The organism is Dolichospermum sp. FACHB-1091, from assembly GCF_014697585.1.
Lineage (GTDB): Bacteria > Cyanobacteriota > Cyanobacteriia > Cyanobacteriales > Nostocaceae > Dolichospermum.
Genome location: NZ_JACJSB010000025.1, coordinates 1 through 57,671, shown reverse-complemented (window position 1 = coordinate 57,671; position 57,671 = coordinate 1). Strand labels below are relative to the sequence as shown.

Below are 57,671 nucleotides of genomic sequence, written 5' to 3'. Positions count from 1 at the left end.
TCAGTTGTCAGTTGTCAATTGTCAATTGTTAGTTTTGAATTGTTAAGTAGGTTGGCGTTAAAAGTTGTCGTTATGAAAAGGGAACAGGGAACAGGGAACAGGGAACAGGGAAGAGGGAACAGGGAAGAGGTTTTGGGAAACTTTACTTTTCGTTACTTATGTCGGTTTTTTTCCGTTCACCTACTTAGTTTTTAATTGTTAGTTTTTAATTGTTAGTTTTTAACTGTTACCATGACTTATATAAATGTTCGGGGTGTTGATCATTATTACGAGTGGATCAAAAAACCATCAAATATTATTAAACCAGTAATGGTTTTTATGCACGGTTGGGCGGGTTCAGGCAGATATTGGCAAAGTACCGCTGAAGCATTATTAGATAATTTTGATTGTTTACTTTATGATATGCGCGGGTTTGGGCGCTCTCATGTTCAACCTGATTTAAGTTATGAATTAACAGAATATGCAGAAGATCTAGCGGTGTTATTAAATCAGTTAAATCTGGAGCGCGTTTATATTAATGCTCATTCTATGGGTGCTTCCATAGCGACTTTATTTCTCAACCGCTATCCGCAAAAAGTAGAAAAAGCAATTTTAACCTGTAGCGGTATTTTTGAATATGATGAAAAGGCTTTTGCAGCTTTTTATAAATTTGGAGGATTAGTAGTTAAATTCCGTCCCAAGTGGTTAGGAAAAATCCCCTTAGCCGATAGAATGTTTATGGCTAGATTTCTCCATAGTCCTATTCCTAAATCTGAACGTCAGGCTTTTTTAGAAGATTTTATTAATGCTGATTATCAAGCAGCTTTGGGAACAATTTTCACTTCTGTGAGTAAAGAACAAGCGGAATTTATGCCCCAAGAATTTGCTAAATTAACTGTACCAACTTTGTTAGTAGCGGGGGAATATGATATTATTATTCCCGCTGAGTTGGGTAAAAAAGCAGCGGCTTTAAATGATCAGGTTGAATTAGCAATTATTCCTAATACTGCACATTTTCCCATGTTAGAAGATGCAGAAACTTATTTAGCAAGGGTGAGAGATTTTTTAAATATTTCTTAAATAAATGAACCACGGTTTCTGTTTCGCGCAAAGGAGGAAGGTAATCAGAGTGTGGTTTAAATAGATGAAAATTAGATGAAAATTGCTGAATGTGGGTTAAATATTCACAGAAAACATAAAAACCACAATCCTGTACATCCTTGAATCCCGGACATCCCGATTCTGACTATAGGACTCCTATTTGATTTCTGAACAAGACTAAGAGAGAATACGGTAAGGTATATAAGTATTACAAGGAACAATGATAAGTCAGCATTCACAAACTGGCACACAGACAGTAAAAGTATCGCAGGAAGAGGCGATGTTTGCGGTGGGCGTAGCCATCGTCGAACTACAAGATTTTATAGATATGCGTCTAGATATGCGTCGTGGTTTATGAGTCAAAACAAACTTACTATAACTTAGCGGAATAATCAAAACCCCTTCAGGTAAAATGAGGTGGTTTATATTGAAATTTTGAATTAACTTAAATGTCTGTAGTTTCTTGCATTACTGTCAAAGTCCCCGCCACGACTGCGAATTTGGGACCCGGTTTTGATTGCATTGGTGCTGCTTTAAAGCTTTACAATGAATTTGAATTTACTACTCTCGATGTAGAAGGCTTAATGATTCAAGTCTCTGGCATAGAAGCGGAAAAGGTAGAAACTGATGAGAGTAATCTTTTGTATCAGGCTTTTATTAAGCTATATCAGCATATAGAACAAACAGCACCATCAGTAAAAATAAGGATTAAGTTGGGTGTGCCTTTATCTAGGGGTTTGGGTAGTTCCGCGACGGCTATTGTCGGTGGGTTGGTTGCAGCTAACGAATTGGCTGGTAGGCCTTTGTCTGAATTGGAGGTGATGAAATTAGCGATCGCTATGGAAGGACATCCTGATAATGTAGTACCAGCACTATTGGGTGGTTGTCGTCTGGCTGCTACTAGTAACACTAGTAACAATTGTTGGGAAATTGGCGATATTCCCTGGCATCGAGATATACTACCAGTAGTAGCAATTCCTGATTTTGAGTTATCAACCTCAGAAGCAAGGAAAGTTCTACCCGCAGAAATCAGTCGTCATGATGCGATTTTCAATATTTCTCATTTCGGTTTATTGTTACGCGGTTTAGCAACTAATCGGGAAGAATGGTTAAAAGCCGCATTACAAGATAAATTACATCAACCTTATCGTCAAGCTTTAATTCCTGGTTATGATGCTGTTAATACCGCTGCTATAAATGCTGGTGCTTATGGTATGGTAATTAGTGGTGCTGGTCCTACACTTTTGGCTTTGGTAGATACAAGCAAGGCAAAATTAGTAGAGATAGCTATGAAGGATGCTTGGTTGCAAAAGGGAATCACTTCAACGGTGCAAATACTTGACCTAGATACGCAAGGATCAACCACATTATAAAGTTGAGATTTTGTATTTTCCATTGGCAATGGATGATGAAAAACCAATTACCAATTACCAATTACCAATTGAGGATCATAACATAATATGGAAAAGATTCAGTCAGAAATAGTAGAACTAAAATCTCAAATCCAGGCACTCCAGCAGGAACGGGCTATATTAACTAATAATCATGTAGAATTGGGCGAAAATGATTCACATTTAGCCATTGTTGAAGCTTATCGTCGTCAAGCTAGGGAAAATGCCCAATTATCTGCTGAACTTAAAGGCATAGATGATGCAATATCTTTCCTAGAAAAGCAAATAGAACAAAGGAAAGTTTATCTAAATAGGAATTTACCTATTTCTATCCGCATATCCCAACAAGAAGCACAGCTAGAAGAAGCCAAAAAAATTGCTCAAATTCATGCAGAACGAGTTAACGAACTAGCAGGGGAACTGGCCAAGGAAATTAAACTCCTCAAAACCTGCGCTGACGAACTTAGTCCTATGTATTGGCAAGTTTACTACAAACCTTTCATCACGGGCTTTAAGACCATTTCTGTCCCCTATGTTAGATCAGATTGTCAAGTGTGGACAATTGTCAACCGTATTGTTTAAGCATCCTAAACAACTTTGTGAAAGTTTAAATTTATCCTTAACCGGGGCATTATAACTAAAGACAGCGACTAATAGCGCTGTTTTTTTTGTTGACATTACAAAAATTTACATTTAGAATGGATTGACATCAGACTTCAGTAGGTATTTATTACTAAAATAGTCCACAAAACTGGAGATCTTCACAAGAAATCATTTACAAAAGTAAAAATTTCTTAATATAATGTAAACAAAAGCAAAACCAAAAATATATTGTCAACAGTTATGAATACAATAGAACTCCCTTGGTTATCAGCCATAATTTTCCTGCCCTTAGTGGCAGTCCTGGCAATTCCGATCATTCCCGATAAAGAAGGTAAAACAGTACGCTGGTACGGCTTGGGGGTGGCACTATTCGATTTTTCATTAATTATCTGCGCTCTTTGGCAAGGTTATGACTTCCAAAGTTCAGCCCTACAACTAACAGAAAGCTATTCCTGGATACCCCAAATTGGCTTTAATTGGTCTTTGGGGGTTGATGGTTTATCAATGCCCCTGATACTATTAACAGGCTTAATTAACACACTCGCAGTATTCGCGGCTTGGAAAGTAACCAATAAGCCGCGTTTATTTTATGCGTTGATGTTGGTAATGTATAGCGCCCAATTGGGTGTATTCCTTGCCCAGGATTTGTTAATGTTCTTTTTGATGTGGGAAATTGAGTTAGTACCCGTTTATTTGTTAATTTCCATTTGGGGAGGAGCAAACCGCCGTTACGCAGCCACTAAATTTATTATCTATACTGCTGCTGCATCCATATTTATACTAGTATCTGGTTTCGCCATGGCTTTCTATGGTGATAATTTGACCTTCAACATGACAGAATTGGGAATGAAAGAATATCCCAAAGCTTTAGAACTGGCACTATATACAGGTTTCTTGATTGCGTACGGTGTCAAATTACCTATTTTCCCCTTCCATACATGGTTGCCTGATGCTCATGGTGAAGCATCCGCTCCTGGTTCAATGATCTTAGCGGGTGTATTGTTAAAGATGGGTGGTTATGCCCTAATTCGTTTTAATGTGGAGATGTTGGCTGATGCTCATATCACCTTTGCTCCTGTTTTAGTAGTTTTAGGTGTAGTTAATATTGTTTATGGTGCTTGTTGTGCTTTTGCACAAACCAACCTCAAACGCCGTTTGGCTTACTCTTCAATTGCCCACATGGGGTTTGTGTTAATTGGGATTGCATCTTATACAGAAATCGGTATTAATGGTGCTGTATTACAGATGGTTTCTCACGGTTTAATTGCTGCTAGTTTATTCTTTTTATCCGGTGTCACTTACGAACGTACTCACACCTTAATGATGGATAAAATGGGTGGTATGGCTAAAGTAATGCCAATAACTTTTGCTCTTTTTACCATGGGTGTAATGGCTTCTCTAGCGTTACCTGGTATGAGTGGCTTCGTCGGTGAATTGATGGTATTCTTGGGTTTTGCTACTAGTGATGTTTACAGTTCCAGCTTCAAAATTGTCATCATCTTTCTCTCAGCAGTTGGTGTGATTTTAACACCCATTTATTTACTTTCTATGCTGCGTCAAGTGTTCTATGGTGACAAGAATGAAGAATTGCATTTAGATGCTATAGTTCTTGATATTAAACCTCGTGAGTTGTTTATTACTGCTTGTTTGTTAATTCCTATCATCAGCATTGGTTTTTATCCTAAGATGATCACACAAGCTTATGATGTGAAAACAGTGGAAGTTGCGGCTCATGCTCGTCAAGTTTTACCAGTTGTCGCTCGTCAACAACCTGCAAATTTGTATTCACAAATTTTCACCACACCAACATTAGCTAGTTCCAAAATAGGGAATATAGTTGAATAATTATCAAGTCCAAAATGGCACTGTAGTAGATCTTAAACTTAAATATGAGGGGAAGGGTGCAAATAAGAAAGATCCTTGATTTTTTGAAGAAGTCAAGGATCTTTCGCCTAAGTTATCTCCCAGGGGAACATAAGCGATATTTGCGGTTTTTAGGGCTGTTTTTAAAGCTGATTGATTGAACTGAGGAAATCGGCGACTATAGGGACTAGAACGCACGTCAGCTAAGGCTGTTACTTGATGTTGATGTAACAGTTCAATAAATGTTTCAATTGTGTGATTGGAGTGTCCAATAGTGAATATTTTCATAATTATTTGTTATCCAGAAATAATACTTATAATAATTTTTACAAGTTTTAATAAATTTTCTGGAACTTGATAGCATTTGTGGTCTTGAGTTATTTACTGATTAATTTTCGACTGCCATCTGATTGTAGCATAAATTATGTTTTTTGAAAACTCTATTTTAAAAATTACGGCATCAGTCTGAATAACCCCAACTTTTTGCAAAAGTCGGGGTTATGTTTTAGGAATTACTTGTGTAAACCTTAATTCCATGGAGTAATAGACCTAAACCCCATCCTAACATGGGATAAATTGCCCAAAAATATCCGGGACTAACTACTAAATTTAATAACACTAAAAAACCATTAATTGCCATAAAAGCAAATAGGTGTGATTTAAATTCTTTTCGTTGTTGACTATGAGACATTTGTTCTTTTTTCACTTTTACGTCATTTTTTAACCATTCTTGTTCCGCTGCTTGCAAAGATTCTGAAGAAACACCTAATTCTGAGGCTATTTCTATTATTTGATCTCTTGTATATTCTCCTTGTTGCTTACGTTTAAAAGCGACTTCGAGAATTTGCTGCATTTCTTCTGAATTGTAAGTCATTATCTCCACCTAAAATGGTCAAAAAATACTTGTGAGAGTTTTTTTTGCAACGGTAGCTACACAATGATTTAAAATATTTATCTGTTGTTATAGACTGTTGAAAAACATATTTTATATCTAAAAAAATGATTTATATAGTATTTAAAAACACAAATATAGATGAAAGTAAAAATATCAAATGAATAATCAGTGATGAAAGTGACATAATTTGATAAAATCTAAAAAAATATAGGTCTAGTTTACTCAACCAAAATGACCAATGACTAATCATCAATCTACCAAACGCTTACCTAATCAACGCTGGCAAATTGCAGCATTAAATCCAGAATTAGCCGAAAAACTGGCAAATTTAACGAATATTTCCCCCATTATCGGCCAATTATTAATTAATCGGGGCATGGAAACTCCAGAAGATGCAAAGATATTTTTAGAACCCGAATCTCTGATTTTACCTTCTCCTCTGGCGGAATTTCCCGATTTAGCTGCTAGTGTGGAATTATTAGAAATAGCGATCGCCAATAATGATAAAATAGCTATTTGTGGTGACTATGATGCAGATGGTATGACTAGCACTGCATTACTATTAAGAAGTCTTAGGGCTTTGGGTGCTGATATTGATTATGCTATTCCTAGTCGAATGCACGATGGTTATGGGATTAATAACCGTATTGTCCAAGAATTTTATGATGAAGGTGTCAAACTAATTCTAACTGTAGATAATGGAATTTCTGCTGTTGAACCTATTACCAAAGCCAGAGAATTAGGTTTAAAAGTTATTATCACAGATCATCATGATATTCCAGAAAAATTACCTCCAGCTAATGCAATTCTCAACCCAAAACTAATAGCTGAATCTTCTCCCTATCGGGGTGTGGCTGGTGTGGGTGTGGCTTATATTTTAGCAGTTTGTTTAGCACAACAGTTAGGGGAAATTAAAGGTTTAGTTCAACCACTTTTAGCTTTATTTACTTTGGGAACTATTGCTGATTTAGCCCCTTTAACTGGTGTAAATCGTCGCTGGGTAAAACGGGGTTTAAAGTTATTACCAAAATCTAATTTACCAGGGATACAAGCATTAATTCAAGTTGCAGGAGTGCAAGCTAGTGAAGGAGAAAAAAACCAAAATTCAAAATCTTTAAAACCGGAAGATATTGGTTTTCGATTAGGACCGCGAATTAATGCTATAGGTAGAATTGGTGATCCACAAGTTGTCATTGATCTATTGACAACTGATGATTTTAGTATCGCATTAGCTAAAGCTATTCAGTGTGAACAAACTAATACTCAACGTCAGCAAATGTGTGAAGAAATTGAACAAGAAGCTATTTCTATGGTTGAGGATTTATATATAAACTCTTTACAAAAAGACCGCGTATTAGTTATGATCAAAGATAATTGGCATCATGGTGTTATTGGTATTGTGGCTTCTCGTTTACTAGAACGTTATGGTGTTCCTGTGTTTATTGGTACTTATGAAAATCACAGCATAATTCGCGGTTCAGCGCGGGGAATTCCTGAATTTCACGTATTTGCAGCTTTAGATAGTTGTCGGGATTTATTAAATAAATTTGGAGGACACAAAGCTGCGGGAGGATTTTCTTTACCAGCGGAAAATTTACCAGAATTTCGACTGCGGTTGTCGGAATTTGCAAATAGATATTTAGAAATTCAACACCTCAAACCTCTTTTAAAAATTGATTCTCAAATTAATCTTCACGAAATTAATCAGGATATTTTTCAACAATTGAATATTCTCCATCCCTGTGGTATTGATAATTCAGACCCTATATTTTGGACTCCTAATGTCCAAGTCATTGAACAAAAAATCGTTGGTAAGGGTCATATTAAATTAACTGTAGTTCAAAATATTGACAATAGCTTCGTGAAAATTAAAGGAATAGCATGGCGCTGGGGTGATTATTTTCCTTTACCATCAAGATTAGATATTGCTTACAAGTTGCGGGAAAATAACTTTAATGGTAAAGTTAATATTGAAATTGAGTTAATTGGTGCAAAACTCCCAAATCATATTCTCAAACTTTTCACTAATTCATCAAATTTATCAACGGTAAGTTTTGAATATCAACAGCGTCAATATACTTGTGGAATTTATGACAATGGCATGGGTAAAGAATTAAGGGTGAAAAATTCTGAAGGTAAGGTTTTAGTGATGCGGCCAGATGATAAATTTGGTCTGTTGGGTTTCAACCGCGAAAATGCGGCACAGGTAAACTTATCTCAACCTATATATGAGGGAATTATTGAAAATGCAATGCGGGCTTTATCAACCTGTGCTATGAGTTAAAGATTAAAAACTGTTTGAAGCGGGGATTTAACCCCGGTTATTATCAATGGGTAATGGTGATGAGATAAACTGTTACCTATTACCCATTAACTAATTTACAGGTTGCCGTTGCGAAATGCTAGGACAAAGATGACTATAGGACCTGAAATCACAATTAGTCCCACGCAAGTTAACTGTAAGACAACTTCCCAATTGATGTTAGCTAAAATGTCCATTTTTTCCTCCCAATGATTTAATGGTTTAAAAAGATTTAATAATTTCATAGCCAAACCCGTAATTTATCATATCTTTTTAGGGGATCTAAAATTTAATTTAGTTCACAAAATTATAGAAAAAGTCATAAAAAAGTAAAATAGCAGGAATAGCAAAAGGTTAAAAATATGGCTACTTGGCAATGTATATCTCAGTGTGGGGCTTGCTGTAACTTAACACCAGCGGATCGTCCAGATTTAGAAGAGTATCTTTCACCACCGGATTTAGAACTTTATCTCAGTATGGTAGGGGAAGGGGGATGGTGTGTAAATTATGATCATGGTACAAGGGAGTGTAAAATTTATCCTCACCGTCCTCGGTTTTGTCGTGTAGAAGCGGAAACCTTTGCGGAAATGTATGGTATTGAAGCAGAGGATGTAAATGATTTTGCGATTGATTGCTGTCGTCAGCAGATTGAAGGGGTTTATGGCGATCGCAGTTTGGAAAGTATCCGCTTTGATCAAGCCGTTGGTTTTTAATTCAGTTGATCCAGCCAGCCCTATGTAGTAACAAAGAATTTATTGACTGTTGATTTTATCCAACTACAAATTAGTTTATTCATTTAAATGATATTTGAAAAGTTTTCAGTAGTGTAAGTAACCTAAGTGTATTTCAAAATCAAATATTAGTCCCCTAGTTGGATATTTGTCAATTGCTATTTTAGTTATCAGATCAGTTAATGTTTTAACTTTTACTCTTTTTCCCTGTGCTTTGTTCACCGTTATCAACATCAAAGAAAATATAAGAAGAATTTAACATTATTTGCGAATAGAAAGACTAAAATCAGAACGGACAGACTAGCCATACAATTAGGGAGGCTTTAAAACAATGTCCGATTTAAATCGCGGAATCATGAAATTTGAAGGTGCAGATTCGCCTAAACTGATTACAATCTCCACCGTGGTACTTTTAGGATCAATTCTCGCCCTGATTCTTTGGGCGCTTAGTTCTGCTTATGCAATAGCGTAGATTCTTTGCATAACATTTAGTAGACAAGAGGGCAAAAATTCCATTTGCTCTCTTGTTTCCTATATCATATAAATTAAATATTCATTTTTGTTAACAACAAACTTGGAGTATGTCATCAAATTTGAAAATAATGATTAATTTTTGGGGTGTCTTAATTATTTTAATTTTTTGTCCTCTATTAGGGGCAATACCGCTAATTTCCTGGATTAGTTATGCTCTTAGTGGTAAGTTATTAAGAAATGTGGGTACAGGTAATATTAGTGTTTCAGCGGCTTTTATTCATGGTGGTAAATTAGCGGGAATTTTGTCCGTAGTCTCAGAAGCACTCAAGGGAATTACTGTTGTCACAATTGCCCACTATTTTTTTCCTTCACAATCAGTCTGGGAAATTATGGCTTTAATCGGCTTAGTTATGGGTAGATATGCCACAACTAAAGGTGCGGGAATCACAAACGTCTCCTGGGGATTACTGATACATGATCCATGGATAGTTTCCCTTGTTACCATAATTGCCGCTATGGGCTTTTTGATCACTCGTTCTCAAGAAACAATTAAATTCGGTGTATTAGTCATATTCCCCTTACTTGTTGGTATTATACATTCTCAGGATTTACCGAGAATTGTGGCTTCTTTTTTCTTATCAGCGTTAATTTATTGGATTTATAGCCAAATTCCCGATGATCTGAATCTCTTAGTTGGGGAAGTATCTCCACAATCACCTGAGATTGATGATAGAATTATTACCTTAGAGGAAGAATTAGATAGTGAAGTCGTGGGAGCAAAATCCGCCACATTGTCACAAATTAAACGTTGGGGTTATTCAGTTCCTAAAGGTTGGGTATTAGCCCCTGCTGATGATCCTACCCAGTTAATTGAATTTCTCCAGCCCTCTCCACTTTCACCCTTCGTAGTCCGTTCTTCCGCTATTGGTGAAGACTCACAACAGGCATCTGCCGCAGGACAGTATGAAACTATATTGAATGTTACTAGCAAAGAAGAACTTCGACAAGCTATAGCCAAAGTTAAAGCTTCTTATAATCACCCCAGTGCCGTCGAATATCGTCGTCACCGCAGTGCGAAAGAGGCGGCCATGGGGGTACTCATTCAACAACAAGTTCAAAGCGTATTCTCTGGCGTGGCCTTCAGTCGAGATCCTATTTCTCAACAAGGTGAAGCCGTAGTTATCGAAGCTGTATCCGGTAGTCCTACTCAAATTGTATCAGGAAAAGTCACACCGGAACAATATCAAGTAGTAATTGCGGGTGATGACAAGTTATCTTGTCTGCAATTTGACGGAACCGGTAAAATACCCCAAGCATTAATTAAACAAGTTGCATATTTAGCCCGTCGTTTAGAAAGACGTTATTTAGGTATTCCCCAAGATATAGAATGGAGTTATGATGGTCAAAATCTGTGGGTATTACAGTCAAGACCTATCACCACACTCTTACCAATTTGGACTAGGAAAATTGCCGCAGAAGTGATTCCTGGAGTCATTCATCCTTTAACCTGGTCTATTAATTCTCCTTTAACCTGTGGTGTGTGGGGAGAAATTTTTACTATCGTTTTAGGTGAACGCGCTCAAGGCTTAGACTTTGCCAAAACCGCCACGCTACACTACTCTAGAGCTTATTTTAATGCCTCCTTATTGGGAGAAATCTTTTTGTCCATGGGATTACCGCCAGAAAGTCTGGACTTTTTAACTAGAGGTGCAAGCATGAGTAAACCCCCTCTAGATTCGACTTTGGCTAATTTACCTGGACTGACAAGGTTGCTGAAACGAGAAATTGACTTAGAAAAAGACTTTAAATGGGATTATCGTCAAGTTTTTATTCCGGCATTAACAGAATTATCCAACGTTGTCATTACTGAATTGTCACTAGATCAGTTATTAACTAGATTAGACTTAATCCTTGATTTACTCCGCCAAGGTACTTACTACAGTATTTTAGCCCCTTTGAGTGCAGCTATCCGTCAATCCCTTTTCGGTATCAAAGCCGAAAAAATTGATAACAGTGTCACCCCAGAGGTAGCATCATTAAGAGCTATGAGTTTACTAGCTGCCGATGCTAAACAAATCTTAGATGATGATCATATTGACTACAATTGTGAACCAGAAAAAATATTTGAGCAATTAGCAACAACGACCGCTGGAGAAAGGATTTTATTTGAATTTGACGAATTAATTCAGGATTATGGTTATTTGAGCGAAGTAGGTACAGATATTTCCGTTCCCACTTGGCGAGAAAATCCCCAACCAGTTAGACAATTGTTTGTGCAGTTAATTAAAGCCGACCAAATCCCAGATTTAGATGATTCCCGTTCCCAACAACAAAATTTAGTCCAAAGACGAGTTGATCTTAAAGGTAGGGTAACAGAAGTTTATTCCCGCTTGTTGGCTGAATTACGCTGGACATTTTTGGCCTTGGAAGAGATTTGGCTTCAGTCTAGGGTGCTATTACAGCCAGGAGATATCTTCTTTTTGGAGTTAGATGAAATTCGCCACTTAGTAATTCATCCAGATGTAGCGGTTAAAAATCATCTGTTAGAATTAATAGTACAAAGGCGATCGCAATTTCTCCAAGATAGTCAAATTCTCCAAATTCCTCCCGTTGTTTACGGTTATAACCCGCCTCAACCTATCACTCCTGTCATTAATCCCGCTGATAATATTTTGTTGGGTATTCCTGCAAGTCTTGGACAAATTCAAGGCCGGGTAAAAATATTACGAACTTTACAAGCAGTCCATGATATTGATAAAAACACGATCCTTGTTGTTCCTTATACAGATTCCGGTTGGGTCCCTGTTCTAGTTCAAGCTGGGGGGTTAATTGCTGAAGCAGGTGGTAAACTTTCCCACGGGGCAATTATCGCCCGGGAATACGGTATTCCTGCTGTTATGGACGTACAGAACGCTACATATTTACTCCAGGATGGTCAAGAAGTCCGCATTGATGGATATAAAGGCACTGTGGAAATACTGTAGAAGAAGGAAGAATCATGTAGAACTTGAAAAAGCACTTGATTTTTGATGGTAAGTTGAAAAACCTGATACCTTTCTTAATTGTACCAGTATTGCTCAAAATTTTCGGTGTGTGGAGATTTCTATTCCTGTTAAGATAATCCCTATTAGGGGATTGAAACTAATCAATCCTCAGCATTGACAAAATCTCTATTGAAGATTGAAAACATAATGTTGAACATCACAAACGCCAAGTTGAGTTTTTCCAGGAATAATTCTCTTGGTGAAAATGAACCAATGAGAGAAATTGCTTACAGTATGGACTTATTGATTCCTGGATTATACTTATGGCTACCAGGAATACATATTCGCATTGGTGGTGCTGTTCCTAATGATGAACCTTACAGATATCCAGGTAAGATTCACAGCAGAATAGGTATTGCTTTAGTATTGCCAGGGTACAAGATTCTTTCATCTTACCAGGGAACTTATGACTCATTGGGAAAGGAGTTGAGAAAAGGATAGGTTAGTAAGACAAAAGATATTTAAATTAATTGGACTACGTCCAATATGGGTTATTGCTTTACAAGTTGTGAAAAGGGTAGGGTAGTAAGACAAAAGATATTCATAATTTACCAGACTACCTATGACCCTCAACAAGCATCAAATACAGGGACTACCAAAGTTAAAATGTCAAACTTTAAGCGCAACTCAATTTGAAAAATTAATGATTGATGCTGGTTACTCGACATCAGGAACTGCGCCAGCCCAAGGTAATAGGATTAAGGTGTGGTGGATTCATGGGCAATACCCAAGAGTAGAATCTATTTATAGCCCTGACAAGAAAACAGTTATCACAGCTTATCATGTATAAGTTGCATACTTGAATTGGTATGCGTAACGGCACGCTGCGCGTTAGTAGAGCTTTCCCTTTAGCGATATCTTATTTCCGGACTTCTCCATAGGTCCTACTTTCTTCTAAATTCCTAAATCTCTTTTTCAAGTTTAATTCTATAATTCATATAATTAATTATCTATGTGATATTTTATATCAATACGGTAAACCTTAATTCCTCGTTTCTCTTACCTATTTTCTCTGATGGAAATCATAGATTTTAATAGATATATTAGACTCTTATCGCAGACTTTAGACTCATAGATAAGTTTTTACTTATGTATCCAATTAAATATTTGTTTAATAATTCGAGTTGAGAAATGATCACTTTGATCACAAACACTGTAAACTAGTTTTTACTAGCCAGGTGATACTTAATCACCCCAGGCTCAGAACTTAAACCACGTTTATTACTAAGTATATGAACTAGTCCTTTTTATGATCAGGGAGGTCTATTTTTAATACCTAGATATAACTGGAAATTCCCATTATAAAGCAAAGAAATGATTTATTTTCTTTGTCTATATTTTCATCGTTAGAAAAATAAATTTTGATGTAAGGAGATATAATGACAGAATTTTTTAACCGAGTTTCTCGGCGTAAATTTATTGTCACTGCTGGAATTTCAGCCAGTGCAGTATTACTCAAAGGCTGTTTAGGAAATCCACCAGAAACAGGTAATACTGGTAGAAAATCCTCCATTGAACCAGTAGCTAATATTAAACCAGAACAAAAACCAGAAACTACAAAAGCCAAACTGGGATATATTCCAATTGTTGAATCTGCACCATTAATTATTGCCCAAGAAAAAGGCTTTTTTGCTAAATATGGGATGACAGAAGTAGAACTTTCTAAACAAGCTTCTTGGGGTTCAGCCAGGGATAACCTGGAAATTGGTTCTCAAGGGGGTGGTATTGATGGTGGTCAATGGCAAATGCCCATGCCACACTTAATTACAGAAGGTTTAATTACCAAAGGGAATAAACCTATACCCATGTATGTTTTAGCTCAGTTAGTTACACATGGTAACGGAATTGCGATCGCTAACAAACATCTAGGGAAAGGAATTAGCCTAAAATTGGATACTGCTAAACCCCTATTATCCCAACTCAAATCAGCCAACACACCCTTTACAGCTGCCTTTACCTTCCCTCATGTTAACCAAGACCTATGGCTTCGTTACTGGTTAGCAGCAAGTGGAATTGACCCAGAGACAGATGTTAAATTATTAACAGTACCTGCGGCACAAACCGTCGCCAACATGAAAACCGGGACAATGGATGCTTTTAGCACCGGTGATCCTTGGCCATTCCGCTTAGTGAATGACAAAATCGGCTTTATGGCCGCATTAACTGCCGAAATTTGGAAAAATCACCCCGAAGAATATTTTGCCATGAGAGGTGATTGGGTAGATCAAAATCCCAAAGCCACAAAAGCCTTATTAAAAGGAATCATGGAAGCGCAGCAATGGCTAGATAAATTTGAAAATCGCCAAGAAGCGGCGGAAATTCTCGCGGTGAAAAAATATTTTGGTTTATCTTCACCAGCAGTTTTAGCTAATCCCTACCAAGGTAAATATGACATGGGGGATGGTCGAAAAATTGATGATAAATCAATGGCTGCTTATTATTGGAAGGACGAAAAAGGTAGTGTTTCCTATCCTTACCAGAGTCATGATTTATGGTTTATAACAGAAAATGTGCGTTGGGGATTTTTACCCAAAGATTACATTACTAATGGTGCAGCCAAAGCCAAAGAATTAATCAAAAAAGTCAACCGGGAAGATATTTGGCAGGAAGCAGCCAAAGAATTAGGAATAGCTGCGACCGATATTCCCAGTAGTAAATCTCGTGGAGTAGAAACATTTTTTGATGGGATTAAATTTGATCCTGAAAAACCCGAAGAATATCTCAAGAGTTTGAAAATCAAAAAAGCTGGTATTTAGTCATTAGTCATTAATCATTAGTAAATTCGAGGAAAAATTCATGACCATAGCTCAAAAACGTCCCACAACTCCTAAATTTGATAATAGCTTTTTATCAGGATTGCAAAAGCAACTTCCCGAACTTATGCCTCCTGCTATTGCATTAGCTATCTTTTTAGTTATTTGGCAAATATTTTCTTGGACACCAGGGGCAACATTACCAGGACCAATTCAAGTTATTCAAGATACTTGGATTTTGATTTTGTATCCATTTTATGATAAAGGCGGAACAGACAAAGGGCTGTTTTGGCAAATCTTTGCTAGTTTGCAACGGGTGGCTATTAGCTATACATTAGCAGCAATTGTTGGTATTGGCATAGGAGTTTTAATTGGTGTAAATAAAACCATATCTAAAGCATTAGATCCGATCTTTCAGTTATTAAGAACAGTACCGCCCTTAGCTTGGGTACCTATTTCCTTAGCAGCTTTAAGACAGAACGAACCAGCGGCATTATTCGTAATTTTCATCACCGCAATTTGGCCGATTTTAATCAACACTGCGGTAGGTGTCACTCAAATTCCCCAAGATTATAATAACGTTGCTAAAGTTCTGCAACTTTCCAAAAAAGAGTATTTCTTGAATATCTTAATTCCTTCAGCATTGCCATACATTTTCACAGGTTTAAGAATTGCCATTGGTTTAGCTTGGTTAGCAATTATTGCGGCTGAAATCGTTATGTCTGGTATTGTCGGAATTGGCTTTTTTATCTGGGATGCTTATCAAAATAACAACGTGAGTGAGGTCATTTTAGCACTAGTTTATATCGGTGTTGTTGGCTTAATCCTAGATAAACTCATGGCTTGGTTACAGAACAAAATTTTACCAGAACAGAAATAGTCATTAGTTATTGGTCGTTAGTAAATAAATAACCAATTACCCATTACCCATTACCCATTACCCATTACCAATCATTAAAACTATGTCAGTATTTGTTGCCGTTGATCAAATTAATAAAGTCTTTGAATTAACTGGTGGTGGTCAATATATCGCCCTTAAAGGTATTGATTTGCAAATTAAAAAAGGCGAATTTATTTCCTTAATTGGTCACTCCGGTTGTGGTAAATCAACGCTTTTAAATATGATAGCTGGGTTAGATCTACCGACAGAAGGTTTAGTAACCTTAGAAGGACAAAGGATTAAAAAACCAGGTCCTGATAGAATGGTAGTATTTCAAAATTATTCCCTTTTACCTTGGCGCACAGTCAGAGAAAATATTGCTTTAGCAGTAGATTCAGTATTACATGGAATGCCAGCAGCAGAACGTAAAGCCATTATCGAAAAACATATAGATATGGTAGGTTTGCGTCCCCATGCTGACAAACAACCAGGAATGTTATCAGGGGGACAAAAACAACGGGTAGCTATAGCCCGCGCTTTGGCAATTCGGCCTAAACTATTATTATTAGATGAACCCTTTGGTGCATTAGACGCATTAACTCGCGGTAATTTGCAAGAACAATTAATGCAAATTTGTGAAGAAAATCAAGTTACCGCAGTTATGGTGACCCATGATGTAGATGAAGCCGTTTTGTTATCTGATAGAATTGTCATGTTAACTAATGGACCCGAATCGAAAATTGGGGATATTTTAGAAGTTGATATTCCCCGACCTCGTAAACGAATGGAAGTTGTAGAACATCCTAGTTACTACAGTTTGCGAAGTGAAATGATTTACTTCCTTAACCAACAAAAACGTGTTAAGAAAATCCGCGCCAGAAAAACCGCAGCAGTTGTCCGTCATGGCTTGGAAAAAGTTAATTTAGAAATTGGTTTTTTACCCCTTACCGCTTGCGCCCCCCTGGCTATAGCCAAAGAAAAAGGCTTCTTTATTAAACACGGTTTAGACGAAGTTAATTTAGTCAGAGAAAGCAGTTGGCGGGGAATTGTGGATGGGATGACTGGTGGTTATTTAGATGCAGCCCAAATGCCTTCAGGAATGCCAATGTGGTTATCTTTAGGCGGGCATAAAAATGAACCTTTGCCAGTTGTTACCTCTTTAACAATGACTCGCAATGGTAACGCCATTACCTTAGCAAAAAGATTTTATGATGCTGGAGTCCGCAGTTTATCAGATTTTAAAAACTACCTGCTAAAAACCCGTGACCAACAACATAGAATGGGTGTAGTTCATCCCGCGTCAATGCACAATTTACTTCTCCGTTATTGGTTAGCAGCAGGAGGAATTGATCCCGACATTGATGTAGATATGAAAAATATTCCTCCTGCCCAAATGGTAGTAGATTTAAAAGGTGCAACCATTGACGGTTATTGTGTAGGTGAACCTTGGAATTATCGGGCTGCGGTGGAAGGTTCAGGCTTTACCATTGCTACAGATTTAGAAGTTTGGTTAGGACATCCTGGTAAAGTTTTAGGAGTAAGAGAAGACTGGGCAGAAACTTATCCTAATACCCATATTGCCTTAACCAAAGCCTTATTAGAAGCCTGCCAATATTGTGCAAATCCTGATAACGCCCAAGAAGTGCGGCAAATTTTAGCAAGTCGGGAATATGTCAGCACAGACATTGATTATATCCAAATTGAAGATCCAAATAACGCTACCTGTGACTTAGATCATCCCATGCGAGAATATGCCCATCATCAATTTTATTCCGAATCTGCTATTAATCGCCCTAGTCGCACCGAACAAATTTGGATTATGACTCAATTAGCGCGGTGGGGTGATACTCCCTTCCCTAGAAATTGGGTAGAAATAGTTGAAAGGGTGTGTCGAGTGCGTGTTTTTAGTACAGCAGCCAGAGAACTAGGTTTAGATATTAGTTATACCCGTCAACCCATTCAATTATTTGATCGTAAACCCTTTAACGCTGATGATCCCATTAGCTATCTTAACGACCTAGAAATTAAACGGGATTTCTCCATAGCTGAAGTTATTTTAGAATCCCCCAGAAAAACCGCAGCTTAAATCAAAATCTTGTGGGGTGGACATCCTGTCTGCCCAAAAATCCAGGAAAATCAAAATCTTGTGGGGTGGACATCCTGTCTGCCCAAAAATCCAGGAAAATCAAAATCTTGTGGGGTGGACATCCTGTCTGCCCAAAAATCCAAAGGACGGGCAAGATGCCCATCCCACAAAACTAACAAAATCATCGGCAAGATGCCCATCCCACAAAACTAACAAAATCATCGCAAGATGCCCATCCCACAAAACTAACAAAATCATCGGCAAGATGCCCATCCCACAAAACTAACAAAATCATCGGCAAGATGCCCATCCCACAAAACTAACAAAATCATCGGCAAGATGCCCATCCCACAAAACTAACAAAATCATTTTTTCTCGTTCCCATATTCTGTATGGGAATGAATTACAGAAGGCTCTGCCTTCGATTACACTTCAATTATACCAGAGGCAGAGCCTCTTGATAGCATTCCCAGCCTGAGACTGGGAACGAGATAATAAAATCTCTTTTTTACTTGGCACGAAACCTTCTACCAATTACTAAACAATGCAAAACCTCAAAACCACTAACAAAATTAACCGTCAACCCTTCCTAGAAATTAAAGAAGTTTGTAAAATTTATCCCACTAAAAAAGGACCATTTACCGTTCTTGATGGTGTTAATCTCAACGTCGAAAAAGGTGAATTTATTTGCGTTATTGGCCATTCTGGCTGCGGTAAATCAACGTTATTAAACATGGTTTCTGGTTTTAACTTTCCTACCACTGGACAAGTTTTATTAGAAGGAAACCCAATTACTAAACCAGGTCCAGATAGAATGGTGGTATTTCAAAACTATGCTTTATTACCTTGGAGAACAGCTTTTGAAAATATTTATTTAGCTGTAAATGCAGTTTATCCTACTAAGCCAGAAGCAGAAAAAAGGGCTATTGTCAGAGAACATTTAGCTATGGTGGGTTTAGGGGACGCAATGGAAAAGAAACCCATGCAAATGTCTGGAGGTATGAGACAAAGGGTATCTATTGCCAGGGCTTTAGCTATTCGTCCCAAGGTGCTAATTTTAGATGAACCTTTTGGGGCGTTAGATGCAATTACCAAGGAAGAATTACAAGAGGAATTGTTGAAAATTTGGGGTGATAATCGTTGTACAGTTTTGATGATTACCCATGATATTGATGAGGCTTTATTTTTGGCGGATAAGTTAGTCATGATGACCAATGGACCCCATGCAAAAATTGGGGAAGTGATGGAAATTCCTTTTTCTCGTCCTAGAGATAGAGCCAGAATTATGGAAGATCCGCAATATTATCAATTGCGAAATTATGCCTTAGATTTCTTGTTTAACCGTTTCGCCCATGATGATGTCGGTTAGTCACGTGGTCATGTAGGTTGGTTAGAGAAAACCCAACCTACGGAAATAAAGTATATAGGGTGCGTTAACATCGCTAAAAAATGATAAAATGGGGCTATTAAATTAAATACGCGACATAACGCACCACGTTTATGAGAAATAATCCCATAGATTCAGGGGCGTTTTTATTGCAACCTGATGAATTGTGATTAAAGGAAATTACTAATGAGTACCCGCGCCCTATTGTTAGTAAATCGTCATTCTCGTCAAGGACAAGAACGGTACCAAGAAGTAATAAATTGTTTAAATCGCCTGGGTTTAACAATAATTGCAGAATCTACTCAAGATGCTACACAATTAGGTAAATTTATTCGCCACTATCAAAAGGAAATAGATTTAGTAATTATCGGTGGTGGTGATGGTACACTTAATGCTGCTATAGAAGCAATAATTGAGACTCAATTACCTTTGGGAATTTTACCTTTAGGAACTGCTAACGATTTAGCGAGAACTTTGGCTATTCCCAATTCTCTACCGGAAGCTTGTAAAATTATCGCAGCGGGAAAGTTACGACGAATTGATTTAGGTTGGGTGAATAATAAGTATTTCTTTAATGTTGCTAGTTTGGGGTTAAGTGTCAATATTACTCAACAATTGACTAAAGAAATTAAACGCCGTTGGGGTATATTTGCCTATGCTGTTATCGCGTTGCAAGTAATTTGGAAATCTCGCCCTTTTAGTGCAGAAATTCGCATCAATGACCAATCATTTTTAGTGAAAACTGTACAAATTGCTGTGGGTAATGGCCGTTATTATGGTGGTGGTATGGCTATAGTTCATGATGCTGCTATAGATGACCAAAGACTGGATCTTTATAGTTTGGAAATTGATCATTGGTGGCAAATTCTCCCCCTACTTCCAGCCATGCGTCGAGGGCGACATATTCAATGGCCAAATGTCCGCGCCCTTTATGGTCAGGAAATTACAGTATATACCCGCAAGCCTCATTCTATTAATACTGACGGAGAAATCACAACCTATACTCCCGCTGTTTTTCGGGTGATTCCTCAAGCGATCGCTATTTTCGTTCCTGATGTATAATCTTGAGGGGGCGACAAGCAAGATAAAACCAAGATAGACAAAGGGTGTGAGGTGATAGACCCTCTGGAAAAATATAGATACAAAGATGCGAGAGGGGGGAGTAAGAGAACCACCAATCCGTTATGCAGACGACATGGTAATAATACTCCGACCCCAAGACGATAGGACCGAAATACTTGATAAAATCAGTCAGATCTCTAATTTATTGTTAAAATAGGGATTTTTTAATCATTAACTAACTCATCCCGCCATTTTTCACGTTTTTCTCTTTCCTCACGCACTTCCTCCTCCCTTTCCCTTTCTCTTAGTAATAGCCAAGTTTCATGAGTTAGGGGTTTTTGTCGTTCTAAATGGTTAATAAACTGGATAATTGACAAATCGGCTTTGATAGGAGTTTTTATATAAAACTGCATAGTCTGTAAAATTCTATCATTGGTTTTGAGTAAGCGATCGCTAATTCTTTTCCCCACCCGTAATATAAATTTATTAATCAACTTTCCTAAAATACCTTTACGTTTTTTGCACATTAATAATGTTTGTCCTTCAGTTTTTCCCCCTGGTAATACCCGAGTCGTAAATAGTATATGTAGATGGGTAAACTCATTACCAAAGGAAACTATACTAGTTGTCCCATACCAATAACAAACACTGTAACTAACAGAATTATTAAAAAACTTACGGTAGAGATTGAACCAAAATGACTTACTATTAATATTGGTAATTGCGCTAAAAACAATCGCATTTTGATTGAGTTCTTGTTTTTCCAAAACCATCTTTAATGGTAATTGATTAACTATATTAATTTGTTGAGTATCAATAGCCTGAAGCAGTAGCACATTGGGATGACAATTAATACTAAATTGAGAACCAAGAGAAAAATCAAATTCTTGATTTTCCCAATCTAAAACAAAAGGTAAGGGTTGTTGAGGAGTTTCTCCAGTCCATACCCAAATCATCCCATATTGTTCTGCTGCTGGCCAAGTTTTAGCCTTGACAGGTAGGGGTTCATCTAAATAAGGAATATCAACACAAATACCTTCTCCATCAAATTTCCACCGATGTAAAACACAGCGTAATTCATTACCCTCAATTTTACCTTCAGCTAAACTCGTACCCATGTGAGGACAGTAAGTATCTAAAATAATCGCACGTCTGTCTTTACCACGATATACTACTAAATCTTTCCCCAAAATTGTCACGGCTTTGACATCACCTACCTGCAAAGATTGAGAAGGTAATACCCAATACCAACCTTCCACAAAACTAGCTGATTGATTGAAAATTTTAGGTTTACGAACCGAGTTAAAATTATCTATATTGGTGTTCATGTTTAGGGTTTCACTTGCAGTGAAGCGGTTAATCTATACCTATCATGAACAACTTGGAAAAACAGTTATTTTTAGTACCTTAATTACTATGATTTGTGTGATTAATTTGATTTAGATTATTAAGTAGGGCTTGCTGATTTAAGTGGATGAATTAATCACCGAACCTTTAGGTTCGGTGAGTGTCAATTTACCTGACATTCTGATTTTTAGAAGTGTAGTAAACCTTACTACCTGTATCAGGAACAAAATGACAACCAATAGCAGAATTCCATAAAGACTTCCAAATTGGTTCTTTTGATTCGTGAAAATACTCACCCATAATTGGTTTAATTGCTTTAGTAGCTTTCAACAAATTGTAGTGAGGCATATTTAAGAAAATATGATGAGCTACATGAGTACCGATATCATGATGAATGTGGTTAAAAATACCATAATCCCTATCAACACTAGAAATTGCCCCTTTCAGGAAAGTCCATTCTTCCCCACGATACCAAGGAATTCCCGGTTCAGTATGGTGTAAAAAAGTCACCAAATCCAGCCAAATGATAAAGACAATGTAAGGTCCAGCGTAGTATTTCAACAACCAAATCCAACCATATTGATAGGTCAGAAAACCTAGTAAAGCTACCATACTAATCCAAAGCGTGGTACTAGTGATTATGTCCCACTTCTCTGAGGGTTTAAACAGTGGACTACTGGGAGAAAAGTGAGAACCTTCTTTACCGGGAGAACGCTTAAACAGATACACTGGATAAACCAATAAGAACACATAAAAACGCCCTATTTTTTGCAATAAAGGCATCTCATTGTACTCTGATTCAGAGACAGGATACCAGCTTTCATCATTTTCCAAGCTGCCTGTATTTTTGTGGTGAGTTCTGTGGCTAATTCTCCAACCATGATAAGGAACGAGAATGGGAGTATGGGAGAGATGACCAACCAAATCATTCAACCATTTATGCTTAGAAAAAGATTGGTGTCCGCAGTCATGTCCAACTACAAATAAAGCCCAAAACATAGTTCCTTGCATTAACCAGAAAACCGGCCAAAAATACCAAGAATCTAGATAATTAGCCACTGCATATAGCAGCCCAATAATTAGAACATCACGAAAGAAATAATAGAGTGATTTAGTCACATTAGGCTGAAAACATTCAGCGGGAATAGCAGCTTTTAAATCTTGAAGAGTAAAGGGTAATTTTTCTTGACCTTCAAAAGATTCGGGACTAGGTTTTTGATTGAACTGGATTGTATCTAATTGCACTAGGTTAGTTGATTGATTGTAAATTAGAAATTAATCCAGAGGTTATATTTAGTTACCTCTGGAAGTTAGACTTGGGAATATTGGCTGAAAAAATTGGTGATGAAACGAGAAGTAATTAATTCATACGTCAGAGTTCATACCCAACATTAATATTTTATGATCTTTCTGCACGATATTCATCAAAAGTGACATAACCAATATCAGTTTTATATAGTTGACATTGATTAGTGATTTCCTTCATCAAATCCCAGGAGAACTTATATTCTTCATGGAGATAAGGTCTCCAATTTTCCTTGATACTGCTGTAAGCCAACCGTAAATTATAGGAAGGGATAGCAGTAGAAATATGATGGGGAACATGAACATTAATATCGTGGCAAAGAATTTCTACCCACTGAGGATAATCACAATGAATTGTGCCAAATAGCTGTGCTAAGGCCTCATTCCATTTGTCAGCAGTGCTAAAAGGAACATCTGGAAGGGTGTGGTGAACAATAGTAAAGGTACTCATCCAAAAATGGTAAACCATCCAGGGAATAAACCAGAATTTAATAAATCCCCAAACACCAGTTGTAATAATTAAAGTTGGGAAAACAACAGCCGCAAATAAAGCTACCACAGCCACAGAAAGTTTAACACTAGCTTGGTCTTTTTTCTGGAAATTGCGCCAATCAAAATGGACAACAGCCCAATGTCCAATAGAACCTACCCACCAAAGACGTTGACGCAGGAACAACTCAAAAGCGGACTGTCTATTTTTAGACCAATTTGTAAAAATTTCCGTTCTAATGGGATGCCAAGCGTTATCTTCATCTAGCTTGTTAGTATGTTTATGGTGATGATTATGTTTAATCCGCCAACTGTGAAAGGGGTAAATGAGGAACATCATGAAGAAATGTCCGACTAAATCATTTACCCAGCGACGTTTCGCAAAGGAACGATGACCACAATCATGACCAATCACAAAAAAACCTGTTAAGGCCGTTCCTGTAAAAATCCAAGCTAGGGGTAAAAGAAACCAGGGGGAAATGGCTAAAAAATAATAGCCTAGTGCAGCCATAGATAAGCTGATAATTACAGTTGTCCACGCTTTGCGACTATTTTTCTGAAAACATTCCTTGGGGAGACTTTTGATAATATGTTTGAGTTTGATTTGGTCTTTACCAAGGTCTGTGGAGACCGCTATTTCCTGACTTTTAATGATTGATGTAGTCATGAATACCTGAAAAACAACAGAATGCCACACAAGATTACTAAGAAAAGTAACTTGCTGCAAAGTTTTGTAACATTAATTTCTGAGATTATAGCAACTTAACAATCATTTAGGATAGTGATTAAGAAATTAAAAATTTCCGATCAAAAATTGCCGCAGTTGCACGCAAAAAGCCAATAGTCTCAAGCCAAAATGACTATAAAACTATTGACTTTGGGCATAAAATCTGTATTATGCTTTTTTGGTTGCCAGCTTCACATTTGTAGCTAGACCGAGTAATTGTAATAACTGAATGGTCATCCAAGTCAGATCAATTTCCCACCATTCTAAACCATGACGGGCGGAGTATTGAAAAGCGTGGTGATTATTGTGCCAACCTTCGCCAAAGACGAGGATAGCAACCCACCAACAGTTAGTTGATTTGTCTCCAGACTCATAAGTACGGTAGCCGAACTTATGAGTAGCACTATTGACTAGCCAGGTACAGTGATAAACCCAGATAATGCGGACAAAAATTCCCCAGACCACCATTGGCCAGCCGCCTAAGAAGTATAAGACCAAACCCAAAGCAATTTGTAAGAAAATGAAATATTTCTGTAAAAACTGATAAACTGGGTCATCAATAATGTCTTTAGTGAAGCGAGGAACTTGATCGTGAGCGGGAGCGAAATGAATCATCCAACCCATATGACTCCACCAGAAACCTTGATTTGAATCATGGGGATCAGATTCAGTATCAGAATGTAAGTGGTGAATGCGGTGTGTTCCCACCCATTCAATAGGACCACCTTCACAAGACAGTGTTCCAAAAATCACCAAAAGATACTCTAACCACTTAGGTGTTTGAAAACTGCGGTGAGTGACAAGACGGTGATATCCCAAAGTAATACCTAAACCTCCAGTCACCCAGTAAAGCAATAAAGCAACACCAACTGCATTCCAGCTAAAATTGCTAGGAACTAGAGCAAACAGAGCGCCGACGTGTAATGCAACGAAAAATAGGGTATTAACCCAGTTAATGTGATGTTTAGAAGTAGCAATTGTCATGCAGTAACCTGAATAGAAATTGTTCAGCCTAGTCTGCGCGATCCTAAAATCCGCATATCTATTTTATTTTTTTCAATGAGGAAATGATGAACAGCTTTGAACAGCTGCGGGAAGCAGAACAGGCGCTATTAGAAATTTTTTCCGCTATTGACGCTCAGGTCAAGCATAATCTGAAAAGAGTATTAGATGCCTTTCGTGATCATCGAGTGGGAGCGCACCATTTTGCGGGCGTAAGTGGCTACGGACACGATGATTTAGGAAGAGAAACCTTAGATCAAGTTTTTGCCCAAGTAATGGGTGCTGAAGCTGCGGTGGTGCGAGTGCAGTTTGTTTCGGGAACTCATGCGATCGCTTGTGCGCTGTATGGTGTACTTCGTCCTGGGGATGAAATGTTAGCAGTGGTTGGTTCTCCCTACGATACATTGGAAGAGGTGATTGGCTTGAGGGGACAAGGCCAAGGCTCTCTTCTTGATTTTGGCATAAAATACCGCCAATTAGAACTAACTGATCAAGGAAAAATAGATTGGCAAAACTTAACCACTAGCATTACCGACAACACAAAGTTAGTATTGATTCAACGGTCTTGCGGATATTCATGGCGGCCAAGCCTTTCCATAGCCGACATCGAAAAAATTGTTCAGATAGTCAAACAGCAAAATCCCCACACCATTTGCTTTGTAGACAACTGCTACGGCGAATTTATAGAAACCCAAGAACCAACCCATATTGGTGCCGACCTCATAGCCGGGTCATTGATCAAAAATCCTGGAGGTACAGTCGTCAGTGCTGGTGGTTACATAGCTGGCCGGAGCGAACTAGTAGAAGCAGCAGCTTGTAGACTGACAGCCCCTGGAATTGGTAGCCAAGGGGGGGCGACCTTTGATCAAAACCGCCTCTTATTCCAAGGATTATTTTTAGCGCCGCAGATGGTAGGGGAAGCCATGAAAGGAACATACCTGACGGGTTATGTATTTGACAAACTGGGTTATCCAGTCAACCCCCCACCATTAGCACCCAGAGGAGACGTGATTCAAGCCATTAAACTTGGTTCAGCCAAAAAACTAATCGCCTTCTGTAAAGCCATACAGCAGCATTCACCCATCGGCTCTTATCTAGACCCCATACCCGACGATATGCCAGGCTACGAAAGCCAAGTAGTCATGGCTGGAGGGACATTTATCGAAGGGAGTACCTTAGAATTATCCGCAGATGGTCCATTGCGAGAACCTTATATTGTCTATTGCCAAGGTGGTACACATTGGACTCATGTATCTATCGCTTTACAAGCGGCTATTGAGGCGGTGATAAATATAGAATAATCCTCACGCCAAGGCGCAAAGACGCAAAGGAAGAAGGTGGATATGAATGAGAATGAGATTGCAAGGGAAGTTGTTAATGCTGCGTATAAGATTCATACAAGGTTGGGACCAGGTTTGTTGGAATCTGTTTATCAGTCTGTTTTGGAATATGAGTTAGGACAGCGAGGCCTGCAGGTAAAAGCGGAGCAACCCATACCTGTGGTTTATGAAGATGTTCATTTGGAGGTAGGTTTTCGGGCTGATTTAATAGTTGAAAACAAAGTCATTATCGAACTTAAATCTGTAGAAACCGTTCACCCAGTGCATAAAAAGCAACTACTAACTTACCTTCGTCTCGCTGATAAACGCCTTGGCTTACTCATCAACTTCGGATCATTCCTCATCAAAGATGGAATCTCCCGCATTGTCAACAACTTGTAAAATCAGGACAAAGACGCTTCTTACCTTTGCGTCTTTGCGCCTTTGCGTGAGACCCTATTCCGGTAACTTATACTGTCCCACTATCCGCTTCGCAAACTCCGGTACGTGCGCTGCTAATTTCTCCCCATGATTCCGCTTTACATACAGATAATTTCTCGCAAAGTGGGAATCTATGGAAAATCTCGCATATTCGAGTCCTTTGGGTCCGATTTTATCTATGACGACTCCCATTAGTTTCGCAGCCCACATGGGTAAGGTAACTGCTTGATCATAAGCTGGGATGCTTTGCTGTACTGCTGGTTTGCGGTTTCCTTGGGATATGACGGGTTGGGTATCCAATTGGTCTTTAACTAGTTCTAACATTTCTTTGCCTGTATCGTTTCTGACTACTATCCATTGCCATTTGTAAGGTGCGCCCATATACCCAACGACTATATCGGCCAGGGAGTTGACGTAATCAAAGCAACTCATACATGACGGGGCAAATATGTCTTTCAGCACGTTTGTTTTTAAGCCAAAGAAGGGTACTGTCTCTTCTGATCCGTCTTGGTGTTTGAAATGAACTCGGAAGTCTTGCATAAATTCGTAACTCACAACTGTTTGCGGGGAACGGCTGGTGGTTTCTAGGAATTTTTGCAGTCCAGCGCGGGTAACGTTATCTACGCAGGGTGTTCCCAGTACGTAGAGTTTTTCTAGGCCGAGTTTTTTCTCGACGGCGCGTAATGCTTGGATTTGACAACCTACTCCAATGACTAATAACCGTTTCATTCCCGATTTTTCTATCTGTTCTAATACAGACAGGTTGGGGGATAAAGTGGGTTTATTGACTTTGGCGGCTAGTATTTCTTCTGGAGTGCGGGCTATTATGGGCATGGGTTGAAAGCGGTCCTCTTTGCTGTTTTGGACACAAACTACGCCTTCAACTAAGCCACGATTGAGCATTTCTATGGCTATGCTGCTTACTATTCCTGTCCATTGTGCGCCTTCAATGGGTTGTTGTTTTCTGGCGGACATCATTTCTTGGTGTACACCAAAGTAGAGTTCGTTTTCGTCTTCTAAGTTGCGAGGACGGTTATGGGTGGTGGTTTCTAGTTCGTCTATTCTTTGGGTAATGAAGGCGCACGCTTCTTTGACGTAGTGGATGTAGTAGGTGTCGCATAGTCCGCATTCGCTACAGAGTTCTTTGGCGGGGCGCACGCTTCCGGGTTTGAGGGCTTTGGCTTTTTTGTGGGATTCTATGGATGTCATCTATTTTGTTTATTTTTACTAAATATGGCTTTTATTACCTTACCGTTACAGGATGTGAAGTTGGTGGTTTGAGGTGAATAAGAGTTTTTTCTCGCGCACAGACGCAGAGGCGCAAAGAAGAGCGCGGAAGGAGTTTTGATGGGTAGGTAAGACGTAGTTTTTATTAATAACCCTTCGGTTAATTTATTGAGGGTTTTTTACTTTGACAGCATTAGGACTTACGCAAGATTCATGGAATAACGAACCACTCCAGGCACAGAGGTCACGGAGAAATGAGGATTTGAGAGATATTTTGCGTAAGTCTTGAGCATTTATCATTTATTTATACCACACTCTTGATTTCTCTCTGCGACTCTGCGCCTCTGCGTGAGACAAAAAATGATTACTGATGATGATTGTAGTCTTGGTATGATTTTTGATGGTCAAAGATTAATTTTTGAAATAGTTTTACACCATCAAGAAATTTACAGGGGTTTCCGCTCTTATGAGGTACATCTTAAGCCCCCTCCTCGCACCCCCCTCAATCCCCCCGCTGCGGGGGGAAGAAAAGGATAAACTTTTGATATTGGAGGGGGTTGGGGGTGGGGTTCTTGTACCTCATAACATCGGGAAGTGCTGTATCGTTATTTTCCTAAATAGATATTTTTGGGATAAATATAAAAAGTACCGTAATTTCAGAAAAAGTCTTACAGCGCAAATCAACTTACAAACACATTTGATAACTTTATGCGTAATATTCCACTTAAAACTTTAACCATGGGAATAGGTATGATTTTACTTTCCCTATTCTCATCCTTTAGTGTCCAAGCACAAAAGGGAGGAAATAAAATTGAACTCAAAGTTTATAGTCAAAACGTGCAAAAACAAAGTTGTCCAGATAAAGTTATTGTCACGGAAATTCCCCAACCTTATCGAGAGGGAAGTTTTGCTACCGACGGTTCTGTGAATTTGAGTGGGTACGCAAATAATATTTCTATCAGCACAAGTAATAGCTTTAGTACGACATGGGTAGGAAGATTAAAACCGAAATATGCTCAATGCTTTGCTTCTGCTGGAAATAGTCATTATCGGCTGCATTTTGTGAAGGGTAAAGTTTATTTTATGCTTGATTTAGCGGGCGGTTTTGATCCTAATAATTATCCTTTAATGGTTATCAAGCAGGGAATGAAAATAGGTAATCCTGTGTGGACTTGGGGTGGAACTGATTAAAGAATAGTAAATCACTTTATAAGGTGTTTTCAGTTCTTCTGAATTGTTCTGAGTTGCCCTATAATGATTATTACGATTATTACCCATATATAGGACTTGTATTTTGTTTTTGAAGTATACTTAGGAGGTATTTCCCCCCCCTACACTACAAATTCCTGCATTTTATTGAGTACAGTTTCAGCATGACCTTTAGTTTTTACATTCGTCCAAATATAAGCGATGATTTTATCAGGTGAAATTAGAAAAGTTGAACGGTTGACTCCCATATATTCCTTACCCATAAACTTCTTTAAACGCCATGCACCATAGGCTTCTATTAATTTGTGTTCAGGATCAGTTAATAGGGTAATTGATAAATTATGTTGGTCAATAAATTTGCAATGAGACACCGCAGAATCTGGACTAACACCAATAATTTTTGCCCCCGCTGTGGTAAATTCTAAAGATAATTTTGTAAAGTCTTGTGCTTCGGTGGTACAGCCAGGTGAGTTATCTTTAGGGTAAAAGTAGAGAATTATCCATTCATTTATATCAGCCAGATTAATGAGATTATTGTTTTGGTCTGGAGTAGAAAAATCCGGTGCTGGTTGTCCAATTTGGGGAATATTGTTCATAATTAGTCTGAAAAAATTAGGGATAATTGAAAATTATTGAATAATAGCGAAATTATTCACTCCCATTTAAATCAATTTCTCGTCTGCGAGGGACATCATAAACCATAAAATCATGAGCCATTATTGTTTGAGGAAAAATAGCCCGCGCTTCTTTGAGCAGGTCTTTTAATTCAATGATATTCCCTGGAGCATACCGAGGACTAAAATGCGTTATAATTAGCTTATTAACTCCTGCACCATAAGCTGTCTGTGCAGCCATTGTAGTTGTAGAATGTAGTCTTTGAAAAGCCATTTCTGAGTCTTGATGAGCAAAAGTCGCTTCATGAATTAACACATCTGCATCCCTTGCTAATTCTACAGCACCATCACAATAGACCGTATCTGTACAATAGGCAATTTTTCGTCCAATTTCTATTGGTCCACATAGTTCAGTACCATTAATTACTCTTCCGTCTTCTAGTGTTACCGTTTCACCGCGTTTAAGTTTTCCATAAATTGGACCGGAAGGAATTTCCAAAGACCTGGCTTTGTCTATATCAAAGCGTCCTGTTCTGTCTTTTTCTGCTACTCGATAGCCAAAAGCAGGAATACGATGATGCAAAAGACCGCAAGTAACTGTAAATTCATTATCCTCATAAATTACCCCTGCTTGAACAGTATGCACTTTAATGGGATAAGAAAAGTGAGTATGGGAGTAACGGGAAGCAGCTTGTAAATACTCGTTTAAACCTGATGGACCATAGATATCAATTTTATCTACATTACCAGCTAAACCGCAACTAGCAAGTAATCCCATTAGTCCAAAAATATGATCACCATGCATATGGGTGACAAAAATTCGGGATAGTTGGCTAATTTTTAACTCACTTCGCAAAATTTGATGCTGAGTCCCCTCTCCGCAGTCAAATAACCACAATTCTGCCCGTTGTGGCAACCTCAGCGCCACACTGGAAACATTGCGTGATTTTGTCGGTACCCCAGAACTCGTTCCTAAGAATGTAATCTGCACGGCGTTTTTCAGCTTTCCTTTTGCTCAATACAGTGGTTGATTCTCTATCTTGGCACAGTATCGCCATAGTCAGCTATCTTGCCTCTTGCCTGTCTAAACAAATTATTCCAGTAATTAAAGCGCATTCCTATAGGTTAACTTATCAAATCTGATTTATCTTTGGAGATGAAAATCGCTTCTATGAGCGAAAAAATTATGAAAAGTTAAATCATCCATAAGTATAGCTAAAATCGTCAGTAAGGTGAATAACATAGATCAAATATTTTTCGATGTAGGTCTTAAATGGAATCACTAGAAAAACAAATTCTGACCTTGACCCTGAAAGTTAATGCCATCTATGAAATAATTGAAAAGCTTGATATGCGGCTATCCCAAGCCTTGTCAGCTTCGTCTTTGGAGAAATTACCAGCCATAGAACATTATCTAGACAAGAAACAGCCTCAAGGATATAAATCAAAGGAATTGGAGCATAAGGATATTTTAACAGATTCTATTGTCTATCCAGACATAAATTATCAAGCCAGAGATAGACAAATAACCCCAGAAATCCAAATTCAACGGTTAACAACCCAATTAACCGCAGCCTATCACCGCATTGCAGCCTTAGAAGAACAGTTACTTAGACAGAGGATTTCTTAGTTTCTCCCTTGCTGCTAAGTTGTTCCATTTCCGCTTCTATAGCCGCTAACAGTTGATTTTGCTGCCAATTTTGACCTAAGGAAGCAGCAATACAGGCCGCACCAGCACCAACACCTTCTTTGACAAAACCCTTTTCATAAGCTTGAAGTTGGGGATACCGAGAATTAGCAAAACTCAATTTTGTCCCTAATAAAGGAGGAATACTGTTTTTACTAAAACTCTGGGCTAAATCAACTGTTGCACCGGTAGGATCTTCCGCTACCCAGCGGGTTGTACCGATGACAATTTCTGCCGGTTTCCAGGATAAAGAGTATGTATGGGCGATCGCTTGAATTAAAGCATATACTGCCAACATCTGCGTACCTCCTCCCAATAATACCCCACAATTCCGACTAGCAGCGATCGCCATTCCCGCTACTACTACTTGCATCGGATCTCCTACCGCTGCCACTAGCTCTAAAGGATCAACTGAGGACGGTATTTTTGCTAGTCCAGTCTGCACTAACTCCCATTTTTGCTCATGATTACATACAGCATGACTACTATTAATCTTACCAACAGCATCAATACCCAACCCAGTTAGAATAGCTAAAGCTGTTGTTGTTCCACCGACAACGCACTCACTTAAAATTAAATACGTATTAGCAGCATCACAACTTAATTGAGAACCCCAGTGTAATCCTTCTTTTAACAAGTGTTTAACTTTATTTATATCCATAGCCTCACCCTGACTTAAACACCTGGCGGCCATACCACCTAAATCTATTAATGGTATGGGTGGAGTATGTAACAATCCCGCATTAAACAGGTAAACAGGGATGTGTAAATTAGCTACCACTGCCCGGGAAATCAGCACAGGAGACGCACCCGAAGTCAGGGGAGGGAGGGGATACTTAGGGTGATATTCAGTGCCATAATAAAGAAATTCCGCATCAGCACAAGCCGTATATTGTCGGTCTTCTGGAGTTAAACCAGCCGCAGAAATACCGGGAATTAAACCTGTTTCCGTGAATCCTAAAATACAGGCAAATATTGGTAATTTACCCCGATAGCGATGAAGCCATGCCTCCCCCTGGGGAACTTGTGTATATATATTAATCATAATCCATCAATACCTGTACCCAACGGGGTGGACGGGGAATGGAATTGCCAATAGCGTCCAAAAGTAACCAAGCGACAAGATGGACTATAAACAAGTAAATAAAATTATTGATAGTAATCAAAGCGATCGCCCCTAATTGAATTAATAATAAATTGGGAGTCATCAATAATCCCAAGTGTAAAAAAATCCATTCAATAATTTCTGTCACCTGATTAATCACATAAACCCACAGGTCTTCACCAGATAACAGGGACAAAAACCACAGTCGAAAGAACACCCCCAGAGTCCCCAGTAACGTCCCTAAAATGATCGAAACAATCCACGGTACACGACGATGCCAAGTAGCCCCTAATAGGACACCCATAAAGGCAAAAGGCATGATAAATAATAAACTGCGAACAGGTCCCATTAACACAGATAAGAGTAACCCAGATGTCACCGCAGCCATCCAAGCTGCGCGTTTACCCCAGCGCAAATATACTAAAGCAATAGGTATGGGAAAAAATACGCGCAATACTATACCCAGAGGAAAATAAGAATTAATAAACCAAATTAAACTCGCAGTACTGGCTAAAAAAGCGGTTTCTACCATTTTTAAGGGACTCTCAACCTTGAGAGATTGGTACTGTAATTGGCTATGGGTAGGAGACTCAAGTGATGTATCTTTCTCAGGTTCTTCTGGTACGGAATTAACAATACTCATGGGGTAATTAAATTAATTAAACTAGGGTTTCGCCAAAGCCTGTGGCAAATACAAATTGTATGTGCGGCTTTTTACCTATCCATATTTTAGGGGTAATTGATGAATTGCGCCTATGATAATATAGCGCAGTCTCATATAGAATTGGTATTAGTGATCTAAAGGAATCCTAAATGATTTAATGATTTCTGAACAAGATTAAGTAGTGTAGCCTGGGCATTACCCACCCTACGTATATTTCAACCAAATATAATCCCTATATGAAAATTTAGAATTTTGATTTTCCCAACTTCCTCAATTGTCAAACCTTACACATTAATGTCCACGCTCAGGTAATTTAACGTGACTTACCATACTGATGAAATTCACCAACTAATTGCAGATATTGATCACTTACTGTCCCAGTGCGGCAAGGGTCTGTCTAAGTTCTTCTCTAAGCAAGAACAACAGGAAAAACAGATTTTACAACGAGTCCGTAACTTTTTGGTTCAACTGGGAGAGGATGAAGTATTAGAGGACGAAGTTCCACCTGAAACAACTAGGCCATCTTCCACACAACCATTATCATCCCTCTTGACGCAATTTAACCAACAGAGTCATCTCCCACCCGTCTTCGAGTCTTCTTTAGTCCCAACAGAGGCAGGTAATATTGAAACAGTAGAAATCAAAGAAGAACTGAAGGTTTTGCTTCAGCCCTTACAAGCGGAATTATCAAGGCTCTTAGCAGAAAGAGCGAGTCTAATTCAGGAAATTAGACAATTAGAGCAACAGCGGCTGCAAAACTCTTCTTTAAGCCAGCAGTTCGCAAACCAAGAGGAGATGATTTCTCAATTCTTAGAGGTCCTCATGGGTCGTTTAGTCCCACATTTAAAGTCAAATTCTAGGACTATAATCAACCCTAATCAGGAGAATTTAGAAGCCATTACTTCTACCATTCAGCCTATTTTAGAATCAGCAGAACGGGTAGAACAGTTAGCAAATTTGGCACGTAATTTAGATGAACGCTTGCTTTCCTTAGATGGAACTGTCAATATTGTTTTTGAAGCTCTAGAGCGTAATATTAACACCTATTATCACTCCCTATCCCAAGCAGTAGCAAAAATGCACAGTCAGGGGATGCAAGGTGAGCAGTTAATGGCAAATTTCCTGAATAATTTAAGTGAGTATTTACAACAGCAATCTCTAATTAGTGAGCCGTTAATTTCTATTGTACATCCTGAAATAACTGAGTCCCCGGACCTGGAACAATTAACAAATTTGGAAGATGTGTCTAGAGAAATTTCTGCTGGAGAAATAGCACCAATTATTTTGGAAACTGAGTTATTAAAGGAGCAAACAAAATCGGCAAAGGATTTGCAGTTAATAATTACTGATCAAGTAGATGAACTCTATGCAAGTTTCTTTAATACGGAAATTTCTTCACCATTAAATTTATCATTTTTCCATGATCCTCTGCTCGAACAAGATGGAAATTTATCCAATGCTCCCGAAGTTATTAGCAATGATTTATTAATACCAGAAATCAGCAGTCCGATAGTTTCTAGCAGCACTGACCTCAGACCTTCAGTTACCTCACCCAAGTTAAAAGAAGATTTGCTTCTATTGCCAAATCTTCGGGATCAATTAGAATATGATGAGAGCTACAATTCCCAAACAATAATTTTTCATAGTCTTAAAGAGAGTAAAGCAACAATTGAGTTAGAACCAAATACTGCTGATACAATTACAGTTCTGACCGATTTGCTGGTTGATACTGGTAATGAAGAAATGCCAACGGAAGTATCAAACCTATGGGATAATCCAGAAATTAGTACAGCAGATATTTCTGTGGTGAAATTACCGCCAGTCACGGAATACGAAAATCAGGACTTGGGCTTGGATAACTATTTTATTGAGGCTTCAGAGCGAGATTTACTGTCTTTGTTGGATAATTTTGATCTACCATTAGATTATTTAGATTATTCTCAGGAATCTCTAACTGATTTAGATGCTGAACTTTCTCATCAGGTAGTAGATTTAAATTTAACAACTGAAACAGACATAAAAGATGAAAAAGAAGATTTTTTCCCATCTCCAATTACTAGTCAGCAATCTCCAATTACTGCTATTCAACCCCAAATTCCCAATGATGAAAATAATGATATTGTCTCAGGGGATAGTTTAGATCCGAGTTGGTATTTAGGAATTGACGTAGGAACAACAGGAATTTCTGCGGCTTTATTGAATCGTTCTCAATTATTAGTTCATCCGATTTATTGGTCAGCAGAAAATCCAACTAGTAATGCTGATTTCCAGCAATCATTCCGTTTACCTGCTGAAGTTTATTTACCTACAAATGCAACTACTCATCAGGAAGAAAACGGAGAATCAACATTTCCTCAATCATCAGTTCCCTATCATCTTTATTCAGCACAATTAAAGCCTTATTTACAAATAGCAGTTCCCTACCAGCAAGAACGCCAAAAATGGGAACCAATGTTACAACTAAATGAATTTTCCGCAGGTCCATTGATTTGGATCATTAGATCCCTCACCAAACTACTGTTAACTTTAAAGTCCAGTCAAACTAGCACCACACCCGCTTTAATTGCTAATGCTGTGGGTATGAATAGACAAACTTTCTCTGAAGTGATTAAGAATATCGCCGGTGTAATTTGTACTTGTCCTGCTAATTGGACTGAACAATATCGCTTTAATATCCGGGAAGCAATTCTTACCAGTCAACTTGTCTCCCATCCTCAACAAATCTTTTTTGTCGAGGAAGCGATCGCTACTCTACTGCCAGAATTAGATAGTGTCAATGGCCAATCTATCCAAATCAGCGAAAATCAGGGTTTACAACCCTTAAAAATTAGTGATTATCCCGTGATTGGTAACACTTTAGCCATCAACATTGGCGCAATATCTACAGAAATGGCACTGGTAGATATACCAGCAAATTTGGGAGAATTAACACACAAAGATTTCATGCTCCACAGTTTTGCCTATTCCGGGAAGGGCATTGAACAGGATATTATCTGTCAGTTACTACTACCACCAAAATCCCGCCAACCTCGCCAAACTGGACAAGATGATCATGAATCTGCTAATATTAATCCTTGGCATTGGCAACCTTCAATTCCCGGCTTAGACGAAATGCAATTTTCTAATTTGGGTTTAGAAGCATTGACATTACCTAAAGTGGCAGAACCAGATACACAAGCGCGGATTCGTCTCCAGCAGTGTCTAGAAAGTTCCGTCCTGGGACAAGCTTTATTGGATGCTGCTTTGGCTTTAAAGCTGATTTTACAGCATCAAGAAACCTTTACCCTAGAATTTGCTGACCAGAGTTGGGTATTACAACGCCGAGATTTGGAAAGTCAAGTTTTTGTCCCCTTTGTCCGTCGTCTGAACCGAGAACTGAATAAATTATTAGTAGCCCGTGGTATTCCCACTGAAGCTATTAATCAAGTGATTATTAGCGGTGGTGTGGCTTCTGTAGGTACTATTAACCGTTGGTTACGGCAAAAACTGCCTAATGCTAAGATTATTCAAGACTTATATCTTAGTGAAAATGGTACTCCCAATTGTAGTCGGGTGGCCTTAGGTTTAGCCATGTTACCTTTACATCCCCAAGTTCTAGATATACCTAAGCAACAATACACGGATTATTTCTTATTTTCTGAATTGCTCAAACTATTACCTGAACGTTCTTTATCTTTTGGTGAAGTCTTGCATTTATTTGAACGCCGTGGTATTAATACCCGTATCTGTCAACAACGATTATTGGCCTTTCTAGAAGGTGAACTACCCCCAGGTTTAATTCCCGCTACTACAGACCACCTTTGGCTGACTCATAACTCCCAACAAAATCCTGACTACAACGCTATAGCTTCTGTGTCCTCCGGTATATCACCCCTATTTGAAAAACAAGGTAATCTTTCCTATCGTCCCAATTCTTCACAAGTTCAGTTATTAGTACGTTATTTAGATAACATAAAATCCAGTACCGTGCAATCTCTGGAAGAACCTTATAATTATCTTTTGTACAGTCAGGTGTAAAAGATAGGCCGTCATGGGTAATAGGTCATGAGTCTTGTAAAACATCTCCCTCCTATTCCCCCTAAAACATCATGATCACGAAAGAAAATATATAATAGGCTTTTAAAGCTTTTATGTGATAATATCATCACCACCAAAAAGTTTGATAAAATTACATTTCGATAATAGTTGATACTAAATAGCTACCATGGGTTTTTTATCAGAAATTAAAATGGCTTGCTATGTAACCAAAGCTACTTGTTGGTGCATAAATATGACAATTTGTGCATTTGCTGGTATTAATTAAATTAGCGACATCAGGAATGATCATGAAATTATTAGTTCGTTGGGGCATAACATTAGGTATTGCAGGAGGTGTGATATTTGCAGGAATATCAGGAATAAATAACTCCACTGCATTAGCGTTACCACAGGAGCAAATAGTAAAAACTTTACGAGAAGTACCAGTATTTACCCTTGCTAATCCTAAGGGGGAATTTGTAGTTATTTCCACCAAAAATCAATCCAAAACTATTTCCCAAATAGGCTTTTTTATTAGTAAACAAGATGCTCAAAAATTCCTGGAAGGTAAGCTGAAAAAAGACAATCCTCAGTTAGCCAATACCATTCAAGTAAAACCTATTTCTCTAGGAGATTACTATAAATTGGTAGTAGAAAGTAAAAAGAAAAAAGATCCTACGGTAATTTTTACCTTAGTACCCACAAAACAACAAGTGGACTCAGCTAAAAGTATTTTAACTTCCAGTGGAAAACCAGGACAGCAATTTAATGGTGTTCCTTTGTTTGTACCAAAATTGAAGCAGGGAAATAGCTATTTAACAATTCCCATTTCCCAAAGTAATGAACGTTATATTCCGTTCTATTTCGACAAAGAACAAGCAGTGGCGCTTTTAGAGGACTTCAAAAAAGCTAAACCACAGGAAGCAGCTAATACGGAAATTCAAGTGGTAGATTTGGATGGAGTCATTAACACACTCAATAGCAGCAATGATCCCGCTATTGGTAAGATCTTTTTGTTTCCTTCACGGGAGTCCATGGAATTTATTCGTTCTCTACCTTCAAACCAACAAAAGAAAAAATAATCCCCAACCCCGAAGTCTTATCAGCAGTCTTGATAAATTGGAGTATAAAAAACAGAGATTTTTTAATGGTTGACTAATTTACCCTATTGTGTAACAGAAATCATAAGATATGGTTTCTCAAACTGAATAGCCAAAGAAAACCTCTGATATCCAACTTTGCGTCTTTGCTCCTTAGCGTCTTGGCGCGAAACATAACTCATACTACCATTATGTTAGAGCCAAATCAAATAGTTTCTGGTTTAGAACTTTGGCGGTGGCGCAATGCGTCTATTCAAGCCGCTACAGCATCGGATATACCTCCAATGGAAGTAGACTGGCTATTACAAACAATCACGAATTTAGACAGATTAGCGTTGCGGTTAGAAACTTTCAAGAATTGGGAACAAATCCCCATACAATTGTCTTTAACAGAATTAGAACAATTGTGGCAAAAGCGATTAAATGATCGTTTACCAGTGCAGTATATAGCAGGTATGACATCTTGGCGCAAGTTTCAACTCATGGTTAACCAAGGAGTCTTAATTCCCAGACCAGAAACAGAAATGTTAATTGATCTAGCGATCGCTGCTGCTGATGATAACATGAAAGCAGGACACTGGGCGGATTTGGGAACTGGTAGCGGAGCGATCGCTTTTTCCATAGCTGAGGTATTGACAAATGCCACAATTCATGCTGTAGATATTAGTGCTGCTGCGTTAACAGTAGCCCAAACCAATGCTAAAAATTTGGGTTTTTGGGAGCAGATTCAATTTTATCACGGTTCTTGGTGGCAACCCCTGGAATTTCTCAAAGGTCAATTTAGTGGCATGATATCAAACCCGCCATATATTCCCAGTGATACGGTCCTAACTTTACAACCGGAAGTAGTTAAACACGAGCCACATTTAGCCTTAGACGGTGGTGCAGATGGTTTAGACCATATTCGTCATTTAATCACAGTTTCCCCTGATTATTTGCGTCCTGGTGGCGTTTGGTTGGTGGAAATGATGGCGGGACAGGCAGAAACCGTGGCAGAATTGTTAGAAAATCATGGTAGTTATAGCAATATTTCCATTCATGCTGATTTAGCCGGAATTGAGCGTTTTGCTGTAGCTCGTAGAAATGTCTAAATCAAGTTTTACAGGAGTTAAAGGGTTTTAGGATGTTATTCGACGATTAAAATTGCTGGTATGTATATTGAGAGTGAGAACAGCTTAACGGCTAACTTCAACTGGTTCTGACTCGATTATATTAGTTTCTTCTGCTATTTTATAGGTAACAATCGCTTTAACTTGATCCCTACCTATATAACCACTTTTATTAGTCAACTGCAAAACCACCTCAGAATTTTCTAAGGGTTTTAACTGAATTTCCTGGGGTGAATGCTGAAAAATTTGTAACTCTTCATTTGATAAATTACGAATTTCCACCTTAGTAACCCTGACAGTGACAGAAGTTAATTGGGGATTTTCTAAACGTAAAAAGACCGAAGCAAAGCCAATATTACGTTGAGGGTCAATAGGAACACCCAAAGGTGGTAAATTTTCTTCCCTAGCGATAAGAATTACTTTTTTTACTAAAGACTTATTACTATTCATTGTTGGTGCGGGTAAGGAATCAGACTGATAATTAGCATAAGTAGAGAGGACACCACAAGCAGTTATTGTCTCCACTAAACCCAATAAAATCACAAACCTGAGCAAAAATTGAATTTTCATTGCTTGCAAAAAAGCTGTGTTAAAAATCAGTCTTACTGAATTAGACTAGAAAAAGGAAAAATTAAAATCTTAAACTTTGCGACTTTGCGACTTTGCGACTTTGCGCGAAACACAATTCATACTTTCACTTACAAATATAAATATGACAGAAGTTTCCCTAGAAATCCTGATCAAAGCTGCTAAAGCTGGAAAATTAATTAGTTTCCCCACAGATACAGTCCCCGCGTTAGCGACCATACCGCAACAAGCAGAATTAATTTATACTGCTAAAAAGCGCAGTTTGGATAAACCATTGATTTTAATGGCGGCCATTGCTGAAGATTTGTGGGATTATGTTCAAGGTAGTCAGATAGAATACCAAATTTGGCAAAAAGTTGTCAATAAATATTGGCCAGGTGCGTTAACTTTAGTTTTACCAGCTAGTGACAAAATTCCCCAAGTGATGAATACTACTGATTTAACTACCATTGGTATTAGAGTCCCAAATAATAAAGTTGCTCAAACTATTTTGGCGCAAACAGGTCCAATGGCTACAACTAGTGCTAATTTATCAGGTCAACCTGCTTTGGAGAAAAAAGCAGAAATACAATCTCAATTTCCAGAGGTTCTGACTTTAGAATCAGTAGAATATCAAGGTTTAGGAATCCCTTCCACCGTTGCTAAATGGACAGGGAAAGATTGGCAGATTTTAAGACAAGGTAGTATTAAATTAGAACATGATGAATTTTAGTAATTGGCTATATTTGGGAATAGGAATAGGTATAGGTTTATGTTTTTATAAATTACTTTTAGAATCTCGTGAATCTTCGCCCATTAATACCTTAAATGCTTCACAACATCGAGAAAATGAACTTTTACAAAAATTGAAACAAACCCAATTAGCATACTATAAAGCCCAGGAAATGAGTCAGTTTAAAGCGGGGTTTTTGTCCAGAATTAGTCATGAATTGCGATCGCCATTGAGTAGTATAATGGGATTACATCAGTTAATTTTAGCAGATTTGTGTGAAAATCCCGAAGAAGAGCGGGAATTTATTGGCCAAGCTCATGAAAAATCTCTCAAATTACTAAAACTACTTGATGAAATTCTGAATATTTCCAAAATAGAATCTGGGAGAAATAAATTAGATATTCACAGTTTTCAATTAGCTGAATTTTTAGAGGAAGTTTATAAATCAACTTATTTATTAGCAGCCAATTGTAATTATCCTTTTACTTTATCACCACCAGATCCAAAAATTTACATTTTCGCAGATTCCCGCTGGCTTAAACAGATATTAATCAATTTAATAGAGAGTACAATTGAGCAAATAGAAACAGGTAATATTTATCTTTCTAGTCATTTATCGTCCACGGCTAATTTTGTAAATATTTGCTTAGATATACCAAATGATGCTGTAATTACCAGTGAATCTATGGATTTAATGAAAGGGGAAAATCCGACATTTGAGACAAATATAGTTCTGTCACCAGCAATGAAACTTTTATGTAATCAAACCCTAGTAGATTTAATGGGAGGAAAGTTAGAAATTTTACCTTTATTCACCCAAGACAAAGCCAGATCACAGTTAACTAGGCTGCAAATATCCATACCTTTAGCGAATTAACTTAGGTTTTTATACACAAATAAGGGTTGAAAATATTTATCTTGTCTTAGTCCGTGTCGGCGGACTTGGTTTGTGTAGTAGCGAATTATATTCGCCACTTGTTTTTTTCATTCCGCGCCGACGGACTCTGGTTTTATAGTAGCGAATTATATTCGCCCCTAGTCTTAAAAATCTAAACTCGGCCAGTCTGGTTGACGATAATAGTGAGTCATGTCGTCAAATTTTCGCAATTCCACCTTATTAAGCAGGAAATCTGGGATATTTAATGACAATGACTGATTAAAATCAGAAAGTGTATCACTAAGTTTTACTCGGTCTAATTCCGGTGAAATTTCACCAAAATACCCCAAGGTGATATGGGCTGTAAAATGATAATGTTGCTCAATACCCAAACCCATTAATCTGCGATTTTGATAAATTATCCGCCGGAATTGGATAATTTTCTCATAAGAACGTTTATCCTTGGGTACTAAACACACACCTATAGCTCTAGGCATAACAACTAATCCTAACATTTGCCAAGAGATGGAATGAGATCCCTTTGTCATCAACTCTTGATATTGTTGAAACCTTTCAGCTAACTGAGAATTTAACTCTTGAGCGAATTGCGGATTTTTTTTACAAGCATGATCAAAAGCACTGTCCCAAATTAAATCTGCTACTGTCAGATGAAAACTAGCAGCAGGAACCGGTACAATCAAATCACCACTAATGGGTAGCTCTAGTAGTTGCTGTTGATAGGCTTGTATTTGGCTGTAGAAAGCAGCGTTATTGCTATCTTCCTCTGCGGGTGGGGTAATTAGAGTATAACCCGGAAAAGGAGCAGCTTCCCTGACCCCACCATGAACCCTAAATTTAGAAGATTCTTGAATGTGCTGAATTTGGGTTTTGTAGGCCTCTGGTAGCGTCATGCGTGCTACCCGGTTTAAATAGGTTTGGTAGTTGTCGTCCAATCTTGATCACCTTGCGCTCTTTTGATAGATTGTAGGGAAAATTACTCGATTTGACTAAATTGATTTTAAATTTTGAATTGCTATGCCAATTTATGTTTATTGGGGTGAAGATGATTTTGCTATGGAAAAAGCCATAGTAATTTTGCGCGAGCGCGTTCTTGACCCCCTATGGGCAAGTTTTAATTATACCTCATTTCCCCCAGATCAAGCAGATTCTATTGTCCAAGCTTTAAATCAAGTAATGACACCTCCATTTGGTGCTGGTGGTCGTTTCGTCTGGCTCATTAATACAACTATCAGCCAAAACTGCCCGGATCATATCTTAGCAGAATTACAACGGACTGTTAAAGTTATCCCCCCGGATTCTACTTTACTATTGACCAGTCGCAACAAGCCAGATGAACGGCTTAAAAGTACAAAACTTCTCAAACAATTTGCCACATTTTGTGAATTTCCCCTCATTCCTCCCTGGAAAACAGAATTATTAGTTCAATCAGTTCAACAGGCCGCTCAAACTCTGGGACTAAAATTAAATCCCCTAGTCGTCGAACTATTAGCAGAATCAGTAGGTAATGATACCCGTCTTCTCTACAATGAACTAGAAAAATTACGTCTTTATACCCAAAGTAGTCGCAAACCTTTAGATGTGAATATAGTATCTGAGTTAGTCAGAAATACTACTCAAAATACCTTACAATTAGCAACAGCTATTAGAACTGGAGATACGCCAAAAGCTTTAGGAATATTGAATGATCTCAGTAATTCAGCCGAACCTGGACTACGAATAGTTGCCACACTCATTGGTCAATTTCGCACCTGGTTATTAGTGAAAATGATGATGGAAACTGGTGAGCGCAACCCGCAAGCGATCGCTCAATTTGCGGAAATTACTAACCCTAAACGAATCTATTTTATACAGCAAGAAGTGAAATCTCTGCCATTAAAGCAACTCATCTTGGCCTTACCTATGCTGTTAGAATTGGAAGTAAGCCTTAAGCAAGGTGCATCCGAAACTTCAACACTACAAACTAAAATTATTGAGTTATGCCAAATATGTTACAGTAATTGATATTTATGCCAATAATACCACTGACTCCTTCCAGAAGTCGAGGATCTGAAACTCTCGACATTCAAAAATTAAATAGAAGTCCTATATATTCTATTTTGACTGGAACTTTGATGGGAGAAAATAATTCAAACCCATTATCATATTCTTCATTTTCTTTCTGTGTCACCTAGTCATCTATCATTGTATCATGATCGAAATTCACCGTCTTCATTCAACCAATCGCTTACACCAAATTCTCTTTCAACCTTTGATTTTGACAACTATTACCACTGCGAGTCTGATTTCTGGTACTTTTGTCTTCAGTTATCAAGTAGTCGCTCAAACCCTAAACGTCAATAATGTAGAAGTAGATAGGTATGCAAAAGCTGTATTAGCAGTGGAGCCGATGCGTCAACAAGCCTTTGAGAAAATTAAAAAACTTATTATTAGCAAAGAAGTTCCCCAAGTTATCTGTAATGATCCTAAAACTGTCAACGCACTACCCGATAAAGCAAAAGACATTGCTGTAAATTACTGTAACCAGTCTCAAAAAATAGTTGAGGATAGTGGTCTCAGTGTTGAAAGATTCAATCAAATCACTTTAGAAAAAGAAAAAAACAATGTCTTAAAGCGACAAATTTACAAAGCCTTATTAAATTTGCAAAAAACTTCCCACTCCAAATAATTCCTCCGCATACAGCAGTAAAACCCTTTAGGTGCGGCTTTGTGATTCAAACTTGTAGCTTATTGACTTTCAATGTCCTGTATACCATTTCTTTGTTGGGAATCAAGGTACAAATTACAGAGGAAAGCTACACATTAGAAAGTTTTCTGGATTTTGAACCAATCAATATGAATCAATTTATGGAATAATAATTTTATTATTCATGACAGCAGTTAAAATAGAGAGATTGTGAAATCATAAAAGATAAATGTTTTGGGCTGATAAAATTGCTGCTGACGCAGTAGGTCAACAAGTAGTTAATGATTCTAAGACTCCTTCAGGAAGGGTACACGTTGGGTCTTTGCGTGGTGTGGTTATTCACGACGTTATTTACCGTGCTTTGAAACACGCAGGGAAGCCCGTCAAATTTCTGTATGGTGTAGATGATTATGATGCGCTGGATACTGTTCCTAAATACTTAGATCAAGAAAAATTTCAGCCTTATTTGGGTTTTCCTCTGTGTAATGTTCCTTCTCCTGGTGATGGTGCGGAAGATTATGCTAAGTATTTTATTGGTGAGTTTTTTGAAATTTTTGCATATTTAGGAATTAAACCAGAAACGTATTTTTTACGTGATTTATATCGTTCAGGAAAACTTAATTCCCATATTGATATTTTCCTGAAAAATGCTCATTTAGTGCGGGAAGCTTATAAGGAAGTAAGTAAAGCTGAACGTGCAAATAATTGGTATCCTTTTCAAGTTGTTTGTGAAAATTGCGGTAAAATCGCTACTACTGTCACTACAGATTATAACGGTTCAGAAGTATTTTACACCTGTAAACCTGATGGTGTTGATTATGTAAAAGGTTGTGGACATTCCGGGTGGGTTTCTCCTTTTAATGGTAATGGTAAATTACCTTGGAAAGTTGAATGGGTAGCTAAATGGGATATATTGGGTGTAACTATTGAAATGGCCGGGAAGGATCATTCTCAAAAAGGTGGTTCTCGTGATGTTGCTAATGCTATTAGTCGCAAGGTTTTACAAAAACAACCTCCTTTCCATTCTCCCTATGAATTTATTCTTGTGAATGGGACAAAAATGAGTTCTTCTAAGGGTGTGGGTTCGAGTGCTAGGGAAATTGCTGATTTATTACCTGCTGAATTATTGCGGTTTTTGATGTTAAGAACTCAACCGAAAACAGTAATTAATTTTGCACCAAATTATGAAACTACTACCCGGTTATTTAGAGATTACGACACTTTAATTAATAAGTATTCTCATACTCCTGAATTAACGGAGGAATTAATGTCTTTATTTTACGCCCAATTAGGGGATGAAATTAAAACTTTCCAACCGTTTGATTTTAGTACATTAATTTCTCTGTTGCAAGTTCCCCGTTTAAATATTCAGGAAGAAGTTGTCCAACGCAGTTTACAGCCTTTAAATGAGTATGATCAACAAATTATTGATCAAAGAATTGCTGCGGCTAAAAAGTGGTTACAAGATTATGCTGACGAGGAAGACAAGTTAGTTCTCTATTTGGAACAAGTTCCCGAAAAAGCTCATGATTTAAATTCAGAACAAGTTGCTTATTTGCAAAAATTGATGGAGAATTTGCAGGATATTGGTAACTGGGAAGCTGAGGAATTACAAACTATAATTTTCTCGACTACTAAGGAGTTAGGGGTTCAACAACCAATGGCTTTTAAGGCTTTGTATCTATCTTTCTTGAATAAAGAAAAAGGTCCAAAGGCTGGTGGTTTGTTGTCTTATTTGGAGAAGTCTTTTGTAATTTCCAGGTTGCAGGATGTGGTTAATTTGAATCAGTCAAAAGCCGAAGTTTAATTACTTAAATACTTGTTCCCTGTCAGAGACAGGGAATACAGTTAATGAGGCTCTGCCTCATATTAATGTTAGCATAAGGCAGAGCCTTTTGATTGCATTCCCAGGTAGAACCTGGGAACGAGGATAAACAAGGATTTGTGGTGCGTTACGCTGTCGCTAACGCACCCTACAAATTAATACTAAATCAATAATATGCTAAAATGAATAATAAACTTTAATCAGGTGATTAATCATGACACAATCTACACCCCAAAGAGTTGTTAGACGTGGGAGGGTATTTCCTGAAATTCAATGGACTGATGAACAAAAAGCCCAAGATAGGGCTAGAAGAGAGGCATTTTATGAGCGTTGTTGGGTAATTTTTGAACGTTTAAAACCAGAAATATTAGATAAATATTATGGTTGGTACATTGCGATTGAACCTGATAGTGGTGATTATTTTATTGATCAGGATAAGGAAGTAGCTAGTAAAATGGCTAGAGACAAGTATCCTCATGTAATTCATCATATTTTTGGCATTAATGAGACGGGAGTTAGTGGCCGCATAAGATTGAGGGAAGATTTGGAGAAATCTGTAAATGATATATAAGTATCATGGCAAAGACTATACTTCCCAATCTTCAAGTTGTAAATTTTCAACCCTTTGAAATTCTCTAGTGTTATGAGTTACTAAAATAAGATTATTAGCTAATGCAATGGCAGCAATTTGAAAATCATAAGCACCGATAGGAGTACCTAACTTTGATAATTGAAAACGAATTTCACCATAAATTATAGCTGCTTTTCCATCAAAAGGTAAACTGATATATTGAGAGAAAAATAACTCATATAAAGCTAAATTTTGCTCTTTTTTTACGCTACGACAAGCCCCATAGTATAATTCTCCTTTGACAACATCACACAAACAAATATTTTCACGATGAGTAATTTTAAATTTATTAATTACATTTTCACTACGTCCTGTTAAATATTGAATGCAGGTGTTAGTATCTAATAAGTAAATCATCATTCAATATCCCAAATTCTTTGATCGCAATCAACTAAATTTTCTCTAACTAAAACCTCACCTTCCCACTTTCCAGCAGTTTTATCAAAAAAATCCGCAGGATATCCTAATTCTTGTGGTGTTGGTATGTTCTCTTCAAAAGCATCAGTAATAATAATAATTAATTCTTGATTAGCTAATTGTTGGGGAAGTTGTAACAATAATTTACCTTGTGCATCAACTTTTGATTTAAGTTTTATTTGCATATAATTAACTCCTTAGTATCTTGGATTATTATACTACTAATTGTTTGAAAAGTATTTTATTTTTTAATTATTCATGGCTTTTAATACTCTTTCAATTTCCTTGGGTACGTCAATTTGTTTGGGAGTCCAATATTCAATATATCCTGTTTTAACAGATGTTACTTTTGTTCTCAACCAATAATCAAAACTTTTCCTAAATTCGGTTTTCATTGTTCTTGGTTTAAAATTGCAAAAATTGTTTCTCTATCTGTTAATTCTGTTTTTTCTCCTTCTTCAATAGCTTTTGATAAGGCAATATCTTCAATTATTTCCGTAAATAAAGCTGAAAATTCTTCTTTGTTTTCTGAAAAAAGTTCTATTATTAATTCTTTCAGGGTTTGTTTAAGTTGATTGCGTTCTAAGGATAGGTTAGACATAATTATCACCATAACATATATTATATTATATCTTATTTTAAATGTAAGTCAAGCAAGACTTAATAAAAATGGGTTAAATAAGTCAATACCTTTGTCAATTTTCCAAATATAGGCCAGAAAACCAATACAATCTTTACTAGATTAATACTTGTTCCCTGTCAGAGACAGGGAATGCAGTTAATTAGGCTCTGTCTCATATTAATGTTAGCATAAGGCAGAGCCTTTTGATGGCATTCCCAGGTAGAACCTGGGAACGAGGATAAACGAGGATTTGTGGTGCGTTACGCTGTCGCTAACGCACCCTACAAATTAATACTAAATCAATAATATGCTAAAATGAATAATAAACTTTAATCAGGTGATTAATCATGACACAATCTACACCCCAAAGAGTTGTTAGACGTGGGAGGGTATTTCCTGAAATTCAATGGACTGATGAACAAAAAGCCCAAGATAGGGCTAGAAGAGAGGCATTTTATGAGCGTTGTTGGGTAATTTTTGAACGTTTAAAACCAGAAATATTAGATAAATATTATGGTTGGTACATTGCGATTGAACCTGATAGTGGTGATTATTTTATTGATCAGGATAAGGAAGTAGCTAGTAAAATGGCTAGAGACAAGTATCCTCATGTAATTCATCATATTTTTGGCATTAATGAGACGGGAGTTAGTGGCCGCATAAGATTGAGGGAAGATTTGGAGAAAATGGACAAATTTATTTGGAAATTGATTTAATTGGTGGGGATGATTTCAGTTTTCCTGTAGAAACAATGTTAGATACAGGATTTACTGAATTTTTAGCCATGAATAAACAAGATATACAAAGTCTTGATTGGACTTTTTCAGGTCAAGATAAATTAAGAACTGCTCAAGGAGAAACCAAATTTGATGTTTATCATGGTAGGGTAATTATAGATGGTCAAGAGTTTGAAATTCCTGTATTTGCTGGAGATGAAATACAGGAGATTTTACTGGGTTCTCGATGGTTGAAGTTATTCGTTTTAATTGCTAATTTTGCAGAAAATAGGGTAAGTTTAGAGTTAATTTAATCTCTGTTTTTTATTAAAATACCAATCTTTGAAATGAGGATAAACGAGGATTTATGGTGCGTTACGCTGTCGCTAACGCACCCTACAAGGTTAATCCCTGACGAAATTGTTTAATTGCTTCTAGGGGTGAAGATAATAAAAGACAACGATTTAATAGGGATAAATCTAATTTGGGTAACAATTCACTATTATTAACTTTCTCATATTCTTGTTCTCGCAAACAGTAACTTTCTAAAGTTCCATTCTCCCAAAACCAAACTTCGGGAACTTGCATTAATTTATATTTTTGTAATTTAATAGGACTACCACTAGTAATCACAATTTCAATACATAAATCTGGTCTAGATTTATCAATTTGAAAACAATAGGATAAATCAGCTTGATACTCAACTATACCGGGAATAATTTGCGAATAGCTACCACTGGGAAAAAATTCAATCTCTTCTATTTCAAAGTGTTTGGTTAGTAATGCAGCCATTAAACTACTAATTGCTTCATGGGGTTTACTGATAGTCACGATTTCTAAAACTCCCTCACAATAAAATAAACGCACTCCTGGTACATTCTCAAAGGCTTTTTGAATTGCTTGAAAACTTTCCCAAGTTATTCCAGGACGGTAGAAATGTTGTTCTTTTTCTACTAAATTTAGAGAATTTTCTAAAGTTTGAGTCATGATATCTCTCACTTTCCTTAGTTATGAGGTTGATGTTATTAACAAATTATCAAAAGAGGTAAATTTTTCAGGTGCGTCAGAGATCAAAGGGCGATTTATGGCTGGCTGAGTTATCGAATCTGACGCACCTTAATTTTGGTGTTGGTAATTTCACCGTTTAGCTAATTCTGGTGTTTTTCCTTTTAATCCTATCATCAATTTCAGAGCAAATATTCTGATCATTGGGACTTTTTGCATCATCCATAAACCGAGACGACGAACTATTACCACTGGTAAAAAGTTGTTAGAAAAAACTCGATCTAATAAATCGGTGAAACCCAATATTGCTAGGTTTTCTTTTTTTCTCCAGCGTTCATATTTTTTGAGAATGGAAATATTACCAATATCTTGACGATTTTGCTGTGCTGTTTGGATGATTTCGGCTAATGCTGCTGCGTCACGAATACCTAAATTTAAACCTTGTCCTCCCACGGGATGACAATTATGGGCGGCATCGCCAATTAATGCTAATCTAGGGAGAACATAGCGATCGCTCTGCATTAATTGTACTTGAAAAATAAACCTCTCCCCTAATAATTCTAATTTACCCATTTGCTCACCATAGCGTTTAGTCAGTTCCGCTAAAAATTCCTGATCACTTAAAGCGCATAAGGCTTTTGCTTCCGCATGGGGCGCTGTCCAAACAATGCGACAACGGTTTTCTGGTAAGGGTAAAATTGCAAAGGGTCCACTAGACCAAAATTTCTCGTAAGCGGTGTTATTGTGGGGTTTTTCGGGCTTGACAAAAGCTACAATACATGATTGCCAATATTTCCAGCCTTTGGTTTTAATTCCCGCAGCTTCACGAATGGGAGATCTTGCACCATCAGCAGCCACTAATAATTTACTACGAATCGTTTTGGTGGTCTCGTTAATTTTGATGTTAATCTTAATTGTATCTAACTGATTTTCCGTACTTACCACTTCTGCTGGACAAAGATAAGTTACATTTGCACAATTTCCCACAAATTCCTGTAATGGTGCTAATAGTGCGTAATGTTCTGCTACATAACCTAACTCTGGTGTATCTAAGTCCGTAGTTTGGAAGTTAACTACATGAGGATAATCAGCATCAGAAAGACGAACTTGATTATATTTAGCGATATTGGGGAGAATTTTATCCCATAAACCAATGCCTTGGAAAATTTTTGCTGACAACATATGTACAGCATAGGCCTGGCCTTTCGCTACTGCGGCTGATGTCATTCTAGCTTCAATCAGCAGGATATTTAAACCAGAATCTTTTAAAGCGCAGGCCAGGGTTAAACCAACAATTCCACCACCGACTATGACTAAATCATAATCATATCCCCAATGGTTTTCTGTGGGGGAGTGGGGAGAGGAAAGGGTAGGAGTCAGAAGGGTGGAAGACATTGTGAAGATAAATTACAATAGTTTTAATTATTATTGTGACGTGATTACGATTGATAATCAAGGCAAATAGAAAAATCCTCTGACAAATCACCATCAAAAAGACTTTCAAAACATCCTTTCAGCGGAAATTATAGTCCAAGTTCGGCTTTTTCAGGGAGATTTAGGGGGGTTTCAAGGCCTCTCCCCGCACCTCTCCCTAGCCCTCTCTTCTTAGGAGGGGGAAAAGGAATAACATTTAATACTGGAGAGGTTTACCAGAGGGGTTTATTTATACTTATACATTAAAAACTTTTCAAACATCCTCTAAAACCGAGAATCTAAAATTCTAATTTGGATTTGGTGAAGACGCGGACCAATAATTGAGATGACGGTAAATTCAAGATTGTTATAATTAAATATCTCGCCTTTGTTCGGAATTTTTTGGCATTGATAAAGTAAAAATCCCCCCAAAGTTTGATACTCTCTAGTTAGGGGTAAATTGAGATGCAAGACTTGATTAACTTCTTCTAGATTAATTTGTGCTTGGATTAAAAATGTCCGTTGGTCTACCATTTGAATAAGTAAGTCATTACTACTATTAGATTCACCTGCATGACCAATAATCTCAGCAATTATATCTTGAATGGTCGCTAGTCCCACAATGCCCCCAAATTCATTAACTACCATTACTATAGTCGCTTTCTCTTGCTGCATCATTGGCAAAAGTTCACTTAAGAGAGTTTGTTCCGGTACAAATCGAGGAGGACGCATCCAAGGTCTGATTTGTGTCTCTGGTGTAATTTTTCCTAAAGCTAAGGGTTGTGCTAAATCTTGAAAGTAGACTATGCCACAAATGTCGTCTAAGGACTCGCCAATGATAGGATAGCGAGAGTGACCAGTAGATGTTATTTCTTCAAGTAATATGTGAAAGGTGGCGGTTATGGGTAAAGCAATAATGCTAGTCCGGGGAATCATGATATCTTCGGCGGTAATATCCCCAAATTCAAAAATATTATTTAACAGTTCTCGTTCTGCATTTTCTAAACCTGTAGATTCTCGTTCCGTAGATATAATTAACTGTAATTCTTCTGGTGTAACTGGAGGTCGCCAACTTTGACCTATGTATTTAATTCCAAATAATTGTAATAGCCATTGGGTTGATTGATTAAGAACCCAGATAAAGGGACTAAAAAAGCGGACTATTGCTTTAACTGATGGACCTAAAAACTTGGCTAGATGTTCTGAATATAACATAGCCACTGATTTGGGACACAATTCGCCTAAAACGATTTGTAGGTAAGCAATGGCAAAAAAGGCAATAGGGACTGATAAAGAATGCGCTAGTAAGTAATTAATTCTCAAAGGTGAAGGCCAGGAGTCAAGCCATTTTTCTACTAATACAGCAATTGTACTTTCTCCAATCCAACCCAGTGCCAGACTAGAAAGGGTAATACCTAGTTGGGCTGTAGATAGTAGTCTATCCATACTACGTTGTAATGTTTCCACAGCGATCGCTTGGATATCACCAGCTTGCACTAACTGTTGAATGCGTGTCCGTCGCACTGTCACCATTGAGAACTCCGCCGTCACAAAAAACGCATTGATAGCAATCAGCACTAGTACGCTACACAATCGTAGTCCCGTATCCATCCAAGTTAAGGTAGAAAAAGCGCTCACTGTCTAAAATAGTATATAAATTACCCACAGGGGAAAGAAATTTTTTGATTTTTGGTTTTTGAGGCTAAAGTATAAAAAATACAATCCCAAATCCAAAATCCAAAATCCAAAATTGAATGTTAATTACCTTTCTCTACAGGAATATCAGACAATTGTAACTTAAGTCTTTGGGCTGGATAATCAGTTAAAGACAGAGATATCTGCTTGACATCATCAAGTAAAGCCGTGGGAATGCTAATTGTACCTTTAAATTCTGCCCCTTTGGCGGGCAATTCTGCGGGTAAACCTTCTGTAATTGCACTCAAGGTTCTTCCTTTATCGTCAGTAATATCTAAAAAGCTATAGAGAAACCGTACAGAATCAGTTCCTTTATTTTGCATATTTACTCTTAGCAATAAATCACCCCCAGAATAGCGCACAGACTGTACAGACATAGTTACGCCTTCACTTTCAGCAGAAACAGGAAATCCTGGTTGCAGGGTTTCTTCTGCTACTTGTTTAGGTTTTTCCTGCATCTGGGATTTGCCAGTTTTAATTTCTTCTTCTTCTGCTGACTTTTCCGGTTTGTTACCTTGGTTTTTATTGTTAATTCTTGACTTTACAGCTTTGAGAATATCTTCCTCTTTCAGGAAAGCTTCAATGCCCTGCTGGGGATTATTGCTCTTACTACTGTTAAATTTATTAACGGGACGACCATCTGGTGTAGTGACACCTTTGAGCGCATCACTTCCCAATTTAAATCCTAAAAAACCACTTGCAGAACTTGCTCCCAACATCAGGGTTAATAAAATTAAGGTCAGGAGTACAGTAGTGTTGATTTGCATCGCTAAGAAATTATGACATAAAGGAAAGAGGTGACAGGTGAGAACTAAAAATTTTCTCTTGGCCTAGCCTGCCTTAGTATTACTAATTACTAGCCTAAATTTAGATAACTAGCAACCGGGATGAATGGGAATTAAAATTTGTTTACTTTATATGCTAGTAGGGATTTCAAAATTCGGCTTTGTCAATCCCGGTAAAATTTACCTCCTTACATACTAGTACCGTGCAGCGTAAGTGAATGAACTATTTTTAAGCCTTATAATCAATTCAATATAATCAATCAAATTTTCTGAGATGTCTAATGGTCATCTTATTTACGCAGGGTTGCGCTATTACCCCAGGGCAGAAGTAAAAATCATACACTTTAAGCTTTTTAACCCCTGATAATGGTAATTTTATTTACGCCGTCCTGCACTAGATAAGCTGTTGAGCATTTAAACATAATTGATAATTGTTCACGGGTTGCCAAATTATAGTAGGATAGTGTATTGTGGTTGATATACGATAAAATATCGTTAGTTAAACCTAAAGCAGAGGGTTGAAATCCAAGTAAGTAAGCGCTCTTGGCCGATTGGGGAGGCAACGAACTCATAATTCGTCTTCAGGCTGGTTCAATTCCAGCAGGGCGCATTTTAAAGGGATGCGGAAATTCCATCTTCAACTAAGTAAGATGGGGTAGTTTATAAATTAACTAAATCTCACACATCCTTTAGACGAATCCTTCCGTCGCCGCATACCCTGTAGTTACGGAATATTTCCTCAATAATCAATAATTACAGCACTTTGTGTAACGCTTTGGTACAATATGGAATCCTACAACTCTTGTTCCATCAATATTTTAGATATTTATGTGTGGTACTTTAAAAATAAAAGTGCTGTAATGATAAATCAAGTAATCAACTAACACCTTGTTAAGGTGGTGATAGAAGCTTTTTCAGTGGATGAGTAGTTACTTAACTACCTACTTTCTCTCAGTTTTCTCTCAAAACGGTTAGAACAGTTACTTTGTACCGTCGAGAAAACGAACTTTATCAAGTTTTTAGAATCTTAAAAAAACTAGGTCAAATTTTGAATTAATTGTAAATTAATTATGTCCAGTCGTCCTATCTACCTCGATTGTCATGCTACTACCCCGGTTGATGAAAGGGTAATGGCTGCTATGATTCCCTACTTTACAGAAAAGTTTGGAAATGCGGCTAGTATTAGCCATATTTACGGTTGGGAATCTGAAGCTGCTGTTAAACAAACACGGGAAATTTTAGCAGCAGCAATTAACGCAACACCAGAGGAAATTGTTTTTACCAGCGGTGCAACGGAAGCGAATAATTTAGCTATTAAAGGTATTGCTGAAGCTTATTTCCAAAAAGGTCAACATATTGTAACTATTGCCACGGAACATAAAGCCGTTTTAGATCCTTGTGAATATTTAAAAAATCTGGGTTTTAATCTCACCGTTTTACCGGTAGAAAAAGATGGATTAATTGATGTAAATCAGTTAGAAAAAGTCTTGCGTGATGATACAATTTTAGTATCTGTAATGGCTGCAAATAATGAGATTGGAGTTTTACAACCAATAGCTGAAATTGGGGAAATGTGTCATCAACGGCAAATTATTTTGCACACAGACGCAGCCCAAGCTATTGGTAAAATACCTTTAGATGTGGAAGAAATGAATATTGATTTAATGTCTCTCACAGCCCATAAAGTTTATGGACCAAAGGGAATTGGGGCTTTATATGTTCGCAGACGTAACCCTAGAGTCAAACTTGCTTCTCAACAACATGGGGGAGGACATGAAAGAGGAATGCGTTCGGGGACTTTATATACACCGCAAATTGTCGGTTTTGGTAAAGCTGTAGAAATTGCAATAGCTGAACAAGAAATAGAAAATCAACGATTAATAGAATTAAGAGAAAGATTGTGGAAACAGTTATCTAATGTCGGAGGAATTTACTTAAATGGACATCCTCAAAAACGATTAGCAGGAAATTTAAATATTAGTGTTGAAGGTGTAGATGGTGCAGCACTTTCTTTAGGTTTACAATCAATAGTAGCTGTATCTTCTGGTTCTGCTTGTTCTTCTAATAATGTTGCCCCTTCCTATGTTTTGAAGGCCTTGGGACATTCAGATAAATTAGCTTATGCTTCCGTGCGATTTGGGATTGGCAGATTTAATACAGTTGAGGAAATTGATCAAGTTGCCCAACAGGTAATTTCTACTGTGCAAGGTTTAAGAAGTGCATCAGTTGTTAGTTGTTAGAAGCAATTATTTTTTGAATTTAGTTGTTGGGAAAGGGGGGTTAATAAATTTTTGATTTGTGTTTTAATTTGTGGACAAGATTCTGGTCTGGGTTAACTGGAATTTTTTCCATATTCATTTATTTTCCCTAGTTTTCAGGAATGGGGAAATAAATTCCCCTGTTCTCCTATATCTTGATTTTCCCTTTGTGCTTTCTTAAATGTCAATTCTCCCTGTTTCATATCAAAAAACTCTGGTCGCTTCTGTGCTGTTAATAATTCTTCAATAGTTAAAATTTGCACTTTCGCGTAATTTCTGCCATTTCCAGCTTTATAAAAACCTGAAGATGCTGCTTCTTTAATCATTGGTTGACTGGGAGGTGTGAGAGTCACAAACAATCCTATTTCTGCCTTATTTGTCTCCATTGTACCGCGTAAATCTCTAATCATCGCTGGGTTAAGATTTTTCCCACCTTTAACACTGACAATAATCTTTTTCACAGCAGTTTTATTTGATTTTTTGATATCAATAACATCTTCAAAAAATATCAATCCATCAATACCACCATCTGCACCTTTCTTTTTATCTTTATATGGTTGTGCATTCACAAGAGAACAAGCCCACCATTCAAATTGATAAGGATCTCTTGTAAATAAATCCTCTGCTGCTGCTAAATCTTTAGGTGTACCTTCTACTTCAAATTCAATCCCTGGAACTAACTTTTGATTCTTATTTTCATCTTCAATAAATTTGTTAGGAAAAGCATCTCTTAATCGCTTTTCTATTAAAGCAATTGCTAAATGAGTGATATCAATACCGATCCAATTTCTCCCTAAATTTTCTGCTGCGTGTATTGCTGTTCCACATCCACAAAATGGATCAAGTACAATATCACCTTTATTACTACTAATTTTAATAATACGTTCAAGCAATGATTGTGGTTTTTGTGTGGGATATCCTAACCGTTCTTTAGCTTGAGAAGAAACAGGTTTAATATCACTAATTATATCTTGAATCTGTGTACCTGGAGCTTCATCTAAATATCTCTTATATTGTGGTACTTGCCCTTTCACTGGCCAGTAGATTAGATTATTAGCATCTAGAATATCTAGTTTTTCTTGTGTTGATAGTGACTTAGAATTACCATTAATTAAGCTTTCAATTGCTTTGACAGGTAATGCCCAGTGACGACCAACATCTGTAGGGTTAATACCACGCCAAGGTTTACCTGAATCACCTTTTCTGATACCTGCTGCTGTTAATGTTACAAGCCGATAAAACCCTTTATCATCTTCAAATCTATAAAAGTCTTTAATATAGTTTTCGTCGTAGTCTTGATAAACTTTATGCCATGTATAATCCTTCGTTTTTGTGTATAACAAAATAGTATCGTGAACAGGTCCCCACCTTTTAGCACCTCCATGAGAACCAGTCCTTTTCCAGATAATTTCATTTCTAAATTTATCCGCTCCAAAAATCAAATCTAAAATCATTTTTAAATAATGACTTGCTGTAGGATCGCAATGTAAATATAAACTACCTGTAGATT

Annotated in this window: 55 protein-coding genes, 1 tRNA gene and 1 pseudogene; 34 read left to right on the top strand and 23 right to left on the bottom strand. The window is 37.5% G+C overall.

What is annotated here, in order from left to right; translation table 11 throughout:
• Positions 1–231 precede the first annotated feature (231 nt).
• The 5 genes from H6G25_RS15755 to H6G25_RS15735 all read left to right on the top strand — a co-directional run bounded on the left by H6G25_RS15755 (position 232) and on the right by H6G25_RS15735 (position 4,919).
• The gene (locus H6G25_RS15755; RefSeq protein ID WP_190393301.1) at positions 232–1,059 is read left to right on the top strand and encodes an alpha/beta hydrolase; all 828 of its coding nucleotides are present in this window, start codon (positions 232–234) and stop codon (positions 1,057–1,059) included.
• A gap of 241 nt (positions 1,060–1,300) precedes the next feature.
• Complete coding sequence (locus H6G25_RS15750) at positions 1,301–1,438, top strand: hypothetical protein (RefSeq protein ID WP_190393300.1); 138 nt, start codon at positions 1,301–1,303, stop codon at positions 1,436–1,438.
• A gap of 91 nt (positions 1,439–1,529) precedes the next feature.
• Positions 1,530–2,453 carry a homoserine kinase gene (thrB, locus tag H6G25_RS15745; protein ID WP_190393299.1) on the top strand — a complete coding sequence of 308 codons (924 nt, stop codon included), beginning with the start codon at positions 1,530–1,532 and terminating at the stop codon, positions 2,451–2,453.
• A gap of 87 nt (positions 2,454–2,540) precedes the next feature.
• Positions 2,541–3,053 (top strand): hypothetical protein, encoded by a 513-nt coding sequence (locus tag H6G25_RS15740; RefSeq protein WP_190393298.1) that lies wholly within the window; start codon positions 2,541–2,543, stop codon positions 3,051–3,053.
• A 261-nt stretch (positions 3,054–3,314) separates the two neighbouring features.
• Complete coding sequence (locus tag H6G25_RS15735) at positions 3,315–4,919, top strand: NAD(P)H-quinone oxidoreductase subunit 4 (protein ID WP_190393297.1); 1,605 nt, start codon at positions 3,315–3,317, stop codon at positions 4,917–4,919.
• A gap of 3 nt (positions 4,920–4,922) precedes the next feature.
• On the opposite strand, the gene H6G25_RS15730 is transcribed toward H6G25_RS15735, so the two are convergent.
• Both H6G25_RS15730 and H6G25_RS15725 read right to left on the bottom strand, forming a co-directional pair.
• Complete coding sequence (locus tag H6G25_RS15730; protein WP_190393296.1) at positions 4,923–5,225, bottom strand: DUF488 domain-containing protein; 303 nt, start codon at positions 5,223–5,225, stop codon at positions 4,923–4,925.
• A gap of 217 nt (positions 5,226–5,442) precedes the next feature.
• Positions 5,443–5,811: a 2TM domain-containing protein gene (locus H6G25_RS15725; RefSeq protein WP_190393295.1), complete on the bottom strand. Its 369-nt coding sequence runs from the start codon at positions 5,809–5,811 to the stop codon at positions 5,443–5,445.
• A 259-nt stretch (positions 5,812–6,070) separates the two neighbouring features.
• On the opposite strand from H6G25_RS15725, the gene recJ reads away from it, so the two are divergent.
• Complete coding sequence (recJ, locus tag H6G25_RS15720) at positions 6,071–8,116, top strand: single-stranded-DNA-specific exonuclease RecJ (protein WP_190393294.1); 2,046 nt, start codon at positions 6,071–6,073, stop codon at positions 8,114–8,116.
• A 95-nt stretch (positions 8,117–8,211) separates the two neighbouring features.
• Here recJ and H6G25_RS15715 read toward each other — a convergent pair whose 3' ends face one another.
• Positions 8,212–8,331, bottom strand: coding sequence for a photosystem II reaction center protein Ycf12 (locus tag H6G25_RS15715; protein ID WP_028084264.1), 120 nt, complete (start codon positions 8,329–8,331; stop codon positions 8,212–8,214).
• A 165-nt stretch (positions 8,332–8,496) separates the two neighbouring features.
• Between H6G25_RS15715 and H6G25_RS15710 the strand changes: the two genes are divergently transcribed.
• From H6G25_RS15710 to H6G25_RS21295, 10 genes and pseudogenes are all read left to right on the top strand, one after another.
• On the top strand, positions 8,497–8,847 hold the full coding sequence (locus H6G25_RS15710; RefSeq protein ID WP_190393293.1) for a YkgJ family cysteine cluster protein: 351 nt from the start codon (positions 8,497–8,499) through the stop codon (positions 8,845–8,847).
• Positions 8,848–9,467: 620 nt separating this feature from the next.
• The gene (locus H6G25_RS15705) at positions 9,468–12,323 is read left to right on the top strand and encodes a glycerol-3-phosphate acyltransferase (protein WP_190393292.1); all 2,856 of its coding nucleotides are present in this window, start codon (positions 9,468–9,470) and stop codon (positions 12,321–12,323) included.
• Positions 12,324–12,530: 207 nt separating this feature from the next.
• Complete coding sequence (locus H6G25_RS15700; protein ID WP_190393291.1) at positions 12,531–12,824, top strand: hypothetical protein; 294 nt, start codon at positions 12,531–12,533, stop codon at positions 12,822–12,824.
• A gap of 121 nt (positions 12,825–12,945) precedes the next feature.
• The gene (locus H6G25_RS15695) at positions 12,946–13,173 is read left to right on the top strand and encodes a hypothetical protein (protein WP_190393290.1); all 228 of its coding nucleotides are present in this window, start codon (positions 12,946–12,948) and stop codon (positions 13,171–13,173) included.
• Positions 13,174–13,762: 589 nt separating this feature from the next.
• Complete coding sequence (locus H6G25_RS15690) at positions 13,763–15,139, top strand: CmpA/NrtA family ABC transporter substrate-binding protein (RefSeq protein WP_190393289.1); 1,377 nt, start codon at positions 13,763–13,765, stop codon at positions 15,137–15,139.
• Positions 15,140–15,179: 40 nt separating this feature from the next.
• The gene (gene ntrB, locus H6G25_RS15685) at positions 15,180–16,016 is read left to right on the top strand and encodes a nitrate ABC transporter permease (RefSeq protein WP_190393288.1); all 837 of its coding nucleotides are present in this window, start codon (positions 15,180–15,182) and stop codon (positions 16,014–16,016) included.
• Positions 16,017–16,098: 82 nt separating this feature from the next.
• On the top strand, positions 16,099–18,102 hold the full coding sequence (locus H6G25_RS15680) for a nitrate ABC transporter ATP-binding protein (protein WP_190393287.1): 2,004 nt from the start codon (positions 16,099–16,101) through the stop codon (positions 18,100–18,102).
• A gap of 544 nt (positions 18,103–18,646) precedes the next feature.
• On the top strand, positions 18,647–19,471 hold the full coding sequence (locus H6G25_RS15675) for a nitrate ABC transporter ATP-binding protein (RefSeq protein ID WP_190393286.1): 825 nt from the start codon (positions 18,647–18,649) through the stop codon (positions 19,469–19,471).
• Positions 19,472–19,675: 204 nt separating this feature from the next.
• On the top strand, positions 19,676–20,551 hold the full coding sequence (locus tag H6G25_RS15670) for a lipid kinase (protein ID WP_190393285.1): 876 nt from the start codon (positions 19,676–19,678) through the stop codon (positions 20,549–20,551).
• A 100-nt stretch (positions 20,552–20,651) separates the two neighbouring features.
• Positions 20,652–20,744: pseudogene (locus H6G25_RS21295) on the top strand (HNH endonuclease); the annotation flags it as partial.
• 31 nt (positions 20,745–20,775) lie between these two features.
• On the opposite strand, the gene H6G25_RS15665 reads toward H6G25_RS21295, so the two are convergent.
• The 4 genes from H6G25_RS15665 to H6G25_RS15650 form a co-directional block, all read right to left on the bottom strand.
• Positions 20,776–21,879 (bottom strand): aromatic ring-hydroxylating dioxygenase subunit alpha, encoded by a 1,104-nt coding sequence (locus H6G25_RS15665; RefSeq protein WP_190393284.1) that lies wholly within the window; start codon positions 21,877–21,879, stop codon positions 20,776–20,778.
• A gap of 187 nt (positions 21,880–22,066) precedes the next feature.
• Positions 22,067–23,143, bottom strand: a complete 1,077-nt coding sequence (locus H6G25_RS15660; RefSeq protein ID WP_190393283.1) for a fatty acid desaturase — start codon at positions 23,141–23,143, stop codon at positions 22,067–22,069.
• Between the two features lie 154 nt (positions 23,144–23,297).
• A complete protein-coding gene (locus tag H6G25_RS15655; protein ID WP_190393282.1) occupies positions 23,298–24,359 on the bottom strand; it encodes a fatty acid desaturase in 1,062 nt (353 codons plus the stop codon).
• A gap of 228 nt (positions 24,360–24,587) precedes the next feature.
• A complete protein-coding gene (locus H6G25_RS15650; RefSeq protein WP_190393281.1) occupies positions 24,588–25,403 on the bottom strand; it encodes an acyl-CoA desaturase in 816 nt (271 codons plus the stop codon).
• 86 nt (positions 25,404–25,489) lie between these two features.
• On the opposite strand from H6G25_RS15650, the gene H6G25_RS15645 reads away from it, so the two are divergent.
• On the top strand, positions 25,490–26,722 hold the full coding sequence (locus H6G25_RS15645) for a methionine gamma-lyase family protein (RefSeq protein WP_190393316.1): 1,233 nt from the start codon (positions 25,490–25,492) through the stop codon (positions 26,720–26,722).
• Between the two features lie 42 nt (positions 26,723–26,764).
• Positions 26,765–27,142, top strand: a complete 378-nt coding sequence (locus tag H6G25_RS15640) for a GxxExxY protein (protein WP_190393280.1) — start codon at positions 26,765–26,767, stop codon at positions 27,140–27,142.
• Positions 27,143–27,196: 54 nt separating this feature from the next.
• Here the strand turns inward: H6G25_RS15640 and H6G25_RS15635 are convergent, their stop codons facing one another.
• A complete protein-coding gene (locus tag H6G25_RS15635) occupies positions 27,197–28,390 on the bottom strand; it encodes a Coenzyme F420 hydrogenase/dehydrogenase, beta subunit C-terminal domain (protein ID WP_190393279.1) in 1,194 nt (397 codons plus the stop codon).
• A gap of 378 nt (positions 28,391–28,768) precedes the next feature.
• Between H6G25_RS15635 and H6G25_RS15630 the strand changes: the two genes are divergently transcribed.
• The gene (locus tag H6G25_RS15630; protein WP_190393278.1) at positions 28,769–28,945 is read left to right on the top strand and encodes a hypothetical protein; all 177 of its coding nucleotides are present in this window, start codon (positions 28,769–28,771) and stop codon (positions 28,943–28,945) included.
• A gap of 171 nt (positions 28,946–29,116) precedes the next feature.
• Positions 29,117–29,599, top strand: a complete 483-nt coding sequence (locus tag H6G25_RS15625; protein WP_190393277.1) for a hypothetical protein — start codon at positions 29,117–29,119, stop codon at positions 29,597–29,599.
• A gap of 140 nt (positions 29,600–29,739) precedes the next feature.
• Here the strand turns inward: H6G25_RS15625 and H6G25_RS15620 are convergent, their stop codons facing one another.
• Positions 29,740–30,213, bottom strand: a complete 474-nt coding sequence (locus H6G25_RS15620; RefSeq protein WP_190393276.1) for a peroxiredoxin — start codon at positions 30,211–30,213, stop codon at positions 29,740–29,742.
• Positions 30,214–30,265: 52 nt separating this feature from the next.
• Positions 30,266–31,222 (bottom strand): ribonuclease Z, encoded by a 957-nt coding sequence (locus H6G25_RS15615; RefSeq protein WP_190393275.1) that lies wholly within the window; start codon positions 31,220–31,222, stop codon positions 30,266–30,268.
• A 282-nt stretch (positions 31,223–31,504) separates the two neighbouring features.
• On the opposite strand from H6G25_RS15615, the gene H6G25_RS15610 reads away from it, so the two are divergent.
• Complete coding sequence (locus H6G25_RS15610) at positions 31,505–31,861, top strand: hypothetical protein (protein ID WP_190393274.1); 357 nt, start codon at positions 31,505–31,507, stop codon at positions 31,859–31,861.
• Here the strand turns inward: H6G25_RS15610 and cobT are convergent.
• Positions 31,842–32,963, bottom strand: coding sequence for a nicotinate mononucleotide-dependent phosphoribosyltransferase CobT (gene cobT / locus H6G25_RS15605; RefSeq protein WP_190393273.1), 1,122 nt, complete (start codon positions 32,961–32,963; stop codon positions 31,842–31,844). The two genes, H6G25_RS15610 and cobT, sit on opposite strands and share 20 nt — an antisense overlap.
• On the bottom strand, positions 32,956–33,666 hold the full coding sequence (locus tag H6G25_RS15600) for a DUF2232 domain-containing protein (RefSeq protein ID WP_190393272.1): 711 nt from the start codon (positions 33,664–33,666) through the stop codon (positions 32,956–32,958). The genes cobT and H6G25_RS15600 overlap by 8 nt, the downstream gene beginning before the upstream one ends.
• 339 nt (positions 33,667–34,005) lie before the next feature.
• Here H6G25_RS15600 and H6G25_RS15595 point away from each other — a divergent pair, with 339 nt between their 5' ends.
• From H6G25_RS15595 to prmC, 3 genes are all read left to right on the top strand, one after another.
• Entirely contained in the window at positions 34,006–37,704 is a 3,699-nt protein-coding gene (locus tag H6G25_RS15595; RefSeq protein WP_190393271.1) for a hypothetical protein, read from the top strand.
• Between the two features lie 308 nt (positions 37,705–38,012).
• On the top strand, positions 38,013–38,786 hold the full coding sequence (locus H6G25_RS15590; protein ID WP_190393270.1) for a Tic22 family protein: 774 nt from the start codon (positions 38,013–38,015) through the stop codon (positions 38,784–38,786).
• Between the two features lie 209 nt (positions 38,787–38,995).
• On the top strand, positions 38,996–39,895 hold the full coding sequence (gene prmC / locus H6G25_RS15585) for a peptide chain release factor N(5)-glutamine methyltransferase (protein WP_190393269.1): 900 nt from the start codon (positions 38,996–38,998) through the stop codon (positions 39,893–39,895).
• 84 nt (positions 39,896–39,979) lie between these two features.
• Here prmC and H6G25_RS15580 read toward each other — a convergent pair whose 3' ends face one another.
• Positions 39,980–40,483 (bottom strand): hypothetical protein, encoded by a 504-nt coding sequence (locus H6G25_RS15580; RefSeq protein ID WP_190393268.1) that lies wholly within the window; start codon positions 40,481–40,483, stop codon positions 39,980–39,982.
• A gap of 142 nt (positions 40,484–40,625) precedes the next feature.
• Between H6G25_RS15580 and H6G25_RS15575 the strand changes: the two genes are divergently transcribed.
• Both H6G25_RS15575 and H6G25_RS15570 read left to right on the top strand, forming a co-directional pair.
• Positions 40,626–41,213 (top strand): L-threonylcarbamoyladenylate synthase, encoded by a 588-nt coding sequence (locus tag H6G25_RS15575; protein WP_190393267.1) that lies wholly within the window; start codon positions 40,626–40,628, stop codon positions 41,211–41,213.
• Positions 41,200–42,090 carry a HAMP domain-containing sensor histidine kinase gene (locus H6G25_RS15570; protein ID WP_347239201.1) on the top strand — a complete coding sequence of 297 codons (891 nt, stop codon included), beginning with the start codon at positions 41,200–41,202 and terminating at the stop codon, positions 42,088–42,090. Before H6G25_RS15575 ends, H6G25_RS15570 begins: the two co-directional genes overlap by 14 nt.
• 164 nt (positions 42,091–42,254) lie before the next feature.
• Here H6G25_RS15570 and H6G25_RS15565 read toward each other — a convergent pair whose 3' ends face one another.
• Positions 42,255–43,043 (bottom strand): DUF1868 domain-containing protein, encoded by a 789-nt coding sequence (locus tag H6G25_RS15565; RefSeq protein WP_190393266.1) that lies wholly within the window; start codon positions 43,041–43,043, stop codon positions 42,255–42,257.
• An 82-nt stretch (positions 43,044–43,125) separates the two neighbouring features.
• On the opposite strand from H6G25_RS15565, the gene holA reads away from it, so the two are divergent.
• From holA to H6G25_RS15545, 4 genes are all read left to right on the top strand, one after another.
• Positions 43,126–44,112: a DNA polymerase III subunit delta gene (gene holA, locus H6G25_RS15560; protein WP_190393265.1), complete on the top strand. Its 987-nt coding sequence runs from the start codon at positions 43,126–43,128 to the stop codon at positions 44,110–44,112.
• A gap of 187 nt (positions 44,113–44,299) precedes the next feature.
• Positions 44,300–44,776 (top strand): DUF4168 domain-containing protein, encoded by a 477-nt coding sequence (locus tag H6G25_RS15555; RefSeq protein WP_190393264.1) that lies wholly within the window; start codon positions 44,300–44,302, stop codon positions 44,774–44,776.
• Between the two features lie 247 nt (positions 44,777–45,023).
• Positions 45,024–46,601 carry a lysine--tRNA ligase gene (gene lysS, locus H6G25_RS15550; RefSeq protein WP_190393263.1) on the top strand — a complete coding sequence of 526 codons (1,578 nt, stop codon included), beginning with the start codon at positions 45,024–45,026 and terminating at the stop codon, positions 46,599–46,601.
• Between the two features lie 232 nt (positions 46,602–46,833).
• Positions 46,834–47,190, top strand: a complete 357-nt coding sequence (locus tag H6G25_RS15545) for a hypothetical protein (RefSeq protein WP_190393262.1) — start codon at positions 46,834–46,836, stop codon at positions 47,188–47,190.
• 15 nt (positions 47,191–47,205) lie between these two features.
• On the opposite strand, the gene H6G25_RS15540 is transcribed toward H6G25_RS15545, so the two are convergent.
• The 4 genes from H6G25_RS15540 to H6G25_RS15525 form a co-directional block, all read right to left on the bottom strand.
• Positions 47,206–47,610: a type II toxin-antitoxin system VapC family toxin gene (locus tag H6G25_RS15540; RefSeq protein WP_347239200.1), complete on the bottom strand. Its 405-nt coding sequence runs from the start codon at positions 47,608–47,610 to the stop codon at positions 47,206–47,208.
• Positions 47,607–47,852, bottom strand: a complete 246-nt coding sequence (locus tag H6G25_RS15535) for a hypothetical protein (RefSeq protein WP_028084951.1) — start codon at positions 47,850–47,852, stop codon at positions 47,607–47,609. The genes H6G25_RS15540 and H6G25_RS15535 overlap by 4 nt, the downstream gene beginning before the upstream one ends.
• Positions 47,853–47,915: 63 nt before the next feature.
• Positions 47,916–48,062: a hypothetical protein gene (locus tag H6G25_RS15530; protein WP_190393261.1), complete on the bottom strand. Its 147-nt coding sequence runs from the start codon at positions 48,060–48,062 to the stop codon at positions 47,916–47,918.
• Positions 48,059–48,268 (bottom strand): hypothetical protein, encoded by a 210-nt coding sequence (locus H6G25_RS15525; RefSeq protein WP_190371122.1) that lies wholly within the window; start codon positions 48,266–48,268, stop codon positions 48,059–48,061. Before H6G25_RS15525 ends, H6G25_RS15530 begins: the two co-directional genes overlap by 4 nt.
• A 368-nt stretch (positions 48,269–48,636) precedes the next feature.
• On the opposite strand from H6G25_RS15525, the gene H6G25_RS15520 reads away from it, so the two are divergent.
• Positions 48,637–49,005, top strand: a complete 369-nt coding sequence (locus H6G25_RS15520; RefSeq protein ID WP_190393260.1) for a hypothetical protein — start codon at positions 48,637–48,639, stop codon at positions 49,003–49,005.
• Positions 48,954–49,319, top strand: a complete 366-nt coding sequence (locus H6G25_RS15515; RefSeq protein ID WP_190393313.1) for an aspartyl protease — start codon at positions 48,954–48,956, stop codon at positions 49,317–49,319. Before H6G25_RS15520 ends, H6G25_RS15515 begins: the two co-directional genes overlap by 52 nt.
• Before the next feature lie 82 nt (positions 49,320–49,401).
• Here the strand turns inward: H6G25_RS15515 and H6G25_RS15510 are convergent, their stop codons facing one another.
• The 4 genes from H6G25_RS15510 to H6G25_RS15495 all read right to left on the bottom strand — a co-directional run bounded on the left by H6G25_RS15510 (position 49,402) and on the right by H6G25_RS15495 (position 53,885).
• Positions 49,402–49,992: a Uma2 family endonuclease gene (locus tag H6G25_RS15510; protein ID WP_190393259.1), complete on the bottom strand. Its 591-nt coding sequence runs from the start codon at positions 49,990–49,992 to the stop codon at positions 49,402–49,404.
• Positions 49,993–50,142: 150 nt separating this feature from the next.
• A complete protein-coding gene (locus tag H6G25_RS15505; protein WP_190393258.1) occupies positions 50,143–51,405 on the bottom strand; it encodes an FAD-dependent hydroxylase in 1,263 nt (420 codons plus the stop codon).
• A gap of 303 nt (positions 51,406–51,708) precedes the next feature.
• The gene (locus H6G25_RS15500; protein ID WP_190393312.1) at positions 51,709–53,034 is read right to left on the bottom strand and encodes a hemolysin family protein; all 1,326 of its coding nucleotides are present in this window, start codon (positions 53,032–53,034) and stop codon (positions 51,709–51,711) included.
• Positions 53,035–53,180: 146 nt separating this feature from the next.
• Positions 53,181–53,885 carry a hypothetical protein gene (locus tag H6G25_RS15495; RefSeq protein ID WP_190393257.1) on the bottom strand — a complete coding sequence of 235 codons (705 nt, stop codon included), beginning with the start codon at positions 53,883–53,885 and terminating at the stop codon, positions 53,181–53,183.
• A gap of 555 nt (positions 53,886–54,440) precedes the next feature.
• Between H6G25_RS15495 and H6G25_RS15490 the strand changes: the two genes are divergently transcribed.
• Both H6G25_RS15490 and H6G25_RS15485 read left to right on the top strand, forming a co-directional pair.
• Positions 54,441–54,513, top strand: a tRNA-Met gene (locus H6G25_RS15490).
• A 460-nt stretch (positions 54,514–54,973) separates the two neighbouring features.
• The gene (locus tag H6G25_RS15485) at positions 54,974–56,143 is read left to right on the top strand and encodes an IscS subfamily cysteine desulfurase (RefSeq protein WP_190393256.1); all 1,170 of its coding nucleotides are present in this window, start codon (positions 54,974–54,976) and stop codon (positions 56,141–56,143) included.
• Positions 56,144–56,277: 134 nt separating this feature from the next.
• Here the strand turns inward: H6G25_RS15485 and H6G25_RS15480 are convergent.
• A partial coding sequence (locus tag H6G25_RS15480; protein WP_190393255.1) for a DNA methyltransferase occupies positions 56,278–57,671 on the bottom strand: 1,394 nt, incomplete at its 5' end.

What these genes read in the sequence shown, in the direction of transcription:
- H6G25_RS15750 (WP_190393300.1), top strand. Translation starts at nt 1,301, where the DNA reads ATGATAAGTCAGCATTCACAAACTGGCACACAGACAGTAAAAGTATCG.
- H6G25_RS15535 (WP_028084951.1), bottom strand. Translation starts at nt 47,852, where the DNA reads ATGCAAATAAAACTTAAATCAAAAGTTGATGCACAAGGTAAATTATTG.
- H6G25_RS15510 (WP_190393259.1), bottom strand. Translation starts at nt 49,992, where the DNA reads ATGACTCAAACTTTAGAAAATTCTCTAAATTTAGTAGAAAAAGAACAA.
- H6G25_RS15610 (WP_190393274.1), top strand. Translation starts at nt 31,505, where the DNA reads ATGGAATCACTAGAAAAACAAATTCTGACCTTGACCCTGAAAGTTAAT.
- H6G25_RS15710 (WP_190393293.1), top strand. Translation starts at nt 8,497, where the DNA reads ATGGCTACTTGGCAATGTATATCTCAGTGTGGGGCTTGCTGTAACTTA.
- H6G25_RS15500 (WP_190393312.1), bottom strand. Translation starts at nt 53,034, where the DNA reads ATGGATACGGGACTACGATTGTGTAGCGTACTAGTGCTGATTGCTATC.
- H6G25_RS15555 (WP_190393264.1), top strand. Translation starts at nt 44,300, where the DNA reads ATGATCGAAATTCACCGTCTTCATTCAACCAATCGCTTACACCAAATT.
- H6G25_RS15635 (WP_190393279.1), bottom strand. Translation starts at nt 28,390, where the DNA reads ATGACATCCATAGAATCCCACAAAAAAGCCAAAGCCCTCAAACCCGGA.
- H6G25_RS15640 (WP_190393280.1), top strand. Translation starts at nt 26,765, where the DNA reads ATGAATGAGAATGAGATTGCAAGGGAAGTTGTTAATGCTGCGTATAAG.
- H6G25_RS15525 (WP_190371122.1), bottom strand. Translation starts at nt 48,268, where the DNA reads ATGTCTAACCTATCCTTAGAACGCAATCAACTTAAACAAACCCTGAAA.
- ntrB (WP_190393288.1), top strand. Translation starts at nt 15,180, where the DNA reads ATGACCATAGCTCAAAAACGTCCCACAACTCCTAAATTTGATAATAGC.
- H6G25_RS15690 (WP_190393289.1), top strand. Translation starts at nt 13,763, where the DNA reads ATGACAGAATTTTTTAACCGAGTTTCTCGGCGTAAATTTATTGTCACT.
- H6G25_RS15755 (WP_190393301.1), top strand. Translation starts at nt 232, where the DNA reads ATGACTTATATAAATGTTCGGGGTGTTGATCATTATTACGAGTGGATC.
- H6G25_RS15630 (WP_190393278.1), top strand. Translation starts at nt 28,769, where the DNA reads ATGATTACTGATGATGATTGTAGTCTTGGTATGATTTTTGATGGTCAA.
- H6G25_RS15570 (WP_347239201.1), top strand. Translation starts at nt 41,200, where the DNA reads ATGATGAATTTTAGTAATTGGCTATATTTGGGAATAGGAATAGGTATA.
- H6G25_RS15600 (WP_190393272.1), bottom strand. Translation starts at nt 33,666, where the DNA reads ATGAGTATTGTTAATTCCGTACCAGAAGAACCTGAGAAAGATACATCA.
- H6G25_RS15520 (WP_190393260.1), top strand. Translation starts at nt 48,637, where the DNA reads ATGACACAATCTACACCCCAAAGAGTTGTTAGACGTGGGAGGGTATTT.
- H6G25_RS15725 (WP_190393295.1), bottom strand. Translation starts at nt 5,811, where the DNA reads ATGACTTACAATTCAGAAGAAATGCAGCAAATTCTCGAAGTCGCTTTT.
- H6G25_RS15530 (WP_190393261.1), bottom strand. Translation starts at nt 48,062, where the DNA reads ATGAAAACCGAATTTAGGAAAAGTTTTGATTATTGGTTGAGAACAAAA.
- H6G25_RS15670 (WP_190393285.1), top strand. Translation starts at nt 19,676, where the DNA reads ATGAGTACCCGCGCCCTATTGTTAGTAAATCGTCATTCTCGTCAAGGA.
- H6G25_RS15700 (WP_190393291.1), top strand. Translation starts at nt 12,531, where the DNA reads ATGTTGAACATCACAAACGCCAAGTTGAGTTTTTCCAGGAATAATTCT.
- H6G25_RS15495 (WP_190393257.1), bottom strand. Translation starts at nt 53,885, where the DNA reads ATGCAAATCAACACTACTGTACTCCTGACCTTAATTTTATTAACCCTG.
- H6G25_RS15695 (WP_190393290.1), top strand. Translation starts at nt 12,946, where the DNA reads ATGACCCTCAACAAGCATCAAATACAGGGACTACCAAAGTTAAAATGT.
- H6G25_RS15730 (WP_190393296.1), bottom strand. Translation starts at nt 5,225, where the DNA reads ATGAAAATATTCACTATTGGACACTCCAATCACACAATTGAAACATTT.
- H6G25_RS15580 (WP_190393268.1), bottom strand. Translation starts at nt 40,483, where the DNA reads ATGAAAATTCAATTTTTGCTCAGGTTTGTGATTTTATTGGGTTTAGTG.
- H6G25_RS15575 (WP_190393267.1), top strand. Translation starts at nt 40,626, where the DNA reads ATGACAGAAGTTTCCCTAGAAATCCTGATCAAAGCTGCTAAAGCTGGA.
- lysS (WP_190393263.1), top strand. Translation starts at nt 45,024, where the DNA reads ATGTTTTGGGCTGATAAAATTGCTGCTGACGCAGTAGGTCAACAAGTA.
- thrB (WP_190393299.1), top strand. Translation starts at nt 1,530, where the DNA reads ATGTCTGTAGTTTCTTGCATTACTGTCAAAGTCCCCGCCACGACTGCG.
- H6G25_RS15540 (WP_347239200.1), bottom strand. Translation starts at nt 47,610, where the DNA reads ATGATGATTTACTTATTAGATACTAACACCTGCATTCAATATTTAACA.
- H6G25_RS15680 (WP_190393287.1), top strand. Translation starts at nt 16,099, where the DNA reads ATGTCAGTATTTGTTGCCGTTGATCAAATTAATAAAGTCTTTGAATTA.
- holA (WP_190393265.1), top strand. Translation starts at nt 43,126, where the DNA reads ATGCCAATTTATGTTTATTGGGGTGAAGATGATTTTGCTATGGAAAAA.
- H6G25_RS15625 (WP_190393277.1), top strand. Translation starts at nt 29,117, where the DNA reads ATGCGTAATATTCCACTTAAAACTTTAACCATGGGAATAGGTATGATT.
- H6G25_RS15735 (WP_190393297.1), top strand. Translation starts at nt 3,315, where the DNA reads ATGAATACAATAGAACTCCCTTGGTTATCAGCCATAATTTTCCTGCCC.
- recJ (WP_190393294.1), top strand. Translation starts at nt 6,071, where the DNA reads ATGACTAATCATCAATCTACCAAACGCTTACCTAATCAACGCTGGCAA.
- H6G25_RS15590 (WP_190393270.1), top strand. Translation starts at nt 38,013, where the DNA reads ATGAAATTATTAGTTCGTTGGGGCATAACATTAGGTATTGCAGGAGGT.
- H6G25_RS15665 (WP_190393284.1), bottom strand. Translation starts at nt 21,879, where the DNA reads ATGAACACCAATATAGATAATTTTAACTCGGTTCGTAAACCTAAAATT.
- H6G25_RS15505 (WP_190393258.1), bottom strand. Translation starts at nt 51,405, where the DNA reads ATGTCTTCCACCCTTCTGACTCCTACCCTTTCCTCTCCCCACTCCCCC.
- H6G25_RS15715 (WP_028084264.1), bottom strand. Translation starts at nt 8,331, where the DNA reads ATGGACATTTTAGCTAACATCAATTGGGAAGTTGTCTTACAGTTAACT.
- H6G25_RS15655 (WP_190393282.1), bottom strand. Translation starts at nt 24,359, where the DNA reads ATGACTACATCAATCATTAAAAGTCAGGAAATAGCGGTCTCCACAGAC.
- H6G25_RS15650 (WP_190393281.1), bottom strand. Translation starts at nt 25,403, where the DNA reads ATGACAATTGCTACTTCTAAACATCACATTAACTGGGTTAATACCCTA.
- H6G25_RS15740 (WP_190393298.1), top strand. Translation starts at nt 2,541, where the DNA reads ATGGAAAAGATTCAGTCAGAAATAGTAGAACTAAAATCTCAAATCCAG.
- H6G25_RS15705 (WP_190393292.1), top strand. Translation starts at nt 9,468, where the DNA reads ATGATTAATTTTTGGGGTGTCTTAATTATTTTAATTTTTTGTCCTCTA.
- cobT (WP_190393273.1), bottom strand. Translation starts at nt 32,963, where the DNA reads ATGATTAATATATATACACAAGTTCCCCAGGGGGAGGCATGGCTTCAT.
- H6G25_RS15645 (WP_190393316.1), top strand. Translation starts at nt 25,490, where the DNA reads ATGAACAGCTTTGAACAGCTGCGGGAAGCAGAACAGGCGCTATTAGAA.
- H6G25_RS15485 (WP_190393256.1), top strand. Translation starts at nt 54,974, where the DNA reads ATGTCCAGTCGTCCTATCTACCTCGATTGTCATGCTACTACCCCGGTT.
- H6G25_RS15675 (WP_190393286.1), top strand. Translation starts at nt 18,647, where the DNA reads ATGCAAAACCTCAAAACCACTAACAAAATTAACCGTCAACCCTTCCTA.
- prmC (WP_190393269.1), top strand. Translation starts at nt 38,996, where the DNA reads ATGTTAGAGCCAAATCAAATAGTTTCTGGTTTAGAACTTTGGCGGTGG.
- H6G25_RS15545 (WP_190393262.1), top strand. Translation starts at nt 46,834, where the DNA reads ATGACACAATCTACACCCCAAAGAGTTGTTAGACGTGGGAGGGTATTT.
- H6G25_RS15620 (WP_190393276.1), bottom strand. Translation starts at nt 30,213, where the DNA reads ATGAACAATATTCCCCAAATTGGACAACCAGCACCGGATTTTTCTACT.